The organism is Brucella anthropi, assembly GCF_046630315.1.
GTDB lineage: Bacteria > Pseudomonadota > Alphaproteobacteria > Rhizobiales > Rhizobiaceae > Brucella > Brucella anthropi_A.
In genome coordinates this window covers 113,687-171,357 of sequence record NZ_LQBD01000037.1, presented here as the reverse complement: position 1 = coordinate 171,357, position 57,671 = coordinate 113,687, and the positions used below count along the sequence as shown (strand labels likewise).

Sequence of the window (57,671 nt, the reverse complement as noted above, 5' to 3'; positions counted from 1 at the left end):
CTCCAGCAAAATGTTGATCCCCGAAAGGATGGCCCGCGACGGGTCATCCGGAGTTGAGGCAACCTTCGAAATAGATGTCTCTCCCGTCGTTTCGTCGAGATAGACAAAATCAGAAAACGTCCCGCCAGTATCGACGGTTACGCGATAGCCTCCCATGAAGCAGCCTCCCTGATGTTTCCTCCATCCGGCCTGTTCTTTTCAGGCCGCCCGGCACGTCTCTCCCGTCCGCGCCGAACTTGTGAAGGAAGCCTATGGCTGCGAGAGCCGCCTGTCCAAAACCGATGCAAGCGTTCAGCTATAAGTTATTCGCTATGGCTCCATCGCTTCCGGAGATATTGCGGCGGTGTCGAAACGCGGATCGACTATGGTCGCGTAAGGCGCGGAAGCCCGGTGGATATGACGAACCACCTCAATGAGAAACGGCCCGATATGCTTATCGTCGAGAGGAGACAAGTCTTCTCGCCTGCTTATAATGTAGAGCGTGCGCCTCGGCACCGGACGCTCTATTCTGCGAGTGGCGAAGATACCTCGGCTGACACCAGCGGCGACACTTCCCCAGGACAGAAGGCTTGCACCGCCTTCGGCTATACGCGCCCGGATGGAAGGGACGGACTGCGTATCCGAAACGATACGCGGCTCAAGCGATAATTGTTTGGCAAGGCGGCGAACGAGTTGAACGATGCCGCGCTCGCCAGCAAAGAAAAGCTCATGTTGCAGCGCTTCAGCAAAACTGATCGGGGTATCGCTTGTCGCCTTGGCGCGGGACGTTACGAACAGAAGCTCGTCTTCAAGTACGGCTTCCCGCACCAGCCCTGGAGCAGGGTCGACATCATAGGCGAAGGCCAGGTCGATCTCATTACGCTTCAGGGCGCCGACCATCGTATAGCTCAGCTCCTCAACCAGTTTCAGTGATACCGCGGGCAGCGTTTTCCCCGCGTCGATCAGCACATCTGCTCCGACAAGCTGCATATGGCTTGGGACCAGGCCGATCACAAAGGGGCGCAAAGCTGGCCTGCCGCCGAGGGTGCGAACATCTTCCAGCGTTCGCTCCAGAAATTGTTCGAGTTCATTGTAGCGTTCATACAAAAGCTCTCCGGCCTTTGTGGGGGTTACGCCACGTGAATGCCGCTCGAACAGGCTAACGCCCATCTCACGTTCCAAATCCCTGATTTGAATGCTGATCGCGGTCTGGGCGAGCTTTAGGCGGGACGCAGCATGTGACATGCCGCCGGTCTCGACCACCATTGCGAAATAGCGCAATTGCCGGAGATTTATGGTTGAGCCTCCTCATGGCCAGAGCGGTTTCAGTTTTAACGGAATCGCCGGAACCGCTCTAACTATTTGATTTGTCGCATTTGCCTCACGCAAAACCGTTTCAGACTTTTGCTGGAGATGCTCCAGGTGGCAGGCTATCCCCGATAACGCGCCCAAACGGGCCCATCCTAGCGGCGATTTTTTCAGTCATTCCGCTCAGAAATCCGAGTAACACGTCTTCATGAATAAAAGCCGCAGCATCGGACCGGCGGTTAAGGAAAAGCGTCCGTCTGATCGATGGCTGCTTGATGCGATAGGCAGTGATCAAACCCTGCCGGATTTCTTCCCCCACAGCACCATAAGGCACAACACTAGTAGCCGCGCCGCGAGCGACCAGAGCCTTGATCGCCGGGATTGACTGCACTTCGAACGCAACATTGACCGAAAGCCCCTGCCGCTCAGCTTCCTCATGAATGAGCCGCCAGACAATATCACGGTCGCTAAGCAGCGCGAGGTTGGTGCGGAGCATTTCCTTGAAGGAGATTGATCCACCAAAATGACAGCTTCCGGTGCCGGCGACCAACAGCAATTCCTCCTCGATGAGCGGCGTGGCCGCCAGCCCAGGACGCATCCCGGACTCATAGGCGAGCGCCAAATCGAGTTCGCCACGCATGAGCATATCAATCAGAATAAAACTCAATTCCTCGATGACACGAAACGATATATCCGGGATTTCATGGCGGGCGATGGCAACGAGTTCGGGCCCTATCAATGCCTGAATACTGGGCGTAAGGCCAAGATTGACAGTTTCCTGCCGCATGGCACCATGCGCCATCACCTCACGCTTGGCCTCCTCAACTGAAGCGAGGATGGCCAGAGCATGAGTATAGAGAACCTCTCCCGACTTGGTCAGCGAAATGCCCCGCGAGTGGCGGTTCAAGAGCTGAACGCCAAGAGAATCTTCCAGATGCCTGATCTGCTGGCCGAGGGCCGTCTGGGCAATATTCAGGCGCTCCGACGCCCGAGTGATATTCCCCGTCTCGACCACCTTCACGTAATAACGAAGTTGCCTGAGATTGATTGTGATACCCCTCCCCCCGTTTAACTGGGGCCATACTTCAATTAACCTAGCGTTCCATGGCCCCCGGCGCGACAATAGCCGGTTCGACAAGCGCTGTTTGTAGGAATAGCGCAGGAAAGTCTTGAGCACATGCCTATTCGTCTTGAAACCATATCTCTGGTAATCCTCTCCCTTGGTATGGTGTGATGTGCTTATATAAAATGTCCAAGATAAAACCGTTCGGGGTCCTCAAACGGATTTTGCGGGCTCAATGCCTAATGCTTTGATATCAATAGAACCTGTCGCAGGTTTTTCAGTAGATTAGCAGCGTGCTTACGTAGGCGCATTCTGCACCCCACCCTCCGGATATATGGCTGATTATCTCTTTGAAGTGTTGTGATGGTCAGTTCGGAGCTTCTCCATGGAGTGTACATTGGAGGCTCTCCCGGCTGAAGGACAAAGCCGCCGGAACAGAAAGTGGCCAGATGAATTGACAGCGCGGATCGTGGACCAAAACTGGGCTCTGACGCAGATTTGCTGAAGTAGAAGCCCTATGATGTACCAATCAGCCGTGCTTGCAGAAGGTCGAGTTTTGCGCGCCCGTACATCTGGCGTTTGATCAGTTTCAGGCGGGTAATTTGGCCTTCTGTTTGCCCGTTCGACCAAGGGGAGACGATAGCATTTCGGATTGCATCAAGGTCCTTTTCAACGCCGCCTACAAAGGGCCTAATTAGACTGTCCCTGGCGGTTTCAAGCCAGCCATCAAGTTTCGCCGCTGACTTTGAACGGATCATAGATTGAAAGTCCCCAATGGCCTTGCGGGCAGCAACCAGCTCTGGAACGTTCACTTCGATTGCCGCGACAAGGATAGCCTCGGATTTTGCCAGGTCATCGCGTGCGGCGGTCATCAGGCGAGCAATAACCCGCGACGATGGCGTGCGCGCAAGTCCGCTCTGGCCTGCCTTCTCTGCCAAACGTCGACGTTGTGCCCATTGCGAGACAACACCACTCTGTCCTGGGAAGCCTTTTGCTTTCATCTCGCGCCACAGCGCCAAGGCGTTTCGCGCCCCTTCTTCCCAACGGTTGTTAAGCCATGGCAGCCAACTATCCAGCGAACTCGGCTTCGTTCGGAATACATCGAGGCGTTGACCACGCAGGACATCGCGAACCAGATTTCGACTATGACCGGTTTGCCGAACAATCTGCCGAATTGATATTCCTTTCTTGGCCAATCCTTGTATCGCCTCATTGGTCTCCTGGCGGCGCAGGTATCCTTCATACTGTAGCCTTTCCGCGTAAGTTAGAAGCTTGGGATCAACGACGTTGCTGCCGACCGCTTGCCTGATTTGGCGCATCGACTTGCCAACTGCATCCAGAAACGCCCGGCTCGAGTTTTCCATAAGATGCCATCGATCGGCGACCTGTTCAGCGTCAGGTAAAGCTTTCGCGATGGCCTCACCATAACCTCTGCCCCGATCGCGGGCGACAATCGATATTGACTGGTGTCCGGCAAGCCATGCTCTCGACGTATCCAACGCACGATCCGGCAGAAGGGTGACTGGCCGCCGACGCTTCAGATCGCAAATGATCGTTCCATATGTTTGGCCGCGTCGGAAGGCAAAATCGTCGATGCCGATGACCGTTAGCTCATCGTTCTGATCGGCCGTGCGGCGGCGAACTATCCGTAGCAACGTGTCGTTGCTTACCGGTACCATCAGACGCTCGGCAAAGGCCGCCGCCGGCCTGCCGCCAAGCGCGAGACCGAGGTGGTGGACAATTGTTTCCAGCCGTTGGGTCCGCCGACCCTAGCGTGCCAGGACACCGTCATCAAACTGTTCGCAGAAGATGCGCCGCCCACATAAAACGGCATCACACCAGAACCGACGCGCCATGATCGTCAACTCCACTCGCCGACCACAAAGGGGCAAGTCCGCTGGTCTTCTCAGATATCGGCTTTGAACGCGGCGGCTCGGTCGCCCACAACTTGGGCAAAGCCCAGAGGGAGAACGTGATCGTAACAGGATTTGCACGCTCTCGCCGGCGACCTGCACTGAATCTACCAAAAAACCGTCCGGCGCGAGACCCGTGCGCTGAAATCGATGCGACATTGCTGATCCCTCCAGTGAACCAGCGAGAGTCTGCATACCAACAACAGCAAATATGAGTCAGAGCCTTTTGTTGATGGAGAAACTGCAATCGCTCAACGACGCGCTGGTTCAGTGCCGTCAACGTGGCTTCATCCAGACTATCAATATCGAGCTCGGTAACTGGCGTTTTCTTCATCGTGCAATCTATACGACCTTCTTTGGCAAAAGGAATTATGGTAGATCGCAACTCACCGCGCAACTGCACAGCAAAATGGCATTGCCCCCGGATATGCCCCGCCTACCATGGACTGCCTAGAAATCCGCGCGAATATACCATTGAAAAACATATTATTTGGCCGTCATACTAAAGTGAAATGAGACTTAACTTTCGCCACCCTGACGGTCGATTTCTTAAACTTTCGGGAGGGATTGAACGTCCGCGGAAGGGCTCGATCCGGCAGCACAAGCGAGCGCATTCAATGTTCAGGATGCTATCCTGATTTGGTTAAGAAATCCATCCCCTCCCCGGCAAAAAGCCCCCCGTTCTTCAATCGGCTCTCGCGGCGCTGGTCGCTTCCACGCTCTCGAACGCGAAGATTTCAATCGGCAGAAGATCAACCGGCGGAGGCGACCAGCGCGCCTTCCTCCGAAGTCACCAGCTGCTCACGCTTGCCGGTTCGTGCCGTTCGGGCCATCCAACCGAAGCTGCGCCGCGCCTCAGCACAGCAGATGGCATTTAAGATTCACCTCCGGGAATGTCTGGCTGCAATGTCAGATCATACAGGCAATCTCGCCCCCAATTGCGGGAGCAGAAACGGGGCCATCCGGCGACAGGATTTCCGCTTCGCTTCATTTCGGAATCGGAATGAAGCGGGTGAAAGGCGAAAGTTGCAGAGAATCGATCAAGCACCCCTCCCCTGTAGAAACAGGCCTTGCAACAGTGTGGAAACCAAACCTTTCCGATTGCAGTTTTGCGGCATCGCAGGGCCAGCCGCCGGTAGACGGCCGACTAATTCGCATAAAATGCATTTAATTCAACATGTTAGCAATATTCTGGCCGAATCGATAAAATTTGGCTTAATTTTAATTCCGGCGCTAACCCTTTGTTAATTCGGCTGCCCCTTGCGATCGAATAAGAATCGGACATAATGACGGTATTTAGGCGGTATTAGTTCCTGTGCCGTCACTAGGGATCCCAAGTCAATGAATATCGCAAATCCAGCAGCAGCCTTGTCGTTTGACGACATGATATTATCGCAAGGGCGCGAGATTTCTCGCAAGCTCAATCTGCTGCGCCATGAAAACTTCCCGCCGGATGCGCGCAAGAATATGCTGCGCCAGTTTTCGATGGCTGAAGCTGCCTATTTCCTTGGTGTCTCTCCCAGCAATCTCAAGAAACTGCATCTGGAAGGCAAGGGTGTCGAGCCGACCATTCTGACAGGTGGGCGCCGCGCCTATAGTGTCGAGCAGATCCAGGAACTGCGCCAATGGCTCGACCAGAACGGCCGCGCCGAGGTGAAGCGCTATGTTCCGCATCGCCGCGGGAATGAAAAGCTTCAGGTTATCGGCGTCGTCAATTTCAAGGGCGGCTCCGGCAAGACCACGACGGCCGCGCATCTGGCGCAGCATATGGCGCTGACCGGGCATCGAGTGCTTGCAATCGATCTCGATCCGCAGGCCTCGCTCTCGGCACTGCATGGCATCCAGCCGGAGCTCGATGAATTCCCCTCGCTCTATGAGGCCATTCGTTACGATGCCGAAAGGAAGCCCATCCGCGAGGTCATTCGGCGCACCAACTTCCCCGGCCTTGATATTATTCCGGCCATGCTGGAGTTGCAGGAATATGAATATGACACGCCGCTTGCCATGCAGAATGGCGGCGAGGGCAAGACTTTCTGGAACCGTATCGCGAAGGCTCTCGCCGACGTCGACAGTGATTATGACGTGGTGGTCATCGATTGCCCTCCCCAGCTTGGCTATCTGACCCTAACGGCGCTTTCCGCAGCAAGCTCGGTCCTGATTACCGTTCATCCGCAGATGCTGGACCTGATGTCGATGTCGCAGTTTCTTTTGATGCTGGGCGATATTCTGAAAACGGTTCGCCAGGCTGGCGGTGCGGTACAGCTTGACTGGTTCCGCTATCTGATCACGCGCTACGAGCCGACCGATGTTCCCCAGGCGCAGATGGTCGGCTTCATGCAAAGCATGCTGGCTTCGCACATGCTCAAGCATCAAATGCTGAAATCGACGGCAATTTCGGATGCCGGTTTGACCAAGCAGACGCTTTACGAGGTCGAGCGTTCCTCGATGAATCGCGGCACCTATGATCGCGCCATGGAGGCCATGGAGGCGGTCAATTCCGAAATTCGCGGTCTCATTCACGAGGCATGGGGGCGTTAGACTGCCGACTAAAACGGCGAATATTGAATAAAATCAGGTCTCTGACCGGTTTGAGGACATGAGAATGGCAAGAAAGAACATTTTTGAAAGCGTCATGCGGGACGAACCGGCGGCTGAACAGGCCACACAGCCGGTTGAAAACGTATCGCGCCGCTTCGGTGCCGCCAAGTCTCTGTCTGCCTCGATTGACGAACTGGCGAAACAGGCCGCACAGAAACTCGACGGTGAAGCCATTGTCGAGCTTGATCCCGACAGTCTGGATGCTTCCTTCGTGGCGGATCGCCTGCCGGAAACCGATGATGAAGACTATCAGGACCTGCTGGAAGCCATTCGCGAGCGCGGTCAGGACAGCCCTATCCTCGTGCGTCCGCATCCTGATGCCAGCGGCCGCTACATGATCGTTTTCGGTCATCGTCGCGCACGGGTCGCAAGGGAACTCGGCATCAGGGTCAAGGCTGTCATCAAGCCCCTCGCCGATCTGGAACATATATTGAGCCAGGGCCAGGAAAACTCCGCTCGGGCCAATCTGAGCTTCATTGAGCGTGTTTTCTTTGCCGCGCGTCTGGAAGCGCTTGGTTTCGAACGCGAGGCCATTCAGGCCGCTTTGACGGTCGACTACCAGACCCTGTCGAAGATGCTGACCATTCCGAAGGCCATTCCGGAGCATATTCTCCTTGCCATCGGTCCCGCCAAGGGCATTGGTCGTGACCGTTGGCTGGAACTGCGCAAGCTGATCGAGATTCCGGGCAAAAAGGATGCGGCGGAAGAGCTTCTGGCAATGCCAGCCTTCGAAAAGGCGTCCTCGGTCGATCGTTTTGAGCAGCTTTACGGCTATCTGAAAGGCGGACGACAGAAGAAGCCGGTCACCAAGGCGGCTCTACGTCCCGGCGCCAGCTGGACGGCTTCCGATAAAACCGTCAGCGCAGTTATCAAACAGAATGGCAAATCGGCTACATTGGCGCTCAGTGCCGCCAACGGGCCTCGTTTTGCCGATTGGCTTTCTCGCAATCTGGATGCGCTTTATGCGTCATTCAGAAGCGAGGAGAAGTAAGAGCGTACAGGCCGCGGGCGGTTGCTGCGGTCTGATTGTGCAGAGCATGCCTCCCGAAAGGGAAGCCGGTTTCGGAACAAAGGCGTGCTTGAAGCAAAGAGTAAGCGTGTTTGCGTCGAAACTGTTCAGGAAGAGGAACGAGACAGCAAAAGAAAAAGGCCCCCAAACGTCGCCGTGTGGAAGCCCTTCTCATTGGTTTAGCAGCTAGAGAATCGCAAATCCACGAATCACTGTCAAGTGCAATTCGCGTCATTTCGGCGGGTGGATTTCTTTTGCCTTGTGGAAGGTGAAAGAAAATGGAGATTCAATTGGCCTCGACGCCGTTCGGCAGTCGAAGGATGACGCTTGCCTTGTTGGCAAGTCAGCAGAACACAAGACAGATCGCACCGGAATCGGCTGCCGACAAATGGCAGCTGCATCGCTGGCTGTGCGAGGCAAAGATGCTGTTCGGTCTCAATGACCGTTCGCTGGCTGTTCTTTCGGCGCTGCTGTCGTTCTATCCGGAGGCGGAACTGAATGCACAAAGCAGTCTCATCGTGTTCCCGTCCAACAGGCAACTGGCCTTGCGCGCCCATGGAATGGCTGACGCGACCCTGCGCCGTCATCTGGCAGCGCTGGTCGATGCCGGTTTCATTCTTCGCCAGGACAGCCCCAATGGCAAGCGCTATGCCCGACGGGCCAAAGGCGGCGATGTGCAGATTGCATTCGGTTTCTCTTTGGCGCCGCTGCTGGCGCGTGCGCGCGAACTGGAAACGGCGGCAGAGCAGGTGAGGGCGGAAAAGCTCGCCTTGCGTGCAATGCGCGAGCGCCTGACATTGCTGCGGCGCGACATCGCCAAGCTCATTGAATTCGCCGCTCAGGAACAGCTTACCGGAGACTGGCAGCATATCAATCATCGTTTTCGCCTGATCGTCGACAGCATTCCGCGCCGTGCCGAACAGGAAGAACTGGCGGCGCTGGTCGATGCCTTGCAGCTCATTCGCATGGAAATCGATAACACATTGAAAATCCATGAAAATGTTCAAAATTTGCACGCCAATGAATCTCAAAATGAGCGGCAGCAAATTGAATCGAATCCAGATTCCCATTTTGATAAGGCCAAAGCTCAATCCAGCGACCAGCGCATAAACCACACCACCAGCGCACCCGTTGACCCCACGGTTTCGCTCGATATGGTGCTTCGCTCCTGTCCGGAAATCACAGCCTATGCCCCTTCATCCATCCGACATTGGCAGGATCTGGCCAATACGGCAGAGAAAGTGCGTTCCTTCCTCGGGATTGATGGAAAGCTCTACGATCTGGCAAGGAAAACGCTGGGAAGCCATAATGCCGCAATCGTGATTGCCTATATCCTGCAACGCTATGAGCATATTCAATCGGCTGGCGGCTATTTGCGGGTTTTGACAGAAAAGGCCGCCAACGGCTCGTTTTCGATCAGGCCGATGCTGATGGCCGCGCTCTGTTGCAAGGATGCGCCGGATGGCCGGAGGAACGCCAATATGGCCGGGTGAAATCGAAACAGGGGTCGTTAACGGGCTGGGTCTTTTTGCGCAGAGCGGTCAAGACAGACCTCTTCGATATTGTCCAGCATACGCTGCCATTCATCGGGCGACCATTGCATCACGCCGCTTCCGCTCAGCATGAACATCGCTTCTGTCGCCAGCATCAGGACAACCGCCTTTGGGTCTTCCGGGTCCGCGATGGAATTGAAATAGTCGGCATAAGCCGTCCGATAGGCATCCATGCCCTCGCCAACCTGTGTCATTGCCGCCATGATAGAGAATGACCTGGCCTTGATGGCGGGGCTGGCAGCGCGCATTACCTGCACCTGGGCAAACAATGTCGTGTCGCGATCAATATTGCCGCCGCGCGCATCATGCATGATTTTCTGGTAACGGGCAAAATCGCGGGCGGTTATACCGCTCAATAATGCCTCGCGGCTTGGAAAACTATATGTCAATCCGCCCTTGCTGATACCAGCCCTTTCGGCCACGAGGTTCAGGCTGAGACGGTTGGCTCCATATTCTGCGACCACAGCCTCAGCCGCATCCAGGATCAAATCCTCGGATATAACTTTTTTGCGTCCCATAGCCGCAGAACCCTTCTTTTGGAGCGCCTTTCCATCGATCGGCGCTCGAACTGCCTGTTTTGAACCGCGCATCTTGCCCGCCAACCCGGGCGCCCTTTCGGGAGACGCGCATTAATGTTGTGTTCTTATTCTGTCCAGCTTGCGAAGCGCATGCCATACCCAAGCGCTGAGAACCACGATCACCATCGCGGCAGACAGGAGAACCGCCTTATGCGCATCGACAAATGCCAGTTTTCCGGCATGAACCAGAAGTTCCCTGGCGGTGCTTGAGAGTTGAGCGGCGGCCGAAAATGTTTCGCCTATTGAATAGACTGCATTTTTCGGCGCGTCATCAGGTAAAATGATCGACGCTCTGTAGGCGCTGGACAGAATTCCGCCGAAGATTGCGACACCGAGGCCGATGCCAAGCTCATAACCGGTGCTTTCCAGGGCTCCCGCCGATCCAGCCTTGTCTTCCGGCACGGAGTTCATGATTGCAATCGAGGAACTGGCAAGCCCCATGCCAAGAGCCATTCCGAGAATTACAAAGGACGCCGCAACCATAAGCGGGTCATTTTGCAGATCGACGAATGCGAGGCCAAGCAGGCTTCCCCCTGCCATCAGGAGTGACAATGTCATGACCGACTTGAGGCTGACTTTTGTAACCACGAAACCCGCCAGGGGGCTTCCGACGGCTGATGCCCCGATCAGGGGCAGCATGAACAATCCTGCCTCCAGAGGCGACTTGCCCAAGACATATTGAAGCTCCTGCGCGATCGTCAATTGCACCCCTGCAAGGGCGCCGCAGACGATCATGGCAACCACGATCCCCACACTGATGACCGGATTGGAAAACAGCGAAAGATCGAGCATTGGAAAGCGGCTTTGACGCTGCAAGTGCACGAATTGCCAGACGATGGCAATTCCACCGGCAATGAAGGCGAAGTTCAGGGCTGTTTCTGTTTTGCCGACAGCAAGCCCCTTTAACCCATAAACGGTCAGGATAAGCCCTGCGATGAGAAGCAATGCATGTCCGATCTTCCACGAACCGGGTGTTTCCGAGCGAAATTCCGGCACGATCCTGAACACGATTGGCCACAGGACAAGTATGATGGGCAGGTTCACAAGAAACACCGCGCCCCACCAGAAATGTTCCAGCAGCAAGCCGCCCGCGATTGGTCCGATAGCGGCCCCTGCCGAACTGACTGTTCCCCATAAGCCGAGCGCGACGCTGCGCTCGACGGGATTGTCGAAGACATGGCGTATGATCGCAAGGATTGACGGGATCACCATCGCGCCGCCAATGGCCATGAATGCCCGCACCACGATCAATGCGATCGCTGTCGGGCAGAACGCTGCCGCGATCGATGCAGCCAGAAAGATCACCAGCCCTGTGAGCAGCATACGCTTTTGCCCCACACGGTCCGAAAGCGTGCCCATCGGAACCAGCAGGCCCGCCAGCATCAACGGATAGATATCGATGATCCAGAGCAGTTCATCTCCGCTTGCGGCGAGGGCCAGGGTCAGGGAAGGCAGAGCGATATGCAGGATCGTCGTGTCTATGACGATTGGCATGAAGGCGAACAGAACGGCTGCCAGCACGCACCATTTTTGAGATTTCATGATCATTACCTTTTAAAGACCGCTCGGTCGGAAATAGTTTTTAGACCGACTGGTCCGAAATGGCAATCATATTTTCAAGCTGCCGGAACGGCTCCGCCAAAAATGGAATACGGCCTCGAAAGATATATTTGAAAACAAAGAGTTAGAGCGGATCAACCTGCCTGCCCAAAGGGCATCCATCCGTCTGCCCGCTGCTCCAAGCCGTGCATGGCCTGTTCCGATCCGGCAGTTCTGTGGATGGCCGGAAGGCGCTGGTCGCGATTTCTCTACCGATCTGCGATAGATCGCTGATGCTGCCTTTCAATATCCATTGTTCCGGCCCTGTTCTCGCGGCTGAATTTCCAGACCGGCAAAACATTTTGAGCTGGTCGCTGACACGTCCGGGTTTTGTCTCGGCGCGCTCCGTCGCCTGGCTGGAAGTGCGCAATGACGATCTGACGCTGGACGTCGATCCGGCGGTTCTGTTGCGGGAAAGACTGGCGAAGGCCGGTTATGGTGAAGCGGTGCAGATGATGACCTCGCGCAGCGTGCAGAAGCATCATGTCGCAACGCGGCGCTCCGGCGAGGCGCATGGTGCCTGCCTTGCCACTGTCGGCCTGTCCAATGCGGGCAGGGTGGGGGAACGCACGCAGATGACGATGCCGGCCGGAACGATCAATCTCCTGGTTCACATCGACAGGCCCCTGTCGGTCGCCGCCCATATAGAGGCGATGTCGATTGCCGCCGAGGCCCGCACCGCGGCCATTATCGAACTTGGCCTTCCTGTCGGCGGCAAGGCCGCAACGGGAACCGGCACAGACTGCATCGCCGTATCAGCCCCGCATGGCGAGGCAAGAGAGGCGGCATCCTATGCGGGCTTGCATACGGATATCGGCGCCGCCCTCGGTGGCGCTGTTTATGATGCGGTATCCGAAGGCGGCAGGCTCTGGATCAAGGAGCAGGGCTTCTGACCGATCAGGCTTCTGCTGCAGCCCCTTTCGGCTTCAGGCGCAGGATCAGCGGCACCAGCACAAGCGCGACCGCGGGGAAGACGAGCCAGTTGATGGTTTCCCAGCCGGAAGAATGCAAAAGCGAGCCGGCAAAGAAGGAAGCGCAGGCAACCGTGCCGAACATGATGAAATCATTGGCGCCCTGTGCCTTGCCGCGCTCTGCCGGCGTGTGGCAGTCCGTCACCATGGCGGTCGCGCCGATGAAACCGAAATTCCAGCCGATGCCAAGCAGGATCAGCGCGCCCCAGAAATGGCCGACATCGAAGCCGCCCAGTGCAATCATCGCGGAAAAGGCGATCAGCACCAGCCCAAGCGCGGTTATCTTTTCCTTGCCGAAACGAGTGATGAGCTTTCCGGTGAAGAAGCTGGGGCCAAACATGGCCAGCACATGCCACTGGATGCCAAGCGCCGCATGATCGACGGAATGGCCATGGCCGACCATGGCGATGGGTGCAGCCGTCATCACGAATGTCATCAGCGCATAGGAGCAGACGCCGGCCGCCACGGAAAGGATGAAGCGCGGCGAACGCAGGATTTCGCCAAGCGGGCGGCCTGTATCATGGACAGCGTTCGGGTCTTTCCTGATTTTAGGCGCGCGCAGCATGAAAAGGACGGGGAGGGCAAGGAGCCCCAGAGCGGCCTGGCTGAGGAAACTGCCTGCAAACATGGCATCGGGAATGGTGTCGCGTGTCCAGATGACGAGCTGCGGCCCGACGATTGCCGCGACAAGCCCGCCCACCATGACCCATGATATGGCACGCGCCTTCATGTCGCCGGTTGCCGCATCGGTGGCGGCAAATCGATAGCTCTGGACATAGGCGGCGTAGAAACCGGCCGTCAGCGTGCCGAGACAGAAGATGAGGAAAGAGGCGGCAAAAATGCCGGCGGCGGCAATCAGACCCGCCGAAACGCCGACAAGCGCGCCCAGCATATAGGCATTGCGGCGTCCGAACTGGCGCATGAAGAAAGCGGCAGGCAGGGTGCCGAGCGCAAGGCCGAGATTGAACAGGCTGACGGGCAGCGTGACGAGCGCCGGATCGGAGGAAAGTTTCTGGCCCACCAGGCCGCCAAGCGAAATCACGATAGGCGGGCTGGAAGCGCCCAGTGCCTGCGCAATCGTCAGGATAATAATATTGCGCCGTGCGGTCGTCATGTCGGTCATTGCCAACCCCTCCTTCCAGAAAACAGGGATGGCTTTATCGGAAAGTGTATGTGCCAGCAAAATTATTCTATCGTGGGGGCAAAAAAATCCGGCAGGTTTCTGCGACTACAGGGCGTGCCGCTGCGCTTGCAAACTCGTCAGGCCGTGGCGAAAAGAGTGATTTTCGAGTGCCGGAGCGGAGTGTACTTCCAAGCATAGTCCCGAAAAGTTGCAGACTTTTCGGATAAGACTATGCGTCTGACAAAGCTACGTGAGCACCGGAGCGCAGAAAATTGCTCTTTGCAGCCCGGCATCACGAGGAATGCGAGCGTAGCGGGAATGTCGTCTGGCTGTCATGAAGTGCCTCTAGTTTGCGGCTCCAATGTTCAATAGGGAGCCAGCAATGTCCGATACTCTTTCCCAGCAAAGTCTGTTCAAGACCAGCCAGTTGGAAGAAGCCGATGCCGATCCGCGCAATCCGTCCGATAATCCCACCATGGGCGAAATCATCAGCCGCCGCTTTTCCCGCCGCGGCTTTCTGCGCGGCTCGCTCGCTGTCTCGGCCATTGCGGCAACCGTCAGCCCGCTTGCGCTGTTGAGCGCCGGCGATGCGCGCGCCGCCTCCGGTTCGGCCTTTTCCTTCAAGGAGGTGGAAGCCGGTGTCGATGCCCATCACCATGTCGCGGAAGGCTATGATGCCGATGTGCTTTTGCGCTGGGGCGACAGGCTTTTCGCCGATGCGCCGGAATTCAATCCGACCAAACAGTCAGCCGAAGCGCAGGGGCGCCAGTTCGGCTATAATAATGACTATGTCGGCTATATCGCCATCGACGGATCGCCCGAACACGGGCTTCTGGTCGTCAATCACGAATATACCAATCCGCATCTCATGTTCCCCGGCCTCGTCAAGATCGTCGATGGCAAGGTGGAGCAGGCTCCGCTCTCCAAGGAACAGGTGGATATCGAAATGGCGGCCCATGGCGGCACGATTGTCGAAATCCGCAGGCAGGACGGCAAATGGCAGCCGGTGCTCGACGGCGCGAAAAACCGCCGCATCACCTCCAATACCGAGATGGCGCTGAGCGGCCCGGTCGCGGGTCATGACCGCGTCAAGACCAAGGCCGATCCATCCGGCACCAGGGTTTTCGGCACGATCAACAATTGTGCGGGCGGCGTCACGCCATGGGGCACCTACATCATGGCCGAGGAAAACATCCACGGCTATTTCATCGGCGAACTGCCGGAAGGCCACGCGGAAGCGGCCAATTACAAGCGCATGGGCATTCCGGAAGGTTCCTATGAATGGGGCCGTTTCTACGACCGTTTCGACGTTTCCAAGGAGCCGAACGAACCGAACCGCTTCGGCTGGATTGTCGAGGTTGATGTGTCCGATCCCAATTCCGTGCCGAAGAAGCGCACCGCGCTTGGCCGTTTCAAGCATGAAGGGGCGGAATCCATCGTCAACAAGGATGGGCGCGTGGTCTTTTATCTCGGCGACGACGAACGCTTCGATTATGTCTACAAGTTCGTGACGGCGGGCAAGTTCAACCCGGATGATCGCGCCGCCAATATGGACCTGCTGGATGAAGGCACGCTGCACGTGGCCAAATTCCATGAGGACGGCAAGGTGGAGTGGATGCCGCTGGTGTTCGGTGAGGGTCCGCTGACCGAAGCGAACGGTTTCAAAAGTCAGGCCGATGTGCTGATCGAAACCCGGCGCGCGGGCGATCTTCTCGGCGCCACAAAGATGGATCGCCCCGAAGATGTGCAGCCGAACCCGGTCAATGGCCGTGTTTATGTCATGCTCACCAACAACACCAAGCGCAAGGACGATCAGGTGGATGCCGCCAATCCGCGCGCCAAGAATGCCTTTGGCCATATCATCGAGATCGAGGAAGACGGGCAGGATTTTGCCGCCACGACCGGAAAATGGGAAGTGCTGCTGAAATGCGGCGATCCTTCGGTCGCCGAAGTCGGCGCCAGCTTCTCCACCGACACCACGCGCAATGGCTGGTTCGGCATGCCGGACAATGCCGCCGTCGACAGCGCCGGTCGGCTGTGGGTCGCAACCGATGGCAACAGCAACAAGGATACAGGCCGCACGGACGGGCTTTGGGCGGTCGATACCGAAGGCGATGCGCGCGCGACGTCCAAACTGTTCTACCGCGTGCCGGTGGGGGCGGAAATGTGCGGCCCGCTCTTCGCACCCGATGACGAGACGGCTTTCGTTGCCGTGCAGCATCCGGGCGACGGCGGCGAGGATTGGGACGGTCATGGCCGTCCGTCCTATTACGAGGACCTGTCCACCCGCTGGCCGGACTTCCGGGACGATATGCCGGTGCGGCCCGCCGTGGTGGCAATCACGAAACAGGGCGGCGGAAAGATCGCTGTGTAGCAACTTTATAAGGCAGTCGGCCCCCGGTGAAAGCCGGGGGCTTTCGTCAAAGCTTCATGGAAGCGTCAAGCCAGCGATACAAAACCAGCCTAATTGCGTCCCTGTATTTGAATTCAAACAGGGACTTATCATGATATCGCGTCTTGTCGCCTCGACCATGCTGGCCGGTGCCGTTGCATTGGCATTTCCGGCCTCCGCCGAAGAAAAGGCTTTTCCCGCCACGCTCAAGGCCCATGCCATCCTGCCCGGCAACACGATCATCGCCGCGCCGAAGGATGCGGCTGAACATCTGAAGACATCGGGCAAGTTCACCACCGCCGACCGCAAGCGCGCTGAGGGCATCGGCACGGTGGAAGGCAAGGACGGCGTGCGCAAGACCGGCTTTTCCGTGCCGTTCGACGGCCAGCCGGTCCAGGGCTTTTCCGGCATCAAGACCATGGAAGACGGCAGCTTCTGGTCCCTGTCCGACAATGGCTTCGGCTCGAAGCTCAATTCGCCCGATGCCATGCTGATGCTGCACAATGTCAAGTTCGACTGGGACAAGGGAACGGTCGAGCGCGTCAAAACCGTGTTCCTCAGCGATCCCGACCGGAAGGCTCCGTTTCCCATTGTCATGGAAGGCGCTGAAAAGCGCTATCTGACCGGCGCCGACTTCGATGTGGAATCCATCCAGCCGGTGGCGGATGGTTTCTGGGTCGGCGAGGAGTTTGGTCCGTTCCTGTTGAAATTCGACACGGACGGCAAGCTCACCGACGTTATCCCGACTTTCGTTGGCGAGACGGAAGTGGTGTCGCCGGACAATCCGAAACTTGCTCTGCCCGCCAATCCGAGCCTCAAGCTCCCGGCCTATAATCTGAAGCGCTCCGGCGGTTTCGAGGGGCTGGCCATGTCGAAGGACGGTTCGAAGCTTTATGGTCTTCTGGAAGGCCCGTTATTTGTCGATAGCGCGCCGGAAAAGACCGCGAGCGGCAAGACCGGCCTGCGCGTCATCGAGTTCAGCGTGCCGGACAAAAAGTGGACAGGCCGCTCCTGGCTTTATCCGCTGGCGGAAGGCGGCGAAGCCATCGGCGATTTCAACATGCTGGATGAAACCACGGCGCTGGTCATCGAGCGCGACAACGGCGTCGGCACGGCGGACAAGGCCTGCGCCGATCCGAAGAAGCCGCAGGCCGATTGCTTCGATGTGCCGTCGAAGGTGAAGCGCATCTACAAGATCGCCTTCGACGACAGCAATGTCGGCAAGGACGTGCGCAAGATCGGCTATATCGATCTGCTGGCCATTGCCGACCCGGAAAACAAGCGCCGCCAGGGCGGGCGCGAGGGCATTTACGACATGCCGTTCCTCACCATCGAGAATGTGGACCGGGTGGACGACACGCATATCGTGGTCGGCAACGACAACAATCTGCCGTTCTCGGCAGGCCGTGCGCTCGACAAGGTGGATGACAATGAATTCGTGCTGCTGGAAGTGGGCGAGTTCCTGAAAGCCGAATAAGCCTTCTAAACAGGGCAGATGATGAAGCCGCGGAGCAATCCGCGGCTTTTTCACGGGCTGTGCATGGCGACAAGCCCGGCGTGGAAGTTTTGTGTCGGCGCGGTTATTGTGCGGCGACAAAGTGATGGAGAAAGCCGTTGAAGATTTTTGTTTTCGGCAGTGTGAATGTGGATGTCAGCGCCCGGATGGCCGCGCTGCCGCGTCCGGGGCAGACGGTGAATGCATCGGGCTATGGTATCGGCCTTGGCGGCAAGGGTGCCAATCAGGCGGTTGCGGTGGCAAAGCTTGGCGGCGACATTCGCTTCGTCGGCGCCGTCGGCAATGATGCCTTTGGCGAACTTGCCGTGAAGCAGATGCAGGAATTTGGCCTCAATACCGAAAGCGTGCGCGTGATTGACGGCGTCGATACGGGCATGGCGATCATTCAGGTGGAGGAAGCGGGGCAGAACACGATTGCGGTTTGCGCTGGTGCCAATGCGCGCTGGTCGGCGGCCGATATCGATGCCTATGCCGCCGATATTGCCAGGGCAAAGATCACGCTGTTGCAGCGCGAAGTTCCCCATATTGCCAATCTGGCCGTGGCAAAGGCCGTGCGGGCGGCAGGCGGCAGCGTTCTGCTCGATCCGGCCCCGGTCGGCGATGCAAGCCATATGGCGGACCTGATTGCGCTCAGCGACATCATTTCTCCCAACGAGACGGAAGCCGCAGAAATCACCGGCATCGAGCCGACCGATCTGGCTTCAGCGGAAGCCGCCGCGCGCAATCTTCTGGAACGCGGGCCGAAGATCGTCATCGTCAAGCTCGGCAGTCGCGGTGCGCTGCTGGTGACGGCGGATGAGGTGAAACACTTCGCGCCGTTCAAGGTTCAGGTGGTGGATACGGTTGCCGCCGGTGACAGTTTCAACGGTGGTTTCGCGGTCGCTTTCTCGCAGGGCCAGTCCCTGCATGATTGCGTGCGGTACGGTTCGGCAGCGGGTGCAATTGCGGTCACAAGACCGGGTGCTGGCGCGGCTGCACCGACTGCGGCTGAAGTGGCAGCGCTTCTGCAAAATAAGGCAGAATGAAAATCCGGGGCTGTTTGTGCCAATTTCGCTCATTTTGAGCGGAAAACTGCACAAAAACCGCTTGTCAAATATGGCGAAGAAGCCGCGAGAATAAGGCGCTCGCGGCTTTTTTGTGGCTTAATTATGTCCTAGAGCGTTGCGAGACGTTCGGTCAGCAGGCTGAAGAAGCCGTCCGCATCCACATCCTTGATGAAGAGCGCGTTCTTCGGGCGGTCGGTCACTTCCCACCAGTCGACGACTGTTTCGCCGATGGTCAGCTCTGAATTGATCTCGATTTCCACATTGCATTCCCGTCCGGAATAAAGTTCCGGCTTGATGAGATAGGCAATGACGTTCGGGTCATGCAGCGGGCCGCCATCGGTGCCGTATTTGGCTTCGTCATAGCGCTCGAAGAATTCGAGCCATGCCGCGACCACTTCGCCGACATGGGTGCCGATGCCGCGAATGGCGGCGATGCGCTTTTCGGTGGTCAGCACCTTGTGCGTCACATCGAGCGGCAGCATGGTGATCCTGATGCCGGATTTGAACACGACGGCCGCGGCGTGCGGATCGACATAGATGTTGAATTCCGCCGAGGGCGTGATGTTGCCGCCCTCGAAATAGCCGCCGCCCATCAGCACGATTTCCTTGACGCGCCCGGCAATCTTCGGCTCGCGGATCAGTGCGGAGGCGATGTTGGTGAGCGGCCCGAGCGGGCAGAGCGTGACGGTGCCCGGTTCTTCCCTCATCAACGTTTCGATGATGAAATCGACGCCATGCTGCGCCTGGAGCGGCATGGTCGGGACCGGCAGGTCGTAGCCGTCGAGGCCGGTCTTGCCGTGGACGTTTTCAGCCGTCACAAGCGTGCGCACCAGGGGGCGGATGGAGCCTGCAAACACTTTTGTGCCGGGCTTCTTCGCCACTTCGCAGACCGTGCGGGCGTTGATCTCGGTGCGGGCCAGCGGGCCGTTGCCTGCGACCGCGGTGATGCCGAGAATGTCGAGTTCCGGGCTTGCGAGCGCCAGAAGAATGGCGACGGCATCGTCCTGACCGGGATCGGTATCGATAATGATTTTACGGGCCATGATGGTTTCCTGATAAGGGGATTTAAAGGGCGTTTCGGGCGGCGCTGACTGTCTGGTCGACAAGCGCGTCGAAGGAGATTTTCGCCGGGCGGCGCATATAGGTAACGATGTCGTCGGCCAGAAGCGGCCTGGACCACCGTTCTTCCATGATGCCGGAGCCGTGCTGGATGGCGATGATACAGAGGATTTGGGCAGCATTGCAGTCCACGTCATGGCCGATGCCGCAGACGATTTCCAGCGTGCGGTCGAAATCGCCTTCGCCGAACCATAGCGCAATCACCTGTGCGGCTGCATTCGGATAGACGTGAATCCAGTTATATTCGGCATATTCCGCATCGCATTTCGCCCAGGCGTCCTGCCAGCTGCCGGCAGAACGGCAGGCATCGAGCGCGAAGGCCAGAACCGCGCCATATTCGGTATCGGTCGAAAAAAGCGCTGCCGTCGAGACAAGCAATTCGCGGGTGTCTTGAACCGCAAAGGCGCGCGCCGCCATGACGGCATTGAACACCTCGCCCAATATGCCGTTTCCGGCATGGGAGATTTCCGCATCCATGAAGGCGAGGCGGGCCGCTTCGCGGGCTCGGCCCGGCACCACCATGCCGCAGATGACGCCGCGCATCTGCGCGCCGATCCATTCGTCGAACGGGTTGTCGCACGTGCTGGTTTCAGGCGGGGTGAGGCCGCGGCGCATATTGGAAAGCGCGATTGCCTCCGCCGACCAGCCAAGCGGGATCAGCGCTGTCCAGCGCTCGGCAATGTCGGCGCTGGTGACAGCCGAACCCTTGTCGCCAAAGGCTTCCAGAAAGGCGATCTCGAAGGTGATGTCGTCATTATAGGTGTTGGGCTCACGCACATAATCGCGGATCGGGCCGAAGGCTTCGGCGATGTTTTCCGCCGTATAGCCTTCCAGCGCCGTTCCGGCGGCGGCACCCACAAGCTGCGCCATCCATGCGGCGGCGGTGCGGTCGCGGAAATCATCGGACTGGACGGCATAGAGCACATCGTCCGGCCATTGAACGGCGGCGTCGAATGCGTCCCATGAGCGATAGCGCACCGTCTTTTGCGACGGGTGGTCCGGATCGGGTTGGGCGGCACGCATCAGGATGCGCAGGCGCATGTCGATGCGATAAAGCGTTTCAAAATCGCCTTTTCCAAGTGCGGCAAGCCCGTCGCGCAGCAGTTCTTCATAAGGGGCGAGGACAAAGCCCTTGTTTTCCAGCGATTGCAGCGCACCGGCCATCAGGCATTCGGGCGCTGCCGATCCCGGCACATTGCTTTTCCAGAACAGGGCGACGAGATCGTCCTGCGCCTTCATGACGGCGCTTGCATCCCATGTCTGCTCCTCCGCCGTGCGTATGACAGGCTTTGTGTCGCGCAGCAGATCGCGCGTCAGTTCCCAGGCTTTCATTTCATGCTCATTTCAGGTGTTTTTCAGTTGCTTGGCGCGCCGTTGACGCCGCGCCGCGTGGATCGTCAGCACGACGACCGGGACGAGATAGGGGATCATCTGCATCAGCTCGAAAGGCAGGCCGAGGCTTTGCAGCGTGATGGCGATCGATTCCGCCGCCGCCAGAACCAGGCTTGCCACGAGCGTTCCCCATGCGGTGCCCTGTCCCATGACTTCCGCTGCAATGGCGATGAAACCGCGCCCGGCGGTCATGTTCTGGGCAAACCATGTGACATAGCCAAGCGACAGATAGGCGCCTGCCGCCCCGCCGAAAAGGCCGGAGAGGATGAGCGCCATCATCTGCACCCGGCCCGTATGGATGCCTGCGGCGCGCGCCGATTTCGGATCGACGCCGGTGGCGCGCAGATGCAGGCCGAAGCGCGTGCGCATCATCATCAGGCTGACCGCCGGAACCGCCATAAGTGCCGCGAAAGTCAGCACATGGATATTGCCGATGAAAGGCACGGCAAGGCTTGGCAGCGCGCCGCTTTTGAGCGCGCCCGACATGCCCTTGTCGCCGGTGGCAAGGAATAGCCCGAGCGTGGTTGCCGCCGCCGCCGCGATGTTGAGCGCGATGCCGGTCATGATGAGATCGGTGCCAAGCCGGTTGACCGAAAGCGACATCAGCCAGCCGAGAAGCGCGCCGACCACGAGCGCCGCCAGAAGGCCGATGGCAGGGCTTCCCGTTGCAGCGCTGGCCAGAACGGCGATGAGGGCCGCAACCAGCATCATGCCTTCCATGCCGATATTGAGCACGCCCGCGCGGTCGGAAATCATCACGCCGAGTGCTGCCAGCAGCAACGGCGTTGCCACGCGCAGGATGGTGCCGATGAAATGCGGATCGAGAATTTGTGCGAGAACGGTCGTCATGCCTGCACTCCGGCCTGTATTCCATCGCGATTGCGCAAGCTTCTGATCAGCCGCAATATGGTTGGATGATTGTGGATGACGCTTGCCGTCGCGCCCACCATGATGGCCGCCGTCACCAGCCCCACCACTTCGGTCGGGATGTTCATGTTGCGGGCCAGAAGATCGCCGCCCACCTGCACGAAACCGAGGAAAAGTGCGGATGGAATGAGCAGGAACGGGTTTTCGCGCGCCAGAATGGCGACCACGAGGCCGGTCCAGCCATAGCCCGGCAGGTCGAGCCAGGCAAAGCGGGCATGAAGGCCCAGCACTTCCAGTGCGCCCGCCATGCCGGCCACCAGCCCGCCGACGATCTGCGCGCGCATGATGATGCCTTTCAGCGGCAAGCCAAGATGATTGGCAAAACCGGGGCTTGAGCCTGCTATGCGGATATTGAGGCCGGAGCGCGTCCAGTAAAGCCAGATGCCGCCTGCAATGCAGGCCAGAACCGCGATGATCGAGCCGCTGTTGAGGCGGGTTCCCGCCAGAAGCCGGTCGAGCTTGGCATCCGCCGGGATCCGAAGCGACATCATCCCGCCCGCATTGGGATCGCGGATGACATAATTGAGGACGAAAAGGCCCAAAAACAGGAAGGCATAGTTCAAGACGAGCGATGTCACCATTTCCGATGCGCCGAAGCGCAGCCGCAGCGCCGCCGGAATGGTGCAGGCGAAGCTGCCCGCCACCGCGCCGCAAAGGATGGCGACCGGCAGCGAAAACCAGCCGAGCGAAGGAAGCAGAACCGCGCCCGCCACCGCGCCGAGCGCGCCGAGGAAGAAGCCGCTTTCCGCGCCCAGATTGAACAGGCCGGAACGGAACATGATGGTGATCGCAAGGCCGGTCAGCATGATCGGCGTTGCCGCTTCCACCACATTGCCCATATGGCGGATGCTGCCGAACGGCCCGAGGAAAAACGTCTTGAGAACGCCTGCCGGATTGTCCTGCATCAGCGCCAGCGGCACCAGCAGCACGGCCATGATGACCGCGATCACCAGCACGGTGAGGAAGAAGGGAATGAGATAGGATACAAGTCTGCGCATTATATACGTGTCCCCAGCATATACGGTCCGAGGACGGCTGGTGTTATGTCTGGTCCGTTTTCCAGAACGGCGACAATGCGCCCGTTGAAGAGCACCACGATGCGGTCGCTCAAGCGCAGCAATTCATCCAGATCGGCGCTGACCAGCAGAACGGCTGCGCCGCCTTGCGCCACTTCATCGATGCGGCGGTGCAGGAAGGCCGCCGCCGAAACATCAATGCCGCGCGTCGGCTGGTCGGCGATCAGGAATTTCGGATTGGTGGCAAGTTCGCGCGCGGCGATGAGCTTTTGCGCATTGCCGCCGGAAAGGGAATCGAGCCTTTCGGTGATAGCGCCCGCGCGCACCGAATATTGCCTTATCATGCCGCCGACGCGCGCCTTGATGGCGCCCCAGCGCAGGAATGGCCCCCGGAAAATCTGCCTGTCGGCGGTGACGGACCCCACCCCGGCTATCGCATTTTCGGCAAGCGACAGGCCGGGCGCGCCGCCTTGCGAAAAGCGGTCGGCGGGCAGATAGGCAAGGCCCTTTTTGCGCCAGCTTGCCGTATCGGCGCGCAGCATATCGACGCCGTTGAGGCTGATCGCGCCGCCTGCCGCTTCCGCAAGGCCGGACAGCACCGAGACGAGGCCGCGCTGGCCGCTGCCGTCCACGCCCGCCACGCCGACGATTTCGCCTGCGCCGATGGTAAGGCTGACATCCTTGATCCGGTCGGCGGGGTCGGGCGCCGCCGTGGTCACGCCCTTCATTTCAAGGACGGTCCTGCCCGGTCCCTGCCGGTGCGCGCGCTTCGGGATATCGACCGCATGGCCCATCACCATTTGCATGATGGCATCGTCCGGCACATCGGCAAGCTTTTCCGTGCCCGCAACCGCGCCAGCGCGCAGCACGGTCACGCTTTCGGCCAGTTCGCGCACTTCGTTCAGCTTGTGGGAAATGAAAAGAATGGTGATGCCCTCGTCGCGCAGGCTTTTCAGCCGCCGCATCAGTTCCTCGATCTCCGGCGGAGAGAGAACGGCGGTCGGCTCGTCGAGGATGAGAAGCCGCGTGCGGCGCGCCAGCGCCTTCAAAATCTCAACCTTCTGCTGGGCGGCGACGGAAAGCGCGCCCGTGATCGCATCCGGGTCGGCATGCAGGTCATATTGCTGCATCAGCTCCTCGACCATCTTTCGCGCGCCCGCGCGGTCGATCAGGCCCGCCTTCACCGGCTCATGGCCGAGAATGATGTTTTCGGTGACGGTCAGCGTCGGCACGAGCGAGAAATGCTGGTGCACCATGCCGATGCCGCTTGCGGCGGCGTCTTCCGGCGACCAGGAGGCGATGTGCCTGCCATCGACCACGATTTCGCCCGCCGTGGCATTTTCAATGCCGAACAGGATTTTCATGAGCGTGGATTTGCCCGCGCCATTCTCGCCGCAAATGGCGTGGATCGAGCCTGCCCGGATCGAAAACGACACGTCGCGCAGCGCCTCAGTGCCGTTCGGATAAACCTTGCTCACATCGCGGAAAGCCACGATTGGGCGGAAGGCGACGATAGCATCGCCGCCTTCGGTGTTTTCAGCTTGTTTTTCCACGATCAGGGACGAACCTTGTTGCGGATTGCGTTCAGATCCTCGGTGCTCATGCCGAATGCGGTCGGAACCGTGATCTTGCCTTCGGAAATCTCGTCGGAAGCCTTCTTGATGGCATCCTTCATGTCCTGCGTGGCCATGCTTGCCATGTTGCCGTCCTCCACAATGCCGACAGCGCCTTCCTTGAGGCCAAGCGCTTCGGCCTTGCCGAAGGGCAGGTCGCCCGCCTTGAAGCGCTCATAGGCCTGAAGAAGGCTGACATCGACATTCTTCAGGACGGAGCTGACAACCTGCTTGGCAATGGCCGGGTCGCTGTCCTTGAAGATCGCTTCCTGATCGGAATCGACGCCGAGCACATATTTGCCGGTTTCCTTCGCCGCCGAAAGCTGGCCGAGGCCGGTCTGCGAGGCGACGACGAAGCCGAGCGAAACGCCCGAACGATATTGCGCGAGGCCCAGTTCCTTGCCCTTTGCGGCATCCATGAACGAACCGGCATAGGAAATGGCGATCTTGGCATCGGGCATCACGGATTGCGCACCCGCAATATAGCCGACGAGGAAATCGTTGATGACGGGAATGTCCATGCCGCCGAGAAAGCCCAGATTCTTGCCCGTATCGCCAAGCTTGCCTTCCTTCAGCAGCGAAGCCGCCAGCATGCCGCCGAGATAGGAACCCTCGTTCTGCTTGTACTGGATGGAATAGACATTGTCATAGCCGCCTTCTTCATAAGGCACGCTCGCATCATAGAGAATGTATTTCTTATCCGGATATTGCTGGGCGACCGAGCCGACGGTTTCCGCCATCTGGTAGGTGCCGCCGATGATCAGGTCCCAGTCCTGTTCCGACGCATCGAGAAACACCGGCTCCCATTTGGTCGGATCGTCGCCGATTTCGAGAATCTTCGTCTCGACCTCGTCGCCATATTTGTCCTTGATCATCTTCATGCCCTTGGCGGCGCTGTCGAAGAACGACTTGTCGCCAAGCGCGCCGTTGATGATGAGCAGGATCTTGTCCTGGGCCTCGGCCGCCGTGGCGAAGGTGCCCATCGCCGTCGATGCGGCAAGGGCAAAGGCAAGGTGGATTATTCCCCGTCTGGTGGATTTGATCACAACAGAACTCCATTATTGTAGCGTTATATAGAGATGGTTCTTCTGCTTTGGAGTGTTTCCCGCCCCAGAACCCCATACCTGAAGAGGGATCAAACGCTGATGGCGGGTGGGAGTCAATCGCCAAACTTTTTGCCCGCTGTGGACAAAGCAAGTCTGTGACGCGCAGCGCTGATAAAGCTGTCGTTTATTTCAACAAAGCCTGATCGGAACGAGGTTTTTGTCGGAAAGCTGCTTACGCATAGCCGCTCGATATTGTAGCTTGCCCGCAAATCGTCCGGGAAAATCGATGGAACGGGGCAGGCCTTGGGAAAAGCGGCAATAGGCGCATTACTGGGAATTATGGTGACGGCCCCCGCGCTGGCTGAAGACGGCTGGAAGGCCGTCGAGGAGGTCAAGACCTACGCCATTGCCGGGAAAACCGGCCCGGAACTCTATGAGTCCATCGGCGAGCGCGGCCCGAAGATCGGCGGCGGCAAAACCCGCGTCATCGCCCATACCAGCTATGTGCTGACCTGGGACCGGCAGTTCGACCGTTCCAACAATGCCTGCACGATCCTGTCGGCCACGCCGAAGCTGAAGATCACCTATACGCTGCCGAAACCGTCGCAAAAGCTGGAATCCCCGGTGAAGGAACATTGGGAGAGGTTTTCTGAGGGCATTCGCAAGCACGAGCTTGTGCATGGCGACCATGCGAGAGACATGACGCGCGAGATCGTGCGCCGCACCGTCGGCCTGTCGGTTGAAAACGATCCCAAATGCCAGAAGATGCGCAAGGTGCTCATCAAGGAAATCACCGATATGGTGGGCGTGCAGCGCGCTCGGGGCCGCGCCTTCGACAGGATAGAGATGGGCAATGGCGGCAATGTTCACCAGCTCATTCTGGCGCTGGTCAATGGCGGCTGATGGTCCCGGCATCGAGGCCATGCAGCCGCATGGCGGCAGGGCCGTTTCAGGATCGGTGACGCGCTATTGCAAAATCGTTTATTAAAAATATTGGTATTGTTGACAATATTTTGGGCGCGTGTTTAGCTGAATATATCCTTTCTCCATTGAAAGAGAGAAAGGCAAGGATAAGCGGGGGAAATTGAAATGCTCGATAGATGCGCAGTTGTTAGAAGCCTGTTCCTGAAGTCGTCCTGCGCGGCTGCGAATGGCTGTCTGTCTGCGCCGGTTTCCCAGGCTGCGGACAGGAATTGAAGATCGGTTTGTCGGTCAGGTCGATCAACCGATCGGCCTGAGCAGCCCGAAGCAGGGGAGGGGGTACTTCTGCTTCGGGCTTCCCAACCGTCATGAACTGTCGCGAGGTTGCGGCTCTGCTGAAGGCGGGCCCGATCCTTCGCAGGGGGAGCCAGTTTTCATGGAATGTGCGATAAGCGGCGGGCCGCATCCGGATGCGCAATATAAACCGGCCTCTCCGGGGCTGGCGCTGATCCCGCTTCTGTCCGGTGAAACGCCGCGCCCGCGTTCTTTCATGCAAGATACAATACCCGGTCGCGCGTTGCGCGCGCTTGCCCGGTACCGCGTGGCCGCGCGGTCGATGGGCATGAATGCCGACCCTTATTCCACGCCGGGCTTCGCGCCGGGGGCAATGCTTGCGGGCACGGTCAGTGGTTTGACGGTCGCCATTACCGGCGTCAATTCCATGCCCGATGGCTTCCCCGGCAGGCAATGCCGGGGAAGGCGCAAACGCGCGCCGACACAATAAAGCGTGTCGCATTTTATCGTAGTCATACGACACGCTTTAAGTTTTTGTTTTCCTGCATGTCTTTATCCCATCGTAGCGGGATCAGAAATCAGTCCAGTGGACTGATTTCCCCGCGAAGGCGGTTCCCACTTTTGGGAGACATGCATTAGGGGACGGGCTGTGACGCTCCATTGAAGCGCCATGCCGCCATCTGCACCAAGAATGAATATTTCGCTGGTTCGAGAACATGGACATACTTGTCATCAACCCGAATACGACTGCATCGATGACGCACAAGATCGGCGCGGCCGCGCGCAGCGTGGCGCGTACCGACACGACCATCATCGCGACCAACCCGCCCGATGGGCCGCCCAGTATCGAAGGTTATTTCGACGAGGTCTTTGCGATTCCGGGCCTGATCGGGGAAATCCGCAAACATCCCGCCGCCGATGCCTGCGTGATTGCCTGTTTCGACGATACCGGCCTCGATGCGGCGCGCTGCACCGGCACCATGCCGGTGATCGGGATCGGCGAGGCGGCTTTTCATATGGCAAGTCTCATTGCCGGAAAATTCAGCGTCGTCACGACATTGTCGCGCTCGGTGCCGGCCATCGAGCACAATCTCGCCCGCTATGGGCTGGCGTCGCGTTGCGCGCGGGTCCGTGCGAGCGATGTTGCCGTGCTCGACCTCGAAACCCCCGGATCGGATGCCCGCTGCAAGATTTCCAACGAAATCGCAAAAGCGATCGGGGAAGACCGCGCCGAGGCGATCGTGCTTGGATGCGCGGGCATGGCCGACCTTGCCGCCTCGCTGTCGCGGGAACATGGCCTGCCGGTCATCGACGGGGTGACGTGCGCGGTGAAGCTATGCGAGGGGCTTGTCGATCTTGGCTTGAAGACGTCGAAGCTGGGGGGCTATCAGCTTCCGCGCATGAAGGGTTTTCAGGGAATTTTTGAAGCTTTTTCGCCCACAATCTGATGAAACGCGCAAAACAAGCCCTGGAAAGGCCCTGGAAAGGCAATGGAAAGGCGTTGGCCTGCGTGATTTTGGCGGCGTTTGTGCATTGGAGTGCGCGACATTGTTGACACTCGCCGGAGCAGTGTTCGATATGTAAGCGAATGGATATTGAATAGCCAAATATTGCCTCTCACGATCTTGCCCGCCATTTGAACAGATTCTACTGGATGACGATGAACCTGGCCGATACGAACATGACAGATCAGAATGGCGGCGGAAATGCGCGCTGGCTTCCGGTCTACAGGGGGCTGCGCGATGCGGTGATTGGCCATAAGCTTCTCCCCGGCACGAAGCTGCCGGAGGACGAACTGGCATCGATCTATGCGGTCAGCCGCGCATTTGTGCGCTCGGCCTTGCAGGCGCTTGCGCAAGACAGGCTTGTGCGGCTCGAACCCAATCGCGGTGCTTTCGTGGCCGAACCCTCACCGGAGGAAGCGCGCGAAGTGTTTGAGGCGCGCCTGCTGATAGAGCCGGAAGTGGCAGCACTGGCCGCGAAAGTCATCAAGCCGAAGCAGGTCCGGCAATTGCGCCAGCATCTCAACGACGAGCATGAAGCGCTTCATGCCGGGCGCGACAGCGAGGCGATCATGCTCTCCGCGCTGTTTCACACGCATGTGGCCGAAATTTCGGGCCATTCGATCCTTGCGGGTTTCGTGGGGGATCTGCTGCCGCGCTCCTCGCTCATCATTTCGCTCTATTGGGAACGGCGGGAGACGACCTGCCAGAGCGATGCGCATCATGCGCTGGTCGATGCGATGGAGAAGCACAGGAGCGAGGATGCCGCCGCCCTGATGAAGACCCATATTCTCGATCTTCTGGCGGGCCTCAATCTGGCGCGTGTCGAAAAAGACCAGAAACGCCTGTCCGACATCCTGCGGTAAGTGCCCTCAGTCATCGCCCATGGTCCAGACTGCGGCCCCGGCGAGCATTCCGGCGCCCGCCGCCGACAGGAGCAGCCGTTCGCCCGGCTGAAACGGCCGTGATTGCGCGGCCAGCGACAGCGACAGCGGTATCGTCGCCGCTGATGAATTTCCGAACGCGCTAATCGTTCCGGCGGCGATGGAGCGGGGCACTCCAAGCTGGTCGCAGACCGTGTCGATGATCCGCGCATTGGCCTGATGCGGAAAGAACCTGTCCACAGCGGCGGGCGTGAGCCGCGCCTGTTCCAGCGCATCGCTCGCGCAATGCGTCATCAGGCGCACGGCCTGCGCGAAGACGGCTTTTCCATCCGGCATGGTCATTTTCGTGTCGCCCGTGGGAATGGATATCAGGCCGTAATTTTCGCCATCGGACAGGAGTGCCGATCCACGCAGTCCAGCCTGCGGGTCGGCGGATGGCGCAAGCAGGACGGCCCCGGCGGCATCGGCAAAAAGAATGGCCGTGTTGCGCGCCTTCCTGTCGATGCGGCGGCTCAATATATTGGCGGCGACCACCAGAACCGGCTTGCCGGTCGTTTTGACAAAACCGTCTGCCAGCACAAGCGCATAGAGAAAGCCTGAACAGGCGCCCGCCAGATCGATCGCGCCGCAGTTTTTGAGCCCCAGCTTGTGGGCGAGAAGCGGCGCGGAAGGCGGCAGAAGATGGTCGGGCGTGGATGTGGCAAGAATGACAAGCCCGACCGTGTGGCGCAAAGGACCGGCATTATCGAGCGCCATTCTCCCGGCCTTCATGGCCATGTCCGTCAGGGTTTCGCCGGGGGCCGCCCACCGCCTTTCGCGGATGCCGGTGCGCCTTTCGATCCAGCCGGATTCCAGCCCGAGCCGCTGTTCCAGTTCGGCATTTGCAACCCGGCGCTCCGGCGCATAATGACCAAAGCCCGCCATGCGGCTTGCGCTCTTCATCGCGCCGCCATCCCGATCCTGTCGGCTGCCGCATCGATGGCATCATAGGCAAGGTCCAGATCGGCAGGCGTCACGCAATAGGGCGGCATCAGATAGATCACATTGCCGAGCGGGCGCAGAAGCACCCCCCGTTCGCGGAAAAAGGCTTTCAGTTTCGGTCCCGCATCGGAAAGATAGCCGGTTTCTTCGACAGCTAGATCAAGGGCGGCAATCGTGCCCTGCTGGCGCAGATTGGTGAAACGGGGGTCGTCCTGAAAGCGGGCAAGCCTTTCCGTATGTTGGCGCGCCAGTGCCGCGATGCGGTTGGCGACGGGTTCGGTCTGCCAGATTTCGATATTGGCGCACGCGGCGGCGCAGGCAATCGGATTGGCCGTGTAGGAACTGGAATGGAAGAAGGTGCGGCTGCGATCGGTCGAGAAATGCGCGTCGAAGATTTCAGCCGTGCCAAGCGTCGCCGCCAGCGGCAGCGCGCCGCCGGTAATGCCCTTGGACAGGCACAGAATATCCGGCGTGACGGACGCCTGTTCGCAGGCAAAAAGAGTGCCGGTGCGTCCCCATCCCGTCATTACTTCATCGGCGATCATCAGCGTTCCATAGCGGCGCGTGATCCGCCAAAACTCCGACAGGAGATGCGCGGGATAGATTTTCATTCCGCCTGCCCCCAGCACCAATGGCTCTATTAACAGGGCGGCAACATCGCCCCTGCGGCAGAACCGCTCCAGCGCGTCGAGCGTTTCCTGTTCTCGTCCCGCGGATGGAAACGGGATGGTGTCGACCTCAAACAGCAGGGGTTCATAAGCCGCGTTGAACACGCCGCGCGCGCCGGTGGACATGGTGCCGATCGTATCGCCGTGATAGCTGTGCTCCATCACCACGATGCGCGAACGCGGTTCTTTTCGGTTGTGAAAAAAACCGAGCGCCATCTTGATCGCCACCTCGACCGCCGTGGAGCCGCTGTCGGAATAGAAGACGTGGGCAAGGCCCGGCGGCGCAAGCCCGACCAGCCCCCGCGCCAGCCTTTCCGCCGGTTCGTGGGTGAACTCGGCAAAGATGATCTGGTCGAAGCGTTCCAGCGCATCGCGGATTGCCGTCATGATCGTCGGGTGTCGGTGCCCATGGGTAATCACCCACCATGACGATATGGCGTCCAGCACCGACCGGCCGGTTTCATCGTGCAGATAGGCGCCCTCGGTTTTGACGATCCTGCGGAAAGCCGGTTCGGTGGCGTGCTGGGTGAAGGGATGCCAGACAGGAGAAGAATGCCCGGTCATGCGGAAGCCTCGTTAAAAGCGTTCATGTCGAAATGTTCGCGAAAGGCGCGGCGAAGCCCGTCCCGGTCAAGCTTTGCCAGAGGCGGCAACCGGCCCAGCCTGCGCACGCCGCTCATGTCCGGGATGATCTGTTCGGTGTCAGGTTGCGGTTCGCCGATAAAGGCGATGCCGAGTACGGGAATATTGCGCCGGCTCAATGCCTCAAGCGAAAGCAATGTGTGGTTGATGGTTCCAAGGCCGGTCCTTGCACAGAGGATGACCGGCTTTCGCCAGCGCGCAAAAACATCGATGAATGTCGTGCGGCGCGTCAGCGGGACATGCAACCCGCCTGCTCCTTCGATCACCAGAGGCGCATCGAGCACCGGCACTTCCAGCGCGTCCGCATCGATTTCCACGCCGTCGATCCGGGCCGCAAGATGCGGCGAAGCCGGTGTTTTCAGCCGCCAGGCTTCGGGGATGATCCGATGGCGCGAAAGCCCGGCCAGCCTTGCCACGGTTTGGCTGTCGGTCGCCTCGTCCAGCCCCGATTGCACCGGCTTCCAGTAACAGGCATCGAGCGCACCGGCCAGCGCCGCGGAAAAGACGGTCTTACCGATACCCGTATCGGTGCCGGTAACAATGAAAGTGCGGTTCATATTGTTTCCTCTGCCATGATGACGGCAAGGCGCTCGAACATGCGCGCTATTGTGGGTTCATCGACATTGAGCGTGATGGTGATGCGCAGGCGTGCCGTGCCGGAGGGCACTGTCGGCGGGCGGATGGCGCGTATGTCGAAGCCCTCGGCCTGCAAGCGGCGCGCGATGCGCAAGGCGCGTTCGGCATCGCCGATGATGAGCGGCAATATCTGCGTTCCGCTGCTGGGCCTGCCGAAATGCCCGGCGAAGCGCGCATTGGCGAAGGCGACAAGCCGGTGCAGCTCATGCCGCCTATGGTCTTCCGCCGCCATGGTTTTCAGCGCCAGCCGTGTCGCCATGAGCTGCAAGGGGGAGGGCGCGGTGGAATAGATGAAGGGCCGCGCGCGGTTGACGAGATAATCACGCAGGACCGGATCTGCCGCAACCAGCCCGCCGGCGCTGCCCATGGCCTTGCCGCAGGTGTGGAGCACAAGCACATTCGGCCTGCCTTCCAGCCCCGCCGCAAAACCGCGCCCGTCCGGCCCGTGCACGCCTGTGGCATGGGCTTCGTCGATGAAGAGAAAGGCATCGTGGCGGTCGGCGATTTCAACAAGATCGGAGAGCGGCGCGCAGTCTCCATCCATCGAATAGAGGCTTTCCACCACAATCCATGGCGTGCCGCTTCCCCCCTTGTTGCGCCATGTGCGGATCGCCGTGTCGAAGGCTTCCGCATCATTGTGCGGGATGGAGACGATGGCGGCCTTTCCGGCCCGCATGCCCTCATGCGCGCTGGCATGGATCAGCGCGTCATGGGCGATCAGGTCGCCACGTTGCGGCAAGGTCGAGAGAACGCCAAGATTTGCCGCATAGCCGGTGCTGAAATAGAGCATCGACGGCGCGCGAAAACAGGCGGCGGCTTCAGCTTCCAGAAGCGTGTGTTGCGGATGGTTGCCGCGCAGCAGCCGTGAGCCGCCCGCCCCGCTGGCAAGGCCGTCCTTGAGCGCGTCGATCAATGCCTCGCGGATCGGCGGCGCGGCGGCAAGGCCCAGATAGTCGTTCGAACTGAAATCCGCGCCGCGATGATCCGAAAGCCTGCGCAGATGCCCGCGCCGCTCAAGGTTTTTCAGCCTGGCGGCATAGCGGGCCAATGGATCGGCGTTCATGCACCCGCATCCACGGTATCGGCGGTCAGGCCAAGCCGCCGCATGAGGCTCGTGTCACGGTCTTCGCCCGGATTGGCGGCGGTCAGCAGCGTGTCGCCGATAAAGATCGAATTTGCGCCCGCGAAAAAGCAGAGCGCCTGCATTTCATCGCTCATCGCATTGCGCCCGGCCGTCAGCCGCACATGCGATTGCGGCATCATCAGGCGGGCAAGCGCGATGATGCGCACAAAGGCGATTGGATCGACGGCTAAGGCTTTTTCCAGCCGCGAGCCGGGCATCGGGATCAGCATGTTGATCGGCACGCTTTCGGGCGGGGTTGGCAGATTTGCCAGCGTCACCAGCATGTCGATGCGGTCGTCCTCGGTTTCTCCAAGGCCGAGAATCCCGCCGCTGCAAACCTTGATGCCCGCCTCCCGCACATGGGCGAGCGTTTCCAGCCGGTCATCGAAACTGCGCGTCGTGATGACCTGCGGGTAAAACCGCTCCGACGTATCGATATTGTGGTTGTAGTAATCGAGGCCGGCTTCGGCAAAGGTCTGCGCCTGATCCGGGCTCAACATGCCGAGCGTCATGCAGGTTTCCAGCCCGAGCGCCTTCACCTTTCTGACCATCTCGACAATCGCCGGTTCGTCGCGCGGCTTCGGGCTGCGCCAGGCGGCACCCATGCAATAGCGCGTCGCGCCGCTATCCTTTGCCTTCTGCGCTTCGTTGAGAACCGTATCGAGATCCATCAGTTTCGAGGCTTTCAGGCCCGAGGCATGATGCGCCGACTGGCTGCAATAACCGCAATCTTCGGGGCAGCCGCCGGTCTTGATGTTGAGCAGCTTGCTGAGCTGGACGCGGTTCGGGTCGAAATTGGCGCGGTGAAGGCTCTGCGCCTCGAAAAGAAGGTCGTTGAACGGAAGATCATAGAGCAGGCGGGCTCTGGCAAGCGTCCACGCGCCTTCTCCGGATTTGCGTTCCTGCGCGGATATGCGCCGTTCATGTTCTATGGGCCGGGCGCCCGACCCGCCTCCTTCATGGCGCGCGCACCCTTCGTCCGATCTGCGCCCATTGTCGGGCGCATGCCGTTCGTCCGGTTGAACCCCGTCCTCGGGCAGGCGTCCCCCATCCCGTGCGGGCGGCATCTCTCCTGCATTTTCACCCACCCGTTTCACCTGGTTCAACATATCGCCTCCATTTTATCTATAAAAATAGAAAGAATCTATGAAACAAAGGGTATTATTGAGCGACTTCTAGATTCAAGTGAAATTTTTATAGATAATTATGGTGCGTGTTGATTGGGTATTGCCGGTTTTGCCGCGTGGTTGCGCCAGAACGGAAAAGCCGCGATCAGATATACGCAGCTTCCTGAACAGGCAGGCAAGAACAGGCCGATTGCATGCAGCCATATGAAAGTCTTGCATGCAATGCTCGGTTGTCCTGAAAGTTTATAATGAATTTTATCTCATATATTCTTATATATAATCGGGGTATTGACATTGTTTTGTTTTGTGAAAGATTGATGGTAACGATCCTAAGTATAAAATGTAATACTAATATAAATATCGCTCACAATAAGATATCGGATATATTCCATGTGTTTGATGTGTAATCCGGCAGCGGCGACCTTGATGAACATTACGCGCCGCAACCTTCTCAAGGGTATGGGGGCAGCGGGGCTTGCGGCGGCAATGCCGTTCAGGGCGGAAAGCGCCAGCGCGGACCCTGGCGAGATCATATTCTTCGGCGGACCAATTCTGACCATGGAGGCGGACCAGCCTGAGGTCGAGGCTGTTGCCGTTGCAGACGGTGTCATCCGCGCTGTCGGCTCGAAAGACAAGCTGCTTGCACAAAAGTCCGCGAACGCCCAGCTTGTCGATCTGCGGGGACGCACACTTTTGCCCGGCTTCATCGAACCGCATATGCACACGATCTTTGCCTATTTCGAAGACTGGATCGATATGGGCCCGTTCGTGAACAGCTCTTTTGACGAAGCCATCGGCCGGTTGCGTGCGGCAGCCAAGCTTGCCAAGCCCGGCGAATGGGTGCGGGGATGGCAGTACGACCCCGCCATCACGCCGGGCGCACAGCCGATCGGGATGGAACTGCTCGACGATATCGCGCCGGATAATCCATTGTTCATCCTTGAAGGCAATGGCCATGTCACCTATGCCAACAGCAGGGCGTTCGAACTGGCAGGCATAACGCAGGATACCGCCAACCCGCCGGAGGGGCGTTACCTGCACGATGCAGTCGGCAAATTGTCGGGACGGATGGAAGAATATCCAGCCTTCGTTCCGTTTGTCGACAAGATGCCGCCGGTTGCTCCGCCGGAAATGGAGCGTCGTGTCCGGGCATTGTTCGACAGGGGCGCAAGCAACGGCTGTACCGCAATGATGGATTGCGGGCTGGGGCTTCTCATGGGCGAGCAGGACGTCCGCACGATCCAGGGCGTGGTGGCGAATGATGCGCCGGTACGCGTGCGTGGGGCGCTTGCTTCCACCATGTATGACAAATGGGTCGAACTTGGTTTCACCCCCGGTCATGGCGACGATCTCTTTCGTCTGAACGCGATGAAGGCCTGGGTGGATGGGTCCAATCAGGCCCGCACCGGCTATATGCGCGAGCCCTACATGAACTCCAGCGGACGCGGTGAACTGAACTACCCGCTGGACAAACTGAAATCAACGCTGACCCGTGCGCATAAGGACGGATGGCAGATTTGCGTTCATGCGAATGGCGATGCCGGCATTGATAACGCCCTGGAAGCCTATGCGGCGGCGCTGGAAGCCGCGCCTCGCGCTGATCACCGCCATCGCATCGAGCATTGTTCGATCATGCATGACGAACAGATTCAAAAAATTGGCGATCTGGCTTTGTCTCCCTCCTTTCTGATCGGCCATGTCGAATATTGGGGGGAGGCTTTCCGTGACGTCATTCTGGGGCCGGAGCGGGCCAACCTGCTCGACCGCTGCGGGTCGGCGCTGAAAGCCAATCTGAAGATCAGCCTTCATTCCGATTACAATGTCACCCCGATCAAGCCGCTGCAACATATCCAGACGGCGGTAACTCGTGTCATGCGCACGAATGGAGAAATTCTCAATCCGGATGAAAGGATATCGGTCGAAGCCGCCATTCGCGCGGTGACCATCGATGCGGCATGGCAGTGCCATATGGATGAGCTGACGGGAAGCATCAAGGCGGGCAAGGCGGCTGATTTCGTCATATTGGAGGATAATCCCATGACGGTTGCGCCCGACCAGATCAGCCAGATCAAGGTCAGTGAAACATGGCTGGATGGCAAGCGGCGTTTTTCGGCTAACCCGTAAGTTGAGGCATGTCTGCGCCGCCTTGCCTGGGGGGGGCGACGGCGGCAGGACCGACGTGCAGATGGCATAATATCAGATTGGGGTATCAGTCAGGAGAACCGGTTTCACCGCGAAGCCGGTTCTCCCTTTTCCGGGGCTTGCCAGAGAACCTGTTCCAATCAGTCGCCCCCCGTGTGGCTGCAAATGGCAATTTATCTCAAGTTCCGGTGCTCACGCAGCTTTCTCAGACGCTTGGTCTTATCCGAAAAGTCTGCAACTTTTCGGGACTATGCTTGGAATTATGCTCCGCTCCGGTAGTCGAAAATCGCCATTTTCGCGCACACATGCCGCTTTTTGATTGAGGCTCTAACGGCTGAAATTGCGCCCGTCTGCCCTTTTTGCGAAACGCAGGACGATGAAACCGGCAAGGCCAGCCAGGAGCGAACCGATCAATATTCCGATTTTCGCTTCGTTTTGCAGCAGGACATCGTCAAAGGCGAGAAGCGAGATGAACAGGCTCATGGTGAAGCCGATGCCGCACAGAAGCGTCGTGCCCAGCATCTGGGTCCAGCTTGCGCCGGCCGGCAAGTCGACGATCCTGCTTTTCACCAGGAGCAGCACCGCGCCGAAAATGCCGACAAGCTTACCGACCGCAAGGCCCGCGGCGACGCCCACCGTCACAGGCGCAAAGAGCGCATCCATGCCAAGGCCGGAAAAGCTGACACCTGCATTGGCAAAACCGAATATCGGCACGATGACGAACGAAACCGGCTTTATCAGGCTGTGTTCCAGCCGATGCAGCGGGCTTTCGGCATGTGTCGCTTCAGGCTTTGCAGGCGTGCGCTTGATTGGAATGGTCAGCGCCAGCAAAACGCCGGCGATGGTTGCGTGGACGCCGGAGCGATAGGTGAAGAACCACAGGATCAGGCCCAGCAGCAGATAGGGCGTCAACCGTTTCACGCCGGTCAGGTTCAGCGCCACCAGCGCAGCGACGACAGCCGCCGCCAGGCCCAGATCCATCATTGAAACGCCGCTCGTATAAAAAAGCCCGATGACGATCACCGCACCAAGATCATCGATGATGGCAAGGGCTGCGAGAAACACTTTCAGCGATGTGGGAACTCTCGGCCCCAGCAAGGAAATAACACCGAGCGCAAAGGCAATATCGGTCGCAGCCGGGATCGCCCAGCCATGGGAAGCGCCGCTGTTCAGATTGAAGGCGAGATAGACCAGAGCAGGCACGGCCATGCCCGCGGCCGCCGCGACCCCCGGCAGAATGCGGCGCGGCCAGGAGGACAGATGGCCGTCGACCATCTCGCGCTTGATTTCCAGCCCGACCATCAGGAAAAACACCGCCATCAGCGCGTCATTGACCCAATGCTGGACCGAAAGCGGACCGAGATAGGCATGCATGGCGCCGAAATAGGCTTCGGAAAGCTGCGAGTTGGCCACCAGCAAAGCCAGCGCGGCCGAAGCGATCAGCAGAAGCCCGCCCGACGACTCGCTATCAAGAAAATTGCGAATGGTATTTTGAATGCGACCGGCCATGGCAGCTCCCCGACAGAAACGGTTAAAAACAGTCTCCGTATTCAGGGCCGTCCCTGGGCGCACGCAGCACACGCCATAGAGCCAAAATAGCGATGAATCTCACGGTTTCAAGTCATTTATGAAATTATAGGCCACCTTTTGAAAGGGAGCGTCACGCTCTATTCTGTATAAAGTAAAATCTGAATTTCACCGCCGATTTTTATGCCCGATTGGAAAATCATATATCACATTGCATGCAATATATTTATGGGAAAACATGTTTTGTTCTTTCTCCTGTATTTCGTTTTGCTTGCCATTTCATCATGTTTCACCGGATGAGGCCGGAAGTGGATCGAGCGCTTGACAAGCCGCGCCCGGCTTTCCATGCTCCGCGACACAATTTGAACAAAATCATCCAGGGAACGGAGAACAGTTATGACAATGGGAAAGTTCACCCGGCGCGGTGTGGTGGCGGCGTTTGCAGGGATTGTTGCAATCGGGGCCAGCATTGCCTTTGCGCAGGCTCCGGCCTTCTTCCGCATCGGCACGGGGGGAACGGCGGGCACCTATTACCCGATCGGCGGGTTGATCGCCAATGCGATTTCAGGCGCAGGAGACAAGGGCGTGCCCGGTCTGGTCGCCACCGCGGTTTCGTCGAATGGCTCGGTCGCCAACATCAACGCCATCCAGTCGGGAGCGCTGGAATCGGGCTTCACCCAATCGGATGTGGCTTATTGGGCGCATACGGGGACGGGGCTTTACGATGGCAAGGGCAAGGTTGAAGATCTGCGCCTGATCGCCACGCTTTACCCTGAAACCATTCACCTGGTCGCGCGCAAGGATGCGGGCATCAAATCCGTTGCCGATCTCAAGGGAAAGCGCGTTTCCATCGATGAGCCGGGCTCGGGTACGATCGTCGATGCGCGCATCGTTCTGGAAGCCTATGGATTGAGCGAGAATGACGTCAAGGCCGAACATTTGAAGCCGGGGCCTGCGGGCGAGCGCCTCAAGGACGGCGCTCTCGACGCCTATTTCTTCGTCGGCGGCTATCCGACCGGCGCAATCTCGGAACTGGCGACATCGAACGGCATTGCGCTGGTTCCGATTTCCGGCCCGCAAGCACAGAAGATTCTGGAAAAATACTCGTTCTTCTCCAAGGACACGGTACCGGCCGATACCTACAAGGATGTCGGCGAAACCGAGACGCTGGCCGTCGCGGCGCAATGGGTCACGAATGCCAAGCAGCCTGACGAACTCGTCTACAACATCACCAAGACGCTGTTCAACGATGACAGCAGAAAAGCGCTCGATGCCGGACACGCAAAGGGCAAGCTCATCAAGCTGGATACGGCAACGACCAGCCTTGGCATTCCGCTGCATCCCGGCGCGGAACGCTTCTACAAGGAAGCGGGCGTTCTGAAATAAGCCGCCGGTCCCGGTTCGCATAATCAAGATATGCACGCATGCACGGAGTTTCCGGCGAAGCTCCGTGCATGTGTTTCCGGGTCGGCTCGGCGCCGGAAACGCTTTCGGATCAAGACATGCATGAAGCAAATGGATGGAGCGCGCGCCCGATCCGGCAGGATCGGCCCCCGTTCCGGATGGAGGGACCGGTATGGTGAGCGAACAAGAGACGAAACTGTCGCCCATGGAACTGGATGAAGCCAAGGCGCGCGCGCTTGAGGAAAAGTTCGATTCCGAGATCAGGTTTCGCCCGCTTGGCCCGCTGGCCGCGCGCCTCGTGGGCGGGCTTTTGATCATACTCTCCCTCTTCCACTATTACACGGCAGGCTTTGGCCTCCTGCCGGAGATGATGCAGCGCGGCATCCACCTTTCCTTCGTGCTTGGCCTGGTGTTTCTCGTTTTCCCGTTTTCCCGCAAGGGCTACGACCAGCCCACCACCTCGACCTGGCTGCGGCCGCTTGGCATTTCCATCATCGACTGGGCCTTGGCAATCATCGCGGTCGTGTCGGTCGCCCATGTGCCGCTGATCCCGCTCGACGATCTGGCTTTCCGCGTCGGCAACCCGACCACAACCGACGTTGTCCTGGGCGGCCTTCTCATCCTTGTTCTTCTGGAAGCGACGCGGCGCTCCGTCGGCTGGCCGCTGCCGATTATCTCGATCCTGTTCATGCTCTATGCCCTTTACGGGCAGCATATGCCGGGCATTCTCGTGCATCCCGGCGCCAGTGTCAGCCAGCTTGTCGACCATCTTTATCTGACGACGCAGGGCATCTACGGCATCGCGCTCGGCGTGGTTGCCACTTACGTCTTCCATTTCGTGCTGTTTGGGGTTTTTGCAACCCGCATCGGCCTCGGGCAGCTGTTTCTGGATTGCGCGGCCTGGGTCGCCGGCCGTTTTGCGGGCGGCCCGGCAAAGGTTTCCATCTTCGGCTCGGCCCTGTTCGGCATGATTTCGGGCTCTTCCGTCGCCAATACGGTGACGGTCGGCTCGCTGACCATTCCGGCGATGATCCGGCTCGGTTACAAGCGCCACTTTGCCGCCGCCGTGGAATCGGCATCATCGACAGGCGGACAGATCACCCCGCCAATCATGGGCGCGGCCGCCTTCCTGATGATCGAATTCCTGAACCTGCCTTACACGACGATCATTCTGGCGGCCATCATACCGGCCTTCATGCATTTCTTCGGCGTTCTGATGCAGGTGCATTTCGAAGCCAAGCGCAACGGATTGCGCGGCATGACGAAAGAGGAACTGCCTGACCTGAAGGAGGCCTTCAAGCGCGACTGGCCAACCGTCATTCCGCTGATCGTGCTGATCGGGGTGCTTTTGTCGGGCTATACGCCCTATATGGCGGCGTTCTGGGGCATCACGCTGTGTATCGCGGTGGGATTGCTCAATCCGCGCAAGCGCATGTCCATCGGCGAGATCTTTGACGGCTTGCGCGACGGGGCAAAATACGCCCTTGCCGTCGGTGCGGCGGCGGCAACCGTCGGCATTATCGTCGGCGTGGTGACGCTGACGGGTGTCGGCTTCAAGATTTCCTATATCGTGACCTCGACGGCAGCGCAGCTTGCCGCCTATTTCGGCACTGTTCTGCCTGCCGCCTGGTTCGGCCCGCAAACGCTGACGCTGCTTTTCACGCTCATCATGACCGGGATCGTATGCATCCTGATGGGCTGCGGCATTCCGACGACGGCAAACTACATCATCATGGCAACCATTGCCGCGCCGGCGCTGGGGCTGCTGGGCGTCGAACCGATCGTGGCGCATTTCTTCGTCTTCTACTACGGCGTGCTGGCCGATATCACGCCGCCCGTGGCGCTTGCGGCCTATGCGGCGGCGGGCATGGCGGGCGCCGATCCGTTCAAGACCGGCAATACGGCCTTCCGGCTGGGGCTTGGCAAGGTGCTCGTGCCTTTCGTCTTTGTCTTTTCGCCGTCGCTCCTGCTGGTCACGTCCGATTTCAACTGGCTGGATTTCTTCGTGGCATTTCTGGGCTGCACCATCGGCATCACGGCGCTCGGTGCCGCATTGTCGGGCTTTTTCCTGGTGAGAACCAGGGCCTGGGAAAATATGCTGATGATCGTCGCGGCGATCCTGCTGGTCGCGCCGGAGATCTATTCATCGATCCTCGGGCTCTTGTTGCTGGCTCCGGTGGTGGCACGGCATCTTTCCGCCGTGCGACAGCCCCAGCCGGCCTAGCGGGAAAGCCGGCAGCAAGGCTGGTCAGAGCGCGTTTCTGGCGTCGAAAGGCCGGGGACGCTCGGAAACCGTGCGTGCGGCATTTTCGATGAGCGGCCCGAAACTGTCGCTGAAGCTTTCTGCCGACCATTCCTGCAAATTGCCGGCGACATGGATTGCTCCGATGGGGACGCCTTTTGCATCGGTAATTGGCGCGCCGATCGCTATTTCGTGGGGTAACAACTGGCGGCAGAGAACGGAATGTCCCCGTTTGCGCGTGGCATGGACCTGTTCCATCACCCCCGCAAGATCGGTAATCGTATAGGGTGTGAACGGGGTGAGATCGGAGCGGTTCACAATATCGGCAATCCGGTCGTCCGGCAGGCGCGACAGGACCGCAATGCCGCCAGCCGTACAATAGGTGGGAACCGCATTGCCGACGATGGTGGCGCTGAAGACTTCGTGCTTTGACGGCATGCGCAAGGCATAGACCACCCGGATATCATCGAAAAGCGATAAATCCACACGCTCGCGTACTCGCCGGCGCAGTTCCAGCATAACCGGATTGGCCCGTTGCAGCATCGGGTTCAGCCGCAAAAAGTCATGCGTCATATCCAGAATGCGCAAACCTGGGAGATAGCCGCGATCTTCCGGGTCGCGTGCGATCATGCCCAGTTTCATAAGCGAATTGACGATGCGCTGCGATGCACTGCGATCAAGGCCGGACGCGGTTGCTATCTGGGTCAGCGATAGGGGGTGCCGGGCGCTCTGGAAGGCGGACAGCACGGCGACCGTGCGCGCAACCGAACGGAGAAACAACGGGTCATCTTTGAATTCATCCGCCTCGTCAGGGTCAAAAGTGGATAGTCCGGTCAGGTCGCGAAATTGGTTCATGGGAATTAGCTTTAGTCGCCGTTCATGGATTGACAAGGAGCAAAATTGATCCCTATCATAAAAAAACAATATAGATGTATCGCTGACAGATACACGTGTTCGCCCTGGGGATAAATCGGTAAATGGGAGTATGCTCGTGCTCAAGCGCGTGGCTGTGGCTGGCTTCTTGCATGAAACGAACACTTTCGCGTCGGCGCCCGCCGACATGGCAGCGTTTCTCCAGGGTGGTGGATATATTCCGCTGTCTCGCGGCGAAGCGGTTCTGCAAAATGCGCGTAATGTAAATCTCGGTATTGCCGGCGCATTGGATTTCGCTCGCGAGGCTGGCTGGGAGATCGTGCCGATCCTGTGGGCCGGCGCCATTCCGTCCGCCCCGGTCACACGGGATGCCTATGAAGCAATCGTTTCGGAAATTGTCGACGGGCTCAAAGATTGCGGTCCGCTCGACGGGATTTTCATTGATCTGCATGGCGCTATGGTTGCCGCGCATGTCGAGGACGGCGAAGGGGAGCTTCTTGAGCGTGTCCGGAGGGTTCGCCCGACCGAGCCGCTCGCTGTCGCTCTCGATCTCCACGGAAACATCACGCAAAGGATGTTCGAACATTGCGACGTGATGGTGGGTTTCCGCACCTATCCGCATGTGGATATGGCCGAAACCGGCTACAGGGCGGCACAGGCGTTGCAGGCGCTGATGGACAGGCCGGAAGGTTGGCACAAGGCAATGCGGCGGGGGGACTACCTGATCCCGATCGCCTGGCAATGCACGGATGAGGAGCCGGCCAAAAGCCTTTATGCCATGACGGTCGACTTGCCTCAGAACGTTCTGACAGCATCGTTGTTCATGGGCTTCCCGGCGGCAGACTTTGCAGAATGCGGCCCATCGGCTTTCGCTTATGGCTGGGACCAGGAGGCCGTTGAGGCCAGTGCCGACAAGATCATCGCTGCGCTGGCTGCCGCCGAACCGTCCTTTGCCGGTATGGCTTACCAGCCGGAGGAAGGGGTGGCGAAGGCGATTGAGCTGGCACGGGATGCGCGCCGCCCGATCGTCATCGCGGATACGCAGGATAATCCGGGAGCCGGTGGCAGTTCCGATACGACCGGGATGCTGCGTGCACTTGTTGCCTGTGGCGCGCAGCGGGCTTCGATCGGCTGTATCCACGACCCGGAAGCGGCGAGGATCGCCCATCAGGCAGGCGAGGGAGCAGCGGTGGAAATCGCGCTTGGCGGCAAGTCGGGGATAGAGGGCGACGCGCCGTTCAAGGCGCGGTTCACCGTGGAAAAGCTTTCGGACGGCTTGGCGCATGCGACGGGTCCCTATTACGGCGGAACCTGGCTGAACATGGGGCCATCGGCCTGCCTGCGTCTGGGCGGAACGCGGATCGTCGTGACCACCAATCTCGCCCAGATGGCAGATCGCGCGCTTTATCGCATGGTGGGTATCGAACCGGAGAAGGAAGCCATTCTCGTCAATAAGAGCTCGGTGCATTTTCGCGCGGATTTTGCGCCGATAGCCGAAAAGCTTCTGGTTTGCACCGCGCCGGGTGCGATGCCGCTCAGCCCGGCCAAACTTTCATGGAGGCATTTGCGTTCGGGCATAAGGCTGGAGCCGCTCGGACAGGAATTCAAATAAGAACAACAACAACCTTCAGAGGAATCAAACAGATGCAGTTTTTCAGATCTCCCGAACCTGGCCCTGTTCTTCGCAGGCTGAAATATGGCCTCGCCGCTTCCCTGATTGCCTTGGGCGCTGGCAATGCATGGGCGGAAACCACGCTGACCGCCGTGATGCATTCGGATCTGCGCGTTCTCGATCCGGTCATCACGACGGCGCATATCACGCGCGATCATGCCTATATGATCTATGACGTGCTGATTGCCGTGGACGAGAACTTCAAGCCGCAGCCGCAAATGGCCGACTGGACCGTGTCCGACGACAAGAAGGTCTATACTTTCACGCTGCGCGATGGCCTGAAATTCCACGATGGAGCGCCTGTCACCGCGGCTGATGCCGTGGCTTCGCTTGAACGCTGGGCCAAGCGCGATGCTGGTGGCCAGCTTATCATGGACATTACGGATTCGCTCAAGGCGACCGACGACAAAACCCTTGTCTGGACCCTGAAGGAACCATTTGCGCCCTTCCTCGATACGCTTGCCAAGCAGGCGGCTCTGCCTCCCTTCATCATGCCTGCGCGTATTGCGGCGACGCCAGCCGATACAGCCATCACCGAACATATCGGCTCCGGGCCGTTCAAGTTCGTGCCCGGTGAATTCCAGCCCGGTGTCGGCGTGAGCTACGTCAAGAATGAGGATTATGTTCCGCGCAAGGAGCCGGCAAGCTGGATGGCTGGCGGCAAGGTCGTCAATGTCGACAAGGTGCGCTGGGTGACGATGACCGATGCGCAGACCGCCGTGAATGCCCTGACCAGCGGCGAGATCGACTATATCGAGCAGGTTCCGGTCGATCTCATTCCGTTGCTGGATGGCGACGACAGTATTGTTCTGGAACAGCGTGATCCCCTCGGATACCAGACGATGGGACGCCTCAATTTCAAGCATCCGCCTTTCGACAATCCCGATATCCGCCGTGCGGCTTTTCTGGCCATGTCGCAGGAGCCGGTGCTTGCCGCTCTGATGGCGGACCCGAACTATTACAAGGTTTGCGGTGCGATCTTTGGTTGCGGAACGCCCAATGCCACCAATGTCGGTTCCGAGAGCATCACCGGTAAGGGCAATATCGAGGAGGCAAAGGCGCTGTTGCAGAAGGCGGGCTATGACGGCAAGCCCGTTGTGCTGATGCAGCCGACAGATGTGACCAGCCTGTCGCCCCAGCCTGTCGTCGCGGCACAGCAATTGCGGGCCGCCGGGTTCAACGTTGATATGCAGCCGATGGATTGGCAAACGCTGGTCGGTCGCCGCGCGTCCAAGGACGAGCCGTCCAAGGGTGGATGGAATATTTTCTTCACGAACTGGCAGATACCGGAAATCTGGACGCCACTGAACTCGGTCATGCTGAATGGTCGCGGCGACCAAGGCTGGTTCGGCTGGCCGCAGGATGACAAGATCGAAGCGTTGAAGAAAGAGTATATCGCGGCGCAGACGCCTGAAGACCAGAAGGCCGTGATCGAGAAGATACAGGCCCATACGCTTGAGAATGTGCTCTACATCCCGCTTGGTGAATATAACCCGCCGCAGGGCCGTCGCGCCAATATCGTCGACATGATCGGTTCTCCCGTTCCGGTGTTCTGGAACGTGAAGAAGACCGAGGAGTAACCCTGCCCGCCGTTATCGCGCCCAGCCTGTTCCGGGCGCGATAACTCCCAGTCCACCGCGGCGCCGGTTTCTCCCGCCGGTTCCGCATCACGCGGGGCGTGCATATGGCTGTCTATCTGATAAAACGCATCTTTGCGCTGGTGCCGGTACTGTTGCTGGTATCGATTTTCGTTTTCCTCCTCCTGCGACTGACGCCGGGCGATCCGGCTGCAATTCTCGCGGGCGACGCTGCCACGACCGAGCAGCTTGAGCGCATTCGGGAGGCCATGGGCCTCAATGAACCGATCCTGACGCAATATTTCACCTGGATGGGCAAGATATTTCAGGGCGACCTTGGTGTTTCGCTGATTTCGGGCGTGCCAGTCCTGGACATGGTCTCGCAGCGCATCGGGCCGACAATTTCGATTGCCGTCCTGACCATCATCATCGCGGTTCTTGTTGCGATCCCGATGGGGGTGATTGCTGCATGGCGGCATCGCTCGTGGATCGACTATCTGGTGATGAGCTTCTCGGTGCTTGGCTTTTCGGTTCCCGTCTTTCTGGTGGGCTATGTGCTGCTCCTGATTTTTTCGGTCAATCTGGGCTGGCTGCCGGTGCAGGGGTTCAAGCCGATATCGGCCGGTTTCGGCGCCTTCATGGAACGGGCAATCCTGCCCGCGCTGACACTGGCTTCCATCTATATTGCGCTGATTGCCCGTATGACCCGCGCAGCGATGCTGGATGTTCTGGGCGAAGACTATATCCGTACCGCGCGCGCCAAAGGTGTGAGCGATCGCCGTCTTCTGTTCGTCCATGCCTTGAAAAATGCGGCGGTGCCGGTCGTCACCATTGTGGGCACGGGGTTTGCGCTGCTGATCTCCGGCGTCGTGGTCACGGAAAGCATCTTCAACATTCCCGGTATCGGCCGCCTGACGGTCGATGCGGTGCTTGCCCGCGATTATCCGGTGATTCAGGCCATGATCCTGCTGACGAGCGCGCTCTATGTGTTCGTCAATCTGCTGATCGATCTTTCATACACTTTGTTCGACCCGAGGATTCGTTATTGATGCGCACAGAACCGACATCGGCTGGCATGCACTGGATGCTGCGCCTGTTTTCGCTGCCGCGCGTCGCCCGCGTTGGCATCGGACCGCTGATTGCCGCCGTGCTTCTGGCTGCAATCATTCTTCTCACCCTCGTCTCCCCTTGGATCGCGCCTCACGATCCGCTGGCCATGAACCCGATGATGCGTCTCAAGCCGCCTTCAGACGAATATCTGCTTGGCACGGACAATTACGGTCGGGATCTTTTCTCGCGTATGATCCTTGGGGGGCGCATTTCTCTCCTGATCGGGCTTCTCGCGGCGGCGGCTTCCATAGCGGTCGGCGTATTCATCGGTCTTGTCGCCGGTTTCTTCCGAACTGCCGATGCGATCATCATGCGCATGATGGACGCGCTGATGGCGATGCCTTCGATCCTGATCGCCATTGCGCTGGTCGCGCTCAACGGACCTTCGATCGGCTCGGTGATCGTGGCGATCACCATTCCCGAAATCCCGCGTGTGGTGCGCCTGGTCCGTTCGGTCATTCTGAGCGCCAGGGAGGAGCCTTATGTCGAGGCCGCTTTGGCGCTTGGCTCCAGCACACCGAAAATCCTGTTCCAGCATCTTTTGCCGAACACCATGGCGCCGCTGATCGTGCAGGGCACCTATATCGTCGCATCGGCGATCCTGACCGAGGCGATCCTCTCCTTCCTCGGCGCTGGCATCAGCACCGAAATACCGACCTGGGGAAACATCATGGCGGAAGGGCGCCAGTTCTTCCGCATCAAGCCATCGATCGTGCTCTGGCCGGGACTTTTGCTGACGCTCTGCGTCCTTTCGATCAATCTTCTGGGCGATGCGGCACGCGATACACTCGATCCGCGCCTGAAAAAACGGGAGGGCTGACATGGAACTGCGAAATCGTGACTTTTCGGCAGAACCTGTCGTGCTGGAAGTGGACAATCTCGTTGTGGCGCTCCCCGGCGGCACGCCTGTCCTTCGCGGTGTGAGCTTCGATATCCGGAAAGGCGAAACAGTCTGCCTCGTCGGTGAATCAGGTTCGGGAAAATCCGTCACATCCCTGACGGCCATGGGCCTTCTGCCGCAGAATGCGCTGCGCGTGAAAAGTGGCGCAATCCGCCTCGACGGGCAGGACCTTTTGCAACTTTCGCCAGCCGATATGAAAAGGATGCGCGCCACGCGCATCTCGATGATCTTTCAGGAGCCGATGACCGCGCTCAATCCGGTGATGCGGGTTGGAGAGCAGATCACGGAAGTTCTGGATATCCATACCGGACTTTCGGCGGCTGCCAAGCGTGCCAGGGTCATCAATATCATGGAGCAGGTTCATCTGCCCGATGTGGAGCGCATCTACCAGAGCTACCCGCATCAGTTGTCGGGCGGTCAGCGCCAGCGCATCATGATCGCGATGGCGCTTATTCTGGAGCCTGTGGTTCTGATTGCAGATGAGCCGACGACAGCGCTCGACGTGACCACACAGAAGCAGATTCTGTCGCTGATCGCGGAATTGCAGGAAAAGCACGGAACTGCGGTTCTGTTCATCACGCATGATATGGGCGTCGTCGCCGAGATCGCGGACCGGGTCTGCGTCATGCGTAGCGGCGAGATTGTAGAGCGGGGCACCATCCGCCAGGTTCTGTCGGCGCCCCAGCAGCAATATACAAAGGATTTGTTGGGTTCCGTGCCAAGTCTCATCCCCCGCTCGGCGCGCGAGCAGCAGGAGCGCGAAGCGGTCATCCGTGTGCGTGATCTCGGCATGACTTATCGAAGCGGCGGTCTTTTCAGCAGGAAACCTGGCGTCAAGGCATCGCGCGAGGTCAGTTTCGATCTCCAGCCGGGGCGAACGCTCGGCATTGTCGGTGAATCCGGTTCGGGCAAAACCACCGTGGCGCGTTCGATCATGCGCCTGATCGAGCCGACGGAAGGCGAAATCGTCGTGGGCGGGCGCGATATCGCCCATCTTGGAAAACGCGAGATGAAGCCATTTCGCAAAAAGCTTCAGGTCGTCTTTCAGGACCCGTTCCGCTCGCTCAATCCGCGCTGGACCATCGAACAGAGCCTGACCGAAGGGCCGCTCAACTATGGCGTTCCCTATGAGGATGCCGTCACCGAAGCCAAGCGCCTGCTGAAGATCGTTTCCCTGCCGGAAGATGCCCTGAAACGATATCCGCACCAGTTTTCGGGCGGGCAGCGGCAGCGCATCGCCATTGCGCGTGCTGTCGCTCTTCGCCCGGATATTCTGGTTGCCGATGAAGCCGTGTCGGCACTCGATGTCTCCGTGCAGGCGCAGGTTCTCGATCTTCTGGCGCAACTGCAGAAGGACACCGGCATCGCGATCATTTTCATCACGCATGACCTGCGTGTTGCGGCGCAGATCTGCGATGAGGTGCTGGTCATGAAACGCGGGCAGGTCGTCGAACAGGGTAACGCCGCGGATGTGCTCGGCAACCCGTCCCATGACTATACACGCTCGTTGATCGAAGCCGCTCCGGGCCGCTTCTGGGATTTTGCGGCGGGCCGCCCCGCCGCCTGATCGAGGGGCTGCGGATCGCAGCCCCGGTCATCTTCAATGGTTCAAACAGGAATGAATCCATGCCCATCATACCGTTTATCGAGAAGAAAGCCGGCGAAATGCGTGCGGTTTTCGAGGATCTTCATCGCCATCCCGAAATTGGTTTCGAGGAGAAACACGCTTCAGGCGTTGTGGCTGGCCTTCTGGAAAAATGGGGCTTCGATGAAGTCCATACCGGTATCGCCGGAACTGGTGTCGTCGGGATATTGACGGGGCGCAACGGTGGCAATCGCCGCATCGGCCTGCGCGCCGATATGGATGCGCTGCCTATCGATGAAATTTCCGGCGTTCCCTATAGCTCGCAAAATCCCGGACGTATGCACGCCTGCGGTCACGATGGACACACGACGATGCTGCTCGGCGCCGCACAATATCTGGCGGCAACGCGCAATTTCGAAGGCAGTGCGGTTTTCGTATTCCAGCCGGCGGAAGAAGGTCTCGGCGGCGCGCGGCGCATGATAGCGGAGGGGCTTTTCGAGCGGTTTCCCTGTGATGAAATCTATGGAATGCACAATCAGCCCCTCGGCACACTCGGCAAGGCCGCGATCCGCAAGGGTGCCGCCATGGCGGGCGCCAGCTTCTTCGACATCAAGCTGACCGGCAAGGGCAGCCATGCCGCCCAGCCGCATAATGCGCGTGACGTGCTGGTGATCGGTGCCGATCTCGTCGGCCAGTTGCAGACCATCGTGTCCCGCAACATTCCAGCCACGGAAGCCTGTGTCGTCTCCTGCACGCAGTTCCATACGGGCAGTGCCTATAATATCGTGCCGGAAGTCGCCACGATCACCGGCACGATCCGTTATTTCGAACAGCGGGTCTGCGATCTTGCCGAAAGCCGCCTGCGTGAAATCTGTGCCGGTATCGCAGCAGGTTACGGCATTACGGTCGATGTCGATATCCGCAATGTGTTTGATGTTTTGCGCAACGATCATGAATTGACGGACGCCTATATCGCGGCAGCACGCGATGTCCTGGGCGAAGAAAACGTGACCGATGATTGTCCCGCCTTCATGGGCAGCGAGGATTTCGCGGACATGCTCGCCCGCGTGCCTGGCGCTTACATCAATGTGCTGCATGGCGGCAAAGCCGCCCTCCACAACCCCGCCTTTACGCTCGATCCCGCGACGCTGCCCATCGGCTCGTCGATCTATGCCCGGATCGTGGAAACCCGTCTGCCAGTGAATAAGGAACTTTCCGCATGAGTGCGCATGAATTGCCGTTTGATCTCGATGATATGATTGCGCGCCTGCGCCCATGGATCGAAACCGAAAGTCCGACCTTCGATGCAGCCGCCGTGAACCGCATGGTTGACGCTGCCGCCTATGATTTTGCCGCTGCCGGTGCGAGCGTGGAATTCATTCCCGGACGCATGGGCTTTGGTGGGTCGTTGCGGGCTCGTTTTCCGCATGCGGATCAGGGCAAGCCGGGTATTCTGGTTTCCGGCCATCTCGATACGGTCCATCCGCTCGGCGTCATCGATGTGAACCCTTATCGCCGCGAGGATGGCAAGATTTACGGCCCGGGGATTCAGGATATGAAGGGCGGCAATTTCGTCGCCCTTGAGGCAATGCGCCAGATTGCCCGTTCGGGGCTGGCGACAAACTTGCCGGTGACATTCCTGCTGACGCCCGATGAAGAAGTCGGAACGCCTTCCACGCGTGATCTGATTGAGCAGGAAGCGCTCAAGAACAAATATGTGCTGGTTCCCGAACCGGCGCGTCGTGACGGTGGCGCCGTCGTGGGGCGTTACGCGATTGCACGCTATAATCTTGAAACCGTTGGACGTCCGAGCCATGCCGGCTGGATGCTTCAGGAAGGCCGTTCCGCCATCCGCCGCATGGCGGAAAAGATCATCGATATTGAAGCGCTCACCACAGATGACTGCACCTTTTCGGTCGGTGTCATTCAGGCCGGACAATGGGTCAATTGCGTTTCGTCGAGCTGCAAGGCCGAAGCACTCAGCATGGCCAAGACCCAGCGGGATCTGGAGGACGGTGTTTCCCGCATCATGGCGCTTGCGGGCGAGAAAGACGATGTGGAGTTCATCGTCACACGCGGCGTGACGCGCCCCGTCTGGGAACACGGACAACCCCAGGATATGGCGCTCTTCAACTTCGCCAATGACATTGCGAAGGAGATCGGGTTCACGATGACGGCCCAGAGTTCGGGCGGTGGTTCGGATGGCAATTTCACAGGCGCGCTTGGTGTGCCGACGCTCGACTCCATCGGCGTTCGGGGCGAAGGCCTTCATACTCTGGGTGAGCATATCTTCGAGGACAGCCTGATCGAACGGGCGCGCCTCCACGCGGGCCTGTTCTTGCGGCTCAACTAGACCGGTTCCGGTTTAAATGGAATCGTCGGAACCGCTCTATCTATTTGTTTTAACGCATTATCCGACGCATCGAAGCGGGAGCGGAAATCAGCCCAGTGGACTGGTTTCCCCCGCATAGGCGCTTCGGACTTTTGGCTTGAAAATGCTCTAACCAACAACAGGTGCAGCCATGCGCGACGAGAAACGACTTGCGGCCCATGCGGTTTGGGGATTGAAAGAGGACGTCACGATCAAAGTGGACCGTTGGGGCGTGGCCCATATCCGGGCGAACAACCTTCATGATCTTTTCTTCGCGCAAGGGTGGAATGCGGCACGGGATCGCCTTTGGCAGATCGATATTGCGCGCAAGCGTGGTCTTGGCCTCCTGGCGCGCGATTTCGGCCCCGGTTATCTCGAACAGGACAGGGCGGCCCGGCTGTTTCTCTATCGCGGCGATATGGCGGCGGAATGGAAGGCCTATGGGCCGGATTCGGAAGAAATCTGTACGGCTTTCGCCAACGGGATCAATGCCTATGTCGATGGCTGCGATGCAGGCTCAATACCGCTTCCGCCGGAATTTGCACTGCTTGGCCATCGCCCTGACCGATGGAAGGCGGAAGACGTGGTGCGTGTGCGGACCCATTCGCTGACACGCAATGCATCTTCCGAACTGTTGCGGTCAAAGGTGATGGCCGCAGCCGGAAACGAACTGGGCGCAAGGCTTGATGGCTTGCGCAAGCAATTGTCGCACGATGTCCTGCCGAAGCCGGTCGATGGTTTTGATCCGGGGATCATGACGGATCGTGTTTTGCGTGATTTCAACCTCGCCGTCAGCCCTGCAACCTTTTCGAAAGATCGGCTTGCGGCCAGGCTTGAGGAGGCCGTTCTCTGGACGAGCCTTGCGCCGTCGGGCGAAATCGTCAGGGCTTCCTTTGAAGAGGGCTCGAACAATTGGGCAATTTCTTCTGAGAAAACCAGTACGGGACGTCCGATACTGGCGCTTGATCCGCATCGGACACATGTTTTGCCGTCTATCCGTTACGTTGTGCACCTGTCGATGCCGGGGCTCGATGTGATCGGCGCCGGTGAACCGATGGTGCCGGGCATATCGATGGGCCATAACGGGACTGCCGCTTTTGGCCTCACCATTTTCGGGGCGGATCAGGAAGATATCTATGTCTACCGGACCCGCGAAGATGATCCCGGACAATATGCCTATCAAGATGGTTGGGAAAAAGTCACGACCGTTACGGAATCCATTCCGGTCAAGGGCTATCCGGACCAAACGACGACGCTGGAATTTACCCGGCATGGTCCCGTCATCTATCGGGACGTGGAGAACAATCGGGCTTTCGGGCTGCGAACCGTCTGGATGGATGCCGGGATGGCGCCTTATATGGCCAGTCTCTCGGTCATGAAGGCAAAAACCTATGCGGAATATGCCAAGGCGCTGAATGGATGGGGTTGTCCATCGGTCAACCATATTTACGCGGATACGGCCAATTTGATTGCGTGGAAACCTTCCGGTGCGACGCCCATGCGTCGGAATTGGGATGGCTTGCTGCCCGTTCCGGGCGATGGACGCTATGAATGGAACGGTTATCTGCCGCCGCAAGCGGCGCCATTTGAAGTCAATCCTGAACGCGGCTTTATCGCGACCGCCAATGCGATGAACGTGCCGGATGATTGGGCTGCTGCAAATCCGGCCATCGGTTATGAATGGCTCGACAGCAGCAGGCATGACACGCTGCACCGGGAACTGTCGCGTGATACGCCGATTTCGCTTGAGGATTGCGCGCGATTGCAATGTTCGACCTTTTCACCGATTGCCGCGCGCGCGCTGAAATGCCTGAAGGCGATGCCGGGTCCGATCAGCGAGACATCCGCGTGGCGACTGCTTCAGAACTGGGATGGCGATCTGGCGGCAAATTCAGCGCCTGCGGCTTTATTCGAGGTCTGGTTCAGCAAGCATTTGGGCCCGCTTGTCGCCCGACAGGAAGGTGCGGACCCGTCTATCATTGCGATGCTCATGCCGTTCGATGCTCCCGGCGTCGTGGAATGGCTGGAAAAGGCGGTGCCGAATGGCGAGCCCCACAAGGATATTGCGCAGAGCCTTGATAACGCCTGGGCGGAATGCCTGTCATTGATGGGCGAGGAGCCCGAGGAGTGGTCGTGGGGCCGCATTCATCACCTCAAGCTGTCTCATCCCTTGCAATCCCTGACGGATGCCGTTTGGTCTCCTGATGCTATGGAGCTGGGTGGCAGCAGTTCCACCCTCAATTATGCCAATTACCGCCTCAATGATTTTTCCGTTCTGGCCGGACCATCGGTTCGGATGGTGATCGATGTGGGGGAATGGGACAACAGCCTGTTTGTCAACAATCCGGGGCAATCGGGCGTGCCGGGCTCGTCCCATTATCAGGATCTTCTTGCCCGCTGGCGCGATGGTATCCATTGTCCGCTGGTCTACTCACAAAAAGCGGTCCAGGCCGCGACCATGCGTACGATTGTGCTGGAGGCATAACTGGCTGGCATCGTTGTTCAAGGCGCAAGTTCGCCGAGCCTTGTTCAGCGATCTGGTGTCTACGTTTGCCTGATACAAATCACGTCCGCTACCAAAACCGTATGTCGGGCGCCCGACAGTTTTCTAGCGCAATGGACGTAACATGCTGGAAAGATTAAGGGTTCGAATGGTGGGCGTGACAGGGATTGAACCTGTGACCCCTACGATGTCAACGTAGTGCTCTCCCGCTGAGCTACACGCCCATTCGATGTGGCGCATACACCATATCGCGTTGCGCCCGTCAATGCCCTTTTATGAAGTTTTTTCGTCTTTTTGTTGATGACAAAACAAAGGGCCGCAAATCCAGCGGATCGCCTCAGGCGGCGATCAGCATTTTTTCGATTTCGTTCACCAGGTCACGCAGGTGGAACGGCTTGGAAAGCACTTTCGCGTCCCGCGGCGCATCCGAATCGGGATTGAGCGCAACCGCGGCAAAGCCCGTAATGAACATGATCTTCAGGTCCGGATCGATTTCCGTCGCGCGACGCGCCAGTTCGATGCCGTCCATTTCCGGCATGACAATGTCCGTCAGCAGGAGCGAAAAAGGTTCTTCCTGCAATCTTTCATACGCGCTCGCGCCATTGTCGAAGTGCGTTACGTGATAACCGGCCTTTTCCAGCGCCTTGACGAGGAAACGGCGCATGTCATTGTCATCTTCAGCTAGAAGGATTCTCTTCATTGTTCCGTCCGAATTCTGTGTCGTGTTCATCGCCCAAAAGCTGACCCTCAACGACTCGATATCCACCGTAGAAAACGCTTCTTTGGTAAATATGGAATGAACGCTCGCGTGAATGTTAATTGTTATGGCGCCTGTTTGGCAACAAGCTGTTCAGTGTGACAGGATTGTCGCATATGCACGCCGCCCCGGCGTCGGCGGATTCGTTTGTCTGCCATTTGCGCGCATGGATCGTCTGACGTAATTTGTTATGGTACTGACGGGAAAGTCGTCCGATGGTCCAGATGTTTCGGTTGAGAACGGGTGAAGAATGAGTTTGGAGCGCGATTTTAGTCTGATACCGCCCTTCGAGATATGCGCTCCGGCGGAACAGCGTATTCCGTTTGTCTTCAATTCCCCGCATAGCGGGCGTTATTATCCGCATTCCTTTGTTGAAGCCTCGCGCCTCGACGCCTTGAGCATACGCAATTCGGAAGACTGCTATGTGGACGAGCTGTTCGCTTCGGCAACAAGGCTTGGCGCCCCCCTGCTCAAGGCGCATTTCCCGCGTGCTTTTCTCGATGTGAACCGTGAGGCCTACGAGCTCGATCCGCGCATGTTCGACGAGCCATTGCCGCCTTTCGTCAACAGTCAGTCCGCGCGCGTGGCAGGCGGGCTTGGCACCGTGCCGCGTCTGGTGGGCGAGGGGCAGCTGATTTATCCGGGGCGCATTCCGCTGGCTGAAGCCTTTTACCGGATCGAAGACCTCTACAAGCCCTATCATCAGGCGCTTGATGCGCTGCTCCAGTCGACCCGGCAGCGTTTTGGTTATGCGGTGCTCATCGACTGCCATTCCATGCCGGGCGGAACGCGGCCCGGTGAAGTCGGATCTCGCCCGGATTTCATCGTGGGGGATCGTTTCGGCCGGTCGTGCAGCGAAAGGCTGACACAGGCCGCCATCGATCTGTTGCAGGATCTGGGCTACACGGTCGCGCACAACAAGCCCTATGCGGGCGGCTTCATCACCGAGTATTACGGACGGCCTGCCACGGCCTGCCATGCCTTGCAGATAGAAATCAATCGCAGCCTCTATGTGAACGAGCAGACCCTGCACAAGCTTGCCGGTTTCGAAGCGCTCTGCGCCGATCTGCATGGATTTCTGAGCGATCTGACATCCCTGCCGGACGATCTTTTTATCGCGCCGCCTCTGGCCGCCGAATAGCGCGTCCCCTTGCTGCATTTTCACGGATAAAAAGAACCGCGCCCGAATGATACGAGCGCGGTCAAAGACTAGGGAGGAAATGCCCCGAAAGGCATCGACAGGAAAACCTGTCTGGGATTTAAGTTACGTCTGAATGGCGTCAACGTCAAGAAAATGCGCATATTTTTTGGGCTATTTTCATCATGCTCAATATATAGGCAAAATTAGCATGGTTTGCACAATTCTGCGCCATGTCTTGGAAACAGGAGTTCGGGGTTGCTGATCGACAAGGCATTTTTTTCCGAAGTGGCTGCTGCGGCGGCCGCTGAAACGCTTCCGCGTTTTCGTCAGTTGACGGAAATAGACAACAAATACAGCGTCGGTTTCGATCCGGTGACGGAAGCGGACCGGGCGGCGGAGCGTGCGATTCGTGCGGTGATCGGCGAGGCTTTTCCCGATCACGGTATTCTTGGCGAAGAATACGGGCCGGAGAATATCGACCGCAGCCATGTCTGGGTCATCGATCCCATCGATGGAACGCGCGCCTTCATTTCCGGCCTGCCGGTCTGGGGCACGCTTCTGGGCCTCACCGTCGATGGCGATGCCAGGGCCGGAATGATGTCGCAACCCTTCACAGGCGAACTGTTCTACAGCGATGGTGACGGCGCTTATCTCCAGCGGGCCGATGCCGTGCCGCGCCGCCTTTCCGTGCGCAAGAACGCCGCATTGGAAGATGCAACCTTGTTCACGACCACGCCAGCCCTTTTCAAGGGTGAGAGCCGCAAGGGGTTCGACCGTCTGGAGGGCGCTGTCCGGCTGTCGCGCTATGGCGTGGATTGCTATGCCTTCGCGATGCTGGCAAGCGGCTTTACAGATATTGTCGTGGAGGCCGGTTTGCAGCCCTATGACATTGTTGCGCTCATTCCGCTGATTGAGCAGGCCGGCGGCGTGGTGACGCAACACGATGGCGGTCCGGCGGAAAAGGGCGGTGATATTGTCGCCGCCGCTTCTCCCGCGCTGCACCAGGCGGCACTTGATCTGCTGAACAGCTAGGTCCTGCCTCTGGTTAAATGCCGGAGGCCATGGGTTCGATGGTCTCCGGCATGATTTCCACTTCCGATGAGCCGGGAATGAAGGCATCGAAGGCGGCCCATAACTGTTCGCGGTAGAAGTCGGCTTCCTGGAGCATTTCGTGGCGTGCGCCGATGATCGTCGTCAGCGAGATATTGCGCGTGCGCGCCACGAAGCGCTCGATCACCGGCGTCGAAACCACGCGGTCGGCGCCCGCTGCGACAATGAGGACAGGTACGGTCGGCCCATCATAAAAATAAGGCTGGTTGATGCGTCG

The 57,671-nt window shown here is 58.8% G+C and carries 45 protein-coding genes, 1 tRNA gene and 1 pseudogene (2 of these 47 running past the window's edge); 24 read left to right on the top strand and 23 right to left on the bottom strand.

Annotated features, from left to right (window positions below):
• The 4 genes and pseudogenes from AVM02_RS17555 to AVM02_RS17540 form a co-directional block, all read right to left on the bottom strand.
• A protein-coding gene (locus tag AVM02_RS17555) for a hydantoinase/oxoprolinase family protein (RefSeq protein ID WP_411508196.1) crosses the window boundary here: on the bottom strand, positions 1–156 show its beginning. It extends 1,905 nt beyond the left edge of the window; the window shows 156 of its 2,061 coding nt (coding positions 1–156); the start codon lies at positions 154–156; the stop codon falls past the left edge of the window.
• 153 nt (positions 157–309) lie between these two features.
• Complete coding sequence (locus tag AVM02_RS17550) at positions 310–1,260, bottom strand: LysR family transcriptional regulator (RefSeq protein ID WP_411508195.1); 951 nt, start codon at positions 1,258–1,260, stop codon at positions 310–312.
• Between the two features lie 115 nt (positions 1,261–1,375).
• Complete coding sequence (locus AVM02_RS17545) at positions 1,376–2,464, bottom strand: LysR family transcriptional regulator (protein WP_411508194.1); 1,089 nt, start codon at positions 2,462–2,464, stop codon at positions 1,376–1,378.
• A gap of 401 nt (positions 2,465–2,865) precedes the next feature.
• A pseudogene (locus AVM02_RS17540) lies at positions 2,866–4,422 on the bottom strand (ISL3 family transposase).
• A gap of 1,182 nt (positions 4,423–5,604) precedes the next feature.
• Between AVM02_RS17540 and repA the strand changes: the two are divergent.
• The 3 genes from repA to repC all read left to right on the top strand — a co-directional run bounded on the left by repA (position 5,605) and on the right by repC (position 9,363).
• On the top strand, positions 5,605–6,801 hold the full coding sequence (repA, locus tag AVM02_RS17535; protein ID WP_411508193.1) for a plasmid partitioning protein RepA: 1,197 nt from the start codon (positions 5,605–5,607) through the stop codon (positions 6,799–6,801).
• Positions 6,802–6,865: 64 nt separating this feature from the next.
• Positions 6,866–7,852 carry a plasmid partitioning protein RepB gene (repB, locus tag AVM02_RS17530; RefSeq protein WP_411508192.1) on the top strand — a complete coding sequence of 329 codons (987 nt, stop codon included), beginning with the start codon at positions 6,866–6,868 and terminating at the stop codon, positions 7,850–7,852.
• Positions 7,853–8,148: 296 nt separating this feature from the next.
• The gene (gene repC, locus AVM02_RS17525) at positions 8,149–9,363 is read left to right on the top strand and encodes a plasmid replication protein RepC (RefSeq protein ID WP_411508191.1); all 1,215 of its coding nucleotides are present in this window, start codon (positions 8,149–8,151) and stop codon (positions 9,361–9,363) included.
• A 17-nt stretch (positions 9,364–9,380) separates the two neighbouring features.
• Here the strand turns inward: repC and AVM02_RS17520 are convergent, their stop codons facing one another.
• Both AVM02_RS17520 and AVM02_RS17515 read right to left on the bottom strand, forming a co-directional pair.
• Positions 9,381–9,941 carry a TetR/AcrR family transcriptional regulator gene (locus AVM02_RS17520; RefSeq protein WP_411508190.1) on the bottom strand — a complete coding sequence of 187 codons (561 nt, stop codon included), beginning with the start codon at positions 9,939–9,941 and terminating at the stop codon, positions 9,381–9,383.
• 111 nt (positions 9,942–10,052) lie between these two features.
• Positions 10,053–11,543, bottom strand: coding sequence for an MFS transporter (locus AVM02_RS17515; protein ID WP_411508189.1), 1,491 nt, complete (start codon positions 11,541–11,543; stop codon positions 10,053–10,055).
• A 290-nt stretch (positions 11,544–11,833) separates the two neighbouring features.
• Here AVM02_RS17515 and AVM02_RS17510 point away from each other — a divergent pair, with 290 nt between their 5' ends.
• Entirely contained in the window at positions 11,834–12,493 is a 660-nt protein-coding gene (locus AVM02_RS17510; RefSeq protein WP_411508188.1) for an adenosylcobinamide amidohydrolase, read from the top strand.
• 4 nt (positions 12,494–12,497) lie between these two features.
• Here AVM02_RS17510 and AVM02_RS17505 read toward each other — a convergent pair whose 3' ends face one another.
• The gene (locus AVM02_RS17505) at positions 12,498–13,694 is read right to left on the bottom strand and encodes an MFS transporter (RefSeq protein WP_411508187.1); all 1,197 of its coding nucleotides are present in this window, start codon (positions 13,692–13,694) and stop codon (positions 12,498–12,500) included.
• Between the two features lie 382 nt (positions 13,695–14,076).
• Between AVM02_RS17505 and AVM02_RS17500 the strand changes: the two genes are divergently transcribed.
• The 3 genes from AVM02_RS17500 (at position 14,077) to rbsK (ending at position 18,627) form a co-directional block, all read left to right on the top strand.
• Positions 14,077–16,068 carry a PhoX family protein gene (locus tag AVM02_RS17500; RefSeq protein WP_411508186.1) on the top strand — a complete coding sequence of 664 codons (1,992 nt, stop codon included), beginning with the start codon at positions 14,077–14,079 and terminating at the stop codon, positions 16,066–16,068.
• A gap of 130 nt (positions 16,069–16,198) precedes the next feature.
• Entirely contained in the window at positions 16,199–17,563 is a 1,365-nt protein-coding gene (locus AVM02_RS17495; protein WP_411508185.1) for an esterase-like activity of phytase family protein, read from the top strand.
• Positions 17,564–17,748: 185 nt separating this feature from the next.
• A complete protein-coding gene (gene rbsK, locus AVM02_RS17490; protein WP_411508214.1) occupies positions 17,749–18,627 on the top strand; it encodes a ribokinase in 879 nt (292 codons plus the stop codon).
• Positions 18,628–18,755: 128 nt separating this feature from the next.
• On the opposite strand, the gene AVM02_RS17485 is transcribed toward rbsK, so the two are convergent.
• From AVM02_RS17485 to AVM02_RS17460, 6 genes are read right to left on the bottom strand one after another with little or no spacing between them, the layout of a single operon-like run.
• A complete protein-coding gene (locus tag AVM02_RS17485) occupies positions 18,756–19,691 on the bottom strand; it encodes a nucleoside hydrolase (RefSeq protein WP_411508184.1) in 936 nt (311 codons plus the stop codon).
• Positions 19,692–19,713: 22 nt separating this feature from the next.
• Entirely contained in the window at positions 19,714–21,099 is a 1,386-nt protein-coding gene (locus tag AVM02_RS17480; protein ID WP_411508183.1) for an ADP-ribosylglycohydrolase family protein, read from the bottom strand.
• Positions 21,100–21,111: 12 nt separating this feature from the next.
• Positions 21,112–22,008 carry an ABC transporter permease gene (locus AVM02_RS17475; RefSeq protein WP_411508182.1) on the bottom strand — a complete coding sequence of 299 codons (897 nt, stop codon included), beginning with the start codon at positions 22,006–22,008 and terminating at the stop codon, positions 21,112–21,114.
• The gene (locus AVM02_RS17470) at positions 22,005–23,084 is read right to left on the bottom strand and encodes an ABC transporter permease (protein ID WP_411508181.1); all 1,080 of its coding nucleotides are present in this window, start codon (positions 23,082–23,084) and stop codon (positions 22,005–22,007) included. Before AVM02_RS17470 ends, AVM02_RS17475 begins: the two co-directional genes overlap by 4 nt.
• Positions 23,084–24,655 (bottom strand): ABC transporter ATP-binding protein, encoded by a 1,572-nt coding sequence (locus AVM02_RS17465; protein WP_411508180.1) that lies wholly within the window; start codon positions 24,653–24,655, stop codon positions 23,084–23,086. The genes AVM02_RS17470 and AVM02_RS17465 overlap by 1 nt, the downstream gene beginning before the upstream one ends.
• 2 nt (positions 24,656–24,657) lie before the next feature.
• Positions 24,658–25,761, bottom strand: coding sequence for a BMP family ABC transporter substrate-binding protein (locus tag AVM02_RS17460; protein ID WP_411508179.1), 1,104 nt, complete (start codon positions 25,759–25,761; stop codon positions 24,658–24,660).
• 339 nt (positions 25,762–26,100) lie between these two features.
• On the opposite strand from AVM02_RS17460, the gene AVM02_RS17455 reads away from it, so the two are divergent.
• The 4 genes from AVM02_RS17455 (at position 26,101) to AVM02_RS17440 (ending at position 29,344) form a co-directional block, all read left to right on the top strand.
• Positions 26,101–26,664: a DUF922 domain-containing Zn-dependent protease gene (locus AVM02_RS17455; RefSeq protein WP_411508178.1), complete on the top strand. Its 564-nt coding sequence runs from the start codon at positions 26,101–26,103 to the stop codon at positions 26,662–26,664.
• Between the two features lie 454 nt (positions 26,665–27,118).
• Positions 27,119–27,466: a hypothetical protein gene (locus tag AVM02_RS17450; protein WP_411508177.1), complete on the top strand. Its 348-nt coding sequence runs from the start codon at positions 27,119–27,121 to the stop codon at positions 27,464–27,466.
• A gap of 226 nt (positions 27,467–27,692) precedes the next feature.
• A complete protein-coding gene (locus AVM02_RS17445; protein ID WP_411508176.1) occupies positions 27,693–28,424 on the top strand; it encodes an aspartate/glutamate racemase family protein in 732 nt (243 codons plus the stop codon).
• Positions 28,425–28,636: 212 nt separating this feature from the next.
• Entirely contained in the window at positions 28,637–29,344 is a 708-nt protein-coding gene (locus AVM02_RS17440; protein WP_411508213.1) for a GntR family transcriptional regulator, read from the top strand.
• A gap of 6 nt (positions 29,345–29,350) precedes the next feature.
• Here AVM02_RS17440 and AVM02_RS17435 read toward each other — a convergent pair whose 3' ends face one another.
• Genes AVM02_RS17435 through bioB form a run of 5 tightly spaced genes read right to left on the bottom strand, consistent with a single transcriptional unit; the run spans position 29,351 to position 34,521 of the window.
• On the bottom strand, positions 29,351–30,304 hold the full coding sequence (locus AVM02_RS17435) for a beta-ketoacyl-ACP synthase III (protein ID WP_411508175.1): 954 nt from the start codon (positions 30,302–30,304) through the stop codon (positions 29,351–29,353).
• Positions 30,301–31,575, bottom strand: coding sequence for an adenosylmethionine--8-amino-7-oxononanoate transaminase (locus AVM02_RS17430; RefSeq protein WP_411508174.1), 1,275 nt, complete (start codon positions 31,573–31,575; stop codon positions 30,301–30,303). The genes AVM02_RS17435 and AVM02_RS17430 overlap by 4 nt, the downstream gene beginning before the upstream one ends.
• Positions 31,572–32,210, bottom strand: coding sequence for a dethiobiotin synthase (bioD, locus tag AVM02_RS17425; protein ID WP_411508173.1), 639 nt, complete (start codon positions 32,208–32,210; stop codon positions 31,572–31,574). Before bioD ends, AVM02_RS17430 begins: the two co-directional genes overlap by 4 nt.
• The gene (locus tag AVM02_RS17420; RefSeq protein ID WP_411508172.1) at positions 32,207–33,352 is read right to left on the bottom strand and encodes an 8-amino-7-oxononanoate synthase; all 1,146 of its coding nucleotides are present in this window, start codon (positions 33,350–33,352) and stop codon (positions 32,207–32,209) included. The genes bioD and AVM02_RS17420 overlap by 4 nt, the downstream gene beginning before the upstream one ends.
• Positions 33,349–34,521: a biotin synthase BioB gene (gene bioB / locus AVM02_RS17415; RefSeq protein WP_411508171.1), complete on the bottom strand. Its 1,173-nt coding sequence runs from the start codon at positions 34,519–34,521 to the stop codon at positions 33,349–33,351. Before bioB ends, AVM02_RS17420 begins: the two co-directional genes overlap by 4 nt.
• 408 nt (positions 34,522–34,929) lie before the next feature.
• Here bioB and AVM02_RS17410 point away from each other — a divergent pair, with 408 nt between their 5' ends.
• Entirely contained in the window at positions 34,930–36,663 is a 1,734-nt protein-coding gene (locus AVM02_RS17410; RefSeq protein ID WP_411508170.1) for an amidohydrolase, read from the top strand.
• Positions 36,664–37,008: 345 nt separating this feature from the next.
• Here AVM02_RS17410 and nhaA read toward each other — a convergent pair whose 3' ends face one another.
• A complete protein-coding gene (gene nhaA / locus AVM02_RS17405) occupies positions 37,009–38,190 on the bottom strand; it encodes a Na+/H+ antiporter NhaA (RefSeq protein WP_411508169.1) in 1,182 nt (393 codons plus the stop codon).
• 414 nt (positions 38,191–38,604) lie between these two features.
• Here nhaA and AVM02_RS17400 point away from each other — a divergent pair, with 414 nt between their 5' ends.
• Both AVM02_RS17400 and AVM02_RS17395 read left to right on the top strand, forming a co-directional pair.
• Positions 38,605–39,594, top strand: a complete 990-nt coding sequence (locus tag AVM02_RS17400) for a TAXI family TRAP transporter solute-binding subunit (RefSeq protein ID WP_411508168.1) — start codon at positions 38,605–38,607, stop codon at positions 39,592–39,594.
• Positions 39,595–39,784: 190 nt separating this feature from the next.
• Positions 39,785–41,836, top strand: a complete 2,052-nt coding sequence (locus tag AVM02_RS17395) for a TRAP transporter permease (protein WP_411508167.1) — start codon at positions 39,785–39,787, stop codon at positions 41,834–41,836.
• Positions 41,837–41,860: 24 nt separating this feature from the next.
• On the opposite strand, the gene AVM02_RS17390 is transcribed toward AVM02_RS17395, so the two are convergent.
• A complete protein-coding gene (locus AVM02_RS17390) occupies positions 41,861–42,709 on the bottom strand; it encodes an IclR family transcriptional regulator (protein ID WP_411508166.1) in 849 nt (282 codons plus the stop codon).
• A 130-nt stretch (positions 42,710–42,839) separates the two neighbouring features.
• Here AVM02_RS17390 and AVM02_RS17385 point away from each other — a divergent pair, with 130 nt between their 5' ends.
• From AVM02_RS17385 to AVM02_RS17350, 8 genes are all read left to right on the top strand, one after another.
• Entirely contained in the window at positions 42,840–44,339 is a 1,500-nt protein-coding gene (locus tag AVM02_RS17385) for a M81 family metallopeptidase (protein ID WP_411508165.1), read from the top strand.
• Positions 44,340–44,371: 32 nt separating this feature from the next.
• Positions 44,372–45,979, top strand: coding sequence for an ABC transporter substrate-binding protein (locus tag AVM02_RS17380; RefSeq protein WP_411508164.1), 1,608 nt, complete (start codon positions 44,372–44,374; stop codon positions 45,977–45,979).
• A gap of 104 nt (positions 45,980–46,083) precedes the next feature.
• Positions 46,084–47,025 (top strand): ABC transporter permease, encoded by a 942-nt coding sequence (locus AVM02_RS17375; protein ID WP_411508163.1) that lies wholly within the window; start codon positions 46,084–46,086, stop codon positions 47,023–47,025.
• A gap of 35 nt (positions 47,026–47,060) precedes the next feature.
• Positions 47,061–47,906 (top strand): ABC transporter permease, encoded by an 846-nt coding sequence (locus AVM02_RS17370; RefSeq protein WP_411508212.1) that lies wholly within the window; start codon positions 47,061–47,063, stop codon positions 47,904–47,906.
• A gap of 1 nt (position 47,907) precedes the next feature.
• Positions 47,908–49,554 (top strand): ABC transporter ATP-binding protein, encoded by a 1,647-nt coding sequence (locus AVM02_RS17365; protein ID WP_411508162.1) that lies wholly within the window; start codon positions 47,908–47,910, stop codon positions 49,552–49,554.
• Between the two features lie 59 nt (positions 49,555–49,613).
• Positions 49,614–50,795: a M20 aminoacylase family protein gene (locus AVM02_RS17360; protein WP_411508161.1), complete on the top strand. Its 1,182-nt coding sequence runs from the start codon at positions 49,614–49,616 to the stop codon at positions 50,793–50,795.
• Positions 50,792–51,925, top strand: coding sequence for a M20/M25/M40 family metallo-hydrolase (locus AVM02_RS17355; RefSeq protein WP_411508160.1), 1,134 nt, complete (start codon positions 50,792–50,794; stop codon positions 51,923–51,925). The genes AVM02_RS17360 and AVM02_RS17355 overlap by 4 nt, the downstream gene beginning before the upstream one ends.
• A gap of 169 nt (positions 51,926–52,094) precedes the next feature.
• A complete protein-coding gene (locus tag AVM02_RS17350; protein WP_411508159.1) occupies positions 52,095–54,428 on the top strand; it encodes a penicillin acylase family protein in 2,334 nt (777 codons plus the stop codon).
• 167 nt (positions 54,429–54,595) lie between these two features.
• On the opposite strand, the gene AVM02_RS17345 is transcribed toward AVM02_RS17350, so the two are convergent.
• Positions 54,596–54,670, bottom strand: a tRNA-Val gene (locus tag AVM02_RS17345).
• 113 nt (positions 54,671–54,783) lie between these two features.
• Entirely contained in the window at positions 54,784–55,146 is a 363-nt protein-coding gene (cpdR, locus tag AVM02_RS17340; RefSeq protein WP_002966536.1) for a cell cycle two-component system response regulator CpdR, read from the bottom strand.
• A gap of 307 nt (positions 55,147–55,453) precedes the next feature.
• On the opposite strand from cpdR, the gene AVM02_RS17335 reads away from it, so the two are divergent.
• Positions 55,454–56,344, top strand: coding sequence for an N-formylglutamate amidohydrolase (locus AVM02_RS17335; protein WP_411508158.1), 891 nt, complete (start codon positions 55,454–55,456; stop codon positions 56,342–56,344).
• A 255-nt stretch (positions 56,345–56,599) separates the two neighbouring features.
• Positions 56,600–57,376: a histidinol-phosphatase gene (hisN, locus tag AVM02_RS17330; RefSeq protein WP_411508157.1), complete on the top strand. Its 777-nt coding sequence runs from the start codon at positions 56,600–56,602 to the stop codon at positions 57,374–57,376.
• A gap of 13 nt (positions 57,377–57,389) precedes the next feature.
• On the opposite strand, the gene AVM02_RS17325 is transcribed toward hisN, so the two are convergent.
• Positions 57,390–57,671, bottom strand: partial view of an alpha/beta fold hydrolase gene (locus AVM02_RS17325; protein ID WP_411508156.1) — the 3' end only. Its footprint extends 711 nt past the window's final position; 282 of the gene's 993 nt are visible here — the last part of the coding sequence; its start codon lies beyond the right edge, outside the window — the gene reads right to left on this strand; its stop codon occupies positions 57,390–57,392.

Excerpts from the sequence above, each read along its gene's own strand:
- repA (WP_411508193.1), top strand. The coding sequence starts at position 5,605 with ATGAATATCGCAAATCCAGCAGCAGCCTTGTCGTTTGACGACATGATA.
- repB (WP_411508192.1), top strand. The coding sequence starts at position 6,866 with ATGGCAAGAAAGAACATTTTTGAAAGCGTCATGCGGGACGAACCGGCG.
- repC (WP_411508191.1), top strand. The coding sequence starts at position 8,149 with ATGGAGATTCAATTGGCCTCGACGCCGTTCGGCAGTCGAAGGATGACG.
- AVM02_RS17520 (WP_411508190.1), bottom strand. The coding sequence starts at position 9,941 with ATGGGACGCAAAAAAGTTATATCCGAGGATTTGATCCTGGATGCGGCT.
- AVM02_RS17515 (WP_411508189.1), bottom strand. The coding sequence starts at position 11,543 with ATGAAATCTCAAAAATGGTGCGTGCTGGCAGCCGTTCTGTTCGCCTTC.
- AVM02_RS17510 (WP_411508188.1), top strand. The coding sequence starts at position 11,834 with ATGCTGCCTTTCAATATCCATTGTTCCGGCCCTGTTCTCGCGGCTGAA.
- AVM02_RS17505 (WP_411508187.1), bottom strand. The coding sequence starts at position 13,694 with ATGACCGACATGACGACCGCACGGCGCAATATTATTATCCTGACGATT.
- AVM02_RS17500 (WP_411508186.1), top strand. The coding sequence starts at position 14,077 with ATGTCCGATACTCTTTCCCAGCAAAGTCTGTTCAAGACCAGCCAGTTG.
- AVM02_RS17495 (WP_411508185.1), top strand. The coding sequence starts at position 16,199 with ATGATATCGCGTCTTGTCGCCTCGACCATGCTGGCCGGTGCCGTTGCA.
- rbsK (WP_411508214.1), top strand. The coding sequence starts at position 17,749 with ATGGCCGCGCTGCCGCGTCCGGGGCAGACGGTGAATGCATCGGGCTAT.
- AVM02_RS17485 (WP_411508184.1), bottom strand. The coding sequence starts at position 19,691 with ATGGCCCGTAAAATCATTATCGATACCGATCCCGGTCAGGACGATGCC.
- AVM02_RS17480 (WP_411508183.1), bottom strand. The coding sequence starts at position 21,099 with ATGAAAGCCTGGGAACTGACGCGCGATCTGCTGCGCGACACAAAGCCT.
- AVM02_RS17475 (WP_411508182.1), bottom strand. The coding sequence starts at position 22,008 with ATGACGACCGTTCTCGCACAAATTCTCGATCCGCATTTCATCGGCACC.
- AVM02_RS17470 (WP_411508181.1), bottom strand. The coding sequence starts at position 23,084 with ATGCGCAGACTTGTATCCTATCTCATTCCCTTCTTCCTCACCGTGCTG.
- AVM02_RS17455 (WP_411508178.1), top strand. The coding sequence starts at position 26,101 with ATGGTGACGGCCCCCGCGCTGGCTGAAGACGGCTGGAAGGCCGTCGAG.
- AVM02_RS17450 (WP_411508177.1), top strand. The coding sequence starts at position 27,119 with ATGGAATGTGCGATAAGCGGCGGGCCGCATCCGGATGCGCAATATAAA.
- AVM02_RS17445 (WP_411508176.1), top strand. The coding sequence starts at position 27,693 with ATGGACATACTTGTCATCAACCCGAATACGACTGCATCGATGACGCAC.
- AVM02_RS17440 (WP_411508213.1), top strand. The coding sequence starts at position 28,637 with ATGAACCTGGCCGATACGAACATGACAGATCAGAATGGCGGCGGAAAT.
- AVM02_RS17435 (WP_411508175.1), bottom strand. The coding sequence starts at position 30,304 with ATGAAGAGCGCAAGCCGCATGGCGGGCTTTGGTCATTATGCGCCGGAG.
- AVM02_RS17430 (WP_411508174.1), bottom strand. The coding sequence starts at position 31,575 with ATGACCGGGCATTCTTCTCCTGTCTGGCATCCCTTCACCCAGCACGCC.
- bioD (WP_411508173.1), bottom strand. The coding sequence starts at position 32,210 with ATGAACCGCACTTTCATTGTTACCGGCACCGATACGGGTATCGGTAAG.
- AVM02_RS17420 (WP_411508172.1), bottom strand. The coding sequence starts at position 33,352 with ATGAACGCCGATCCATTGGCCCGCTATGCCGCCAGGCTGAAAAACCTT.
- bioB (WP_411508171.1), bottom strand. The coding sequence starts at position 34,521 with ATGTTGAACCAGGTGAAACGGGTGGGTGAAAATGCAGGAGAGATGCCG.
- AVM02_RS17410 (WP_411508170.1), top strand. The coding sequence starts at position 34,930 with ATGTGTTTGATGTGTAATCCGGCAGCGGCGACCTTGATGAACATTACG.
- nhaA (WP_411508169.1), bottom strand. The coding sequence starts at position 38,190 with ATGGCCGGTCGCATTCAAAATACCATTCGCAATTTTCTTGATAGCGAG.
- AVM02_RS17400 (WP_411508168.1), top strand. The coding sequence starts at position 38,605 with ATGACAATGGGAAAGTTCACCCGGCGCGGTGTGGTGGCGGCGTTTGCA.
- AVM02_RS17395 (WP_411508167.1), top strand. The coding sequence starts at position 39,785 with ATGGTGAGCGAACAAGAGACGAAACTGTCGCCCATGGAACTGGATGAA.
- AVM02_RS17390 (WP_411508166.1), bottom strand. The coding sequence starts at position 42,709 with ATGAACCAATTTCGCGACCTGACCGGACTATCCACTTTTGACCCTGAC.
- AVM02_RS17385 (WP_411508165.1), top strand. The coding sequence starts at position 42,840 with ATGCTCGTGCTCAAGCGCGTGGCTGTGGCTGGCTTCTTGCATGAAACG.
- AVM02_RS17380 (WP_411508164.1), top strand. The coding sequence starts at position 44,372 with ATGCAGTTTTTCAGATCTCCCGAACCTGGCCCTGTTCTTCGCAGGCTG.
- AVM02_RS17375 (WP_411508163.1), top strand. The coding sequence starts at position 46,084 with ATGGCTGTCTATCTGATAAAACGCATCTTTGCGCTGGTGCCGGTACTG.
- AVM02_RS17370 (WP_411508212.1), top strand. The coding sequence starts at position 47,061 with ATGCTGCGCCTGTTTTCGCTGCCGCGCGTCGCCCGCGTTGGCATCGGA.
- AVM02_RS17365 (WP_411508162.1), top strand. The coding sequence starts at position 47,908 with ATGGAACTGCGAAATCGTGACTTTTCGGCAGAACCTGTCGTGCTGGAA.
- AVM02_RS17360 (WP_411508161.1), top strand. The coding sequence starts at position 49,614 with ATGCCCATCATACCGTTTATCGAGAAGAAAGCCGGCGAAATGCGTGCG.
- AVM02_RS17355 (WP_411508160.1), top strand. The coding sequence starts at position 50,792 with ATGAGTGCGCATGAATTGCCGTTTGATCTCGATGATATGATTGCGCGC.
- AVM02_RS17350 (WP_411508159.1), top strand. The coding sequence starts at position 52,095 with ATGCGCGACGAGAAACGACTTGCGGCCCATGCGGTTTGGGGATTGAAA.
- cpdR (WP_002966536.1), bottom strand. The coding sequence starts at position 55,146 with ATGAAGAGAATCCTTCTAGCTGAAGATGACAATGACATGCGCCGTTTC.
- AVM02_RS17335 (WP_411508158.1), top strand. The coding sequence starts at position 55,454 with ATGAGTTTGGAGCGCGATTTTAGTCTGATACCGCCCTTCGAGATATGC.